Source organism: Lewinella sp. W8 (genome assembly GCF_004375085.3).
Taxonomy (GTDB): Bacteria; Bacteroidota; Bacteroidia; order Chitinophagales; family Saprospiraceae; genus Neolewinella.
Window position 1 is genome coordinate 1 of sequence record NZ_SNAQ03000008.1, and the last position, 57,671, is coordinate 57,671.

A 57,671-nucleotide genomic window follows, 5' to 3' on the forward strand; every position below is an offset into this window, starting at 1 on the left:
ATAGAAGAGCTCAATGCTGTCTTGTCAAATTTATTGTCAGGGCCATTTCCACTTCAAGCCATTAGTAGAACTAATGCTATCCTATGATCTTGGCTTTGAACCTCGCCTACCATTGATGTCAAAGATCATCTCGCCGGCTCGCTCCTGAATGGTTCGCCGAAAGTCAAACCTTTCAGCGCGGCACCCAGGGCCGACTTTTATCTTCCAAAACCGGTTCCGAAAAACCAGTCTAAAAAGTCAATTTTTGATCGCCTTGCTTCCAAAGCGGCTGCAAAATTACAGCGACTATTTTTACTGTGCAAGAACTGAAGAGATTTTTTTGAAAATTATTTTCAAAGCCATCCCCTCATCGCAACCCCGCTCATTTGCGGGCCGCAAAGGTACCAACTTCATTTTCACTCCAGCAAGCTTTTTGAAAAGATTTTTCCAAAAAGATTCGATCAGCAAAAAACGCTTCGTTGAAGCCGAGAATGGTGCTATCCGGTGGGCGTTCCCAAAGGACTAATCAACACTATTTCTCGTAAGTTGGTAATGAACTCCAACGCCTTGAAAAGGGTCGGAAAGGTGGACCGTTTGTCACGGGCCGGAATACAAAGATAAGGGCATCAAGCAATACTACGCAAGGGGAAGCGGGCCGTAAAACAATATTTTTTTTAGCCCCAACCGAAAAGTTGGCCTTTTGGAACAACAGCCATTTTTTCGTTGGCCCGCACTCCCCTACTCCACATTTTTTCGGGCGGTACCCACAAACTTTTTTTCCGGCGCATGGATTCCTGATCCAATCGGGTCACCGAAAAAAACAGAGACCATATATATAAGGTCTCAAACCCAAGTCCACTAATGCCCGTTACCGGCCCCGGACGGCCCCCGGGCTACTCCCGGCATTCTACGCTCCGTCGCCCACTTCAATCAATGGTGGTGCGGCTACAACTTTCGGTTACCGGGGAAAAACGACGGCACCATGGCCGCTGATCATTCTGGAGCCAAAAAGAAAAACCCGGACCACCTGACGGTGATCCGGGAAAATCCGCGCTCCTCCCGCAGGAGGAACCTGAGCTGATTTAACCTTCTTCAATTTCTTGTTGTACGGCCGTGGGCCAGAAGAAGATCAGCTCTACAGGAATTGGAAGAAGCCTAGGAAACGGGCTTCACGGTTTCTACGATACGGGCCGCAACCTTGTAGGGGTCTGCGGCACTGTTGGGACGACGGTCTTCGAGCCATCCTTTCCAGCCACGTTCAACGGTCGCCACGGGGATGCGGATCGAAGCGCCACGGTCAGAAATACCGAAGCTGAACTCGTCGATGCTCTGGGTCTCGTGCAGTCCCGTCAGGCGCAGGTGATTGTCGTGACCGTAAACGGCGATGTGCTCGGCGGTCAGCGGACGGAAAGCTTCACACACCTTCTCGTAATCTTCTTTCTTACCGCTGTTGCGGAGGAAGGAGTTGGAGAAGTTGGCGTGCATACCGGAACCGTTCCAGTCACCCTTGACCGGCTTACAGTGGTACTCGATGGCGATGCCGTACTGTTCGGCGACCCGCTCGAGGAAGAAGCGGCCCAGCCAAATCTGGTCACCGGCTTCCTTGGCCCCCTTGGCGAAGGTCTGGAATTCCCACTGTCCGGGAGCCACCTCCGCGTTGATGCCTTCTACCGTAAGTCCGGCATCGAGACATACGTCCAGGTGCTCCTCAATGATTTCCCGACCGTAGGCGCGCTTGGCACCAACGGAGCAGTAGTAAGGTCCCTGGGGAGCGGGGTCGGAACCGTCGGCGGGGAAGCCGAGGGGACGATCCGTTTCGGGATCCCAGAGGAAGTACTCCTGCTCGAAACCGAACCAGAAGTCCTGGTCCTCGTCCTGAATGGTGGCCCGGGCGTTGGTCGGGTGAGGAGTACCGTCGGCGTTGAGCACCTCGGTCAGCACCACGAAGCCATTCTTGCGCTGCGGATCGGGAACGATCATTACGGGCTTGAGCAGACAGTCGGAGGCACCACCGGAAGCCTGGTTGGTGGAAGAACCGTCGAAGGACCACATGGGGCAGTCTTCCAGCTTACCGCTGAAATCTTCCTCAATGCGGGTTTTACAACGGAGGGTTTGCATTGGCTCATTTCCGTCGAGCCAGACGTACTGTAGCTTATGTTTGGTAGCCATAGTTATGGTGATGGTTAAATCAGAAGGTTAAATAATAAGCTCTACAAGAGCTGTTTCGTAATTGCCTGGGCGAGTATCTGGCAACGGTCCCGAGTTCCGTATTGCTCGTCGGGATCACTGATTTTAAGAAAATGCAGCGACGTGTTTATGCGACTAGCCTTTGGGCAACGGCGTGCAGGTGCCAGGTTAATGCGTCAGGCAGTGTTTTTTTGGTACTAATCTGCGTTCAGACTAGAAGGAGTACACGGCAGCAAGGATGAAGGCGGCTACGCTTTCGTCGCTGGCGCCGTAGGTGTCACCGTCGTAAGCGTTGAAGAAGTTATTGCTACCGGTGTCGAAGCGGAATTCGGGGATGATGCGCAGGTCACCAACCGTGATGTTTCCGCTGGCCGTCAGACTAAGTACGTTGGGTTCATCAACCGTTACACCTTCGGGGGCGGTGAGGTTGAAGTATTCCGCCCGCAGGCCGACATCAACGGTTTCGGAAGCACCGATCGTCGCGTAGAGCGCCGTACCGAAGAAACCTCCCTGTCCGTCTCCGTCGATGGAGGTGGAGTAGCTGCTGGCGTTCAGTCCCAGCATGAAGGATTCACTTACTTCCAGGGTGGCGGTAAGGTCCATCTGGAACTCATTGAGGTCATTCTCTCCGAGTTCGGCTTCCTTACCGGCCAGGACGTTGAAGTAGGCCGCCAGTCCGCCGGTTTCGGCACTCAGCTGGGCGCCGATGTGCTTACCGGAGACATCATCGATCTTACCGTCGGTATCATTGAAGATACCCACCATGGCACCAAAACCCTCGGCGATGGCGATATCCACCTTAGCGCCGGTGTGGTAGAAGGGACCGTTGCTGAACAGGTAGCTGGTGCTGTAATTCACGTTTGCGGGAGCATCGATGACTTCGTATCCCACGAATGTACCAAAATTACCTAAAGTAAAGGTTACGGCATCGCTGGGAGAGTAAGTGACGTAGAGTTGCTGGACGGTAGCGGAGAAGTTTCCGATGCCACCGTTACCCACAACTGCCCGGGGGCCAAAACCGATTTGGCCCACAAAGCCCACTTTACCAAGGCTTTTTTCCGCCAGCAGGTTTACGTTACCGATGCCAAATGTGTTGGTGAATTCGGTAAAGCTGGTTCCAAAGGGCAGATAGACGCCTTCAGCGCCCTCCATCTCGGTCAGGTTGCCCTGGTAGTAGGCATCCACGTAACCGGTCAGGCTGAAATCATCATCCTCTTCTTCCTCTTTATCCTCCGTGGCCTCCGTTTCGGGGTCTGCGGGGAGCAGCTCCCCGGCGGTAGAAGCATCCTGGGCAAAAAGTGACATGCTGGTCAGGAACATAAGTCCGATGGCTAGTTGAAAAAACTGTTTCATTAGGTGAGTTATTTAGCTCGTGAAGGAGTGATTGTTGACTACTCCCGACACGGGCCGACCACCCGGTAAGTTGGACAGTTGCAGCTGCGTACTTACCTTCGCATTCTGGCAAAAAATTCGCCAGAAAATTCCATAGCTGGTGCGGTCTTTGGCCGTATCGGTGCCCGTCGGCGTTGCAGCGTCGGCGGGTCTTTTATTTTGGGGAGCCGGCTCCCGGGGGGGCGGTTGGCCGGCTCCCGCATTCGTTTAGTTTTCGGCCGTGAGTTGGAACACGCCGTCTTCTTTGCTCAGGGTGTAGGCGTGCATATCGTGCTCGCCGATGTCCAGTCCCTTGATTTCTTCCATTTCGTCTACCCGGATGCCCATGATGGCTTTCAGGGTACCCATGATGGCGAAGCTGGCCAGGAAGCTGAAGGCGCCGATGGACAGCGTACCAATCAGCTGGGTCAGGAAGCTGAATTCAGGGTTGGTGCCGAAAATTCCTACGGCCAGGGTACCCCAGATACCACATACACCGTGTACGGAGGTTGCTCCTACCGGGTCATCGATTTTCAGGTATTTGTCGAACATGACGATGCTCAGGGGGATGATGATACCGGCAATCAATCCGATCAGGATGGCGGAACCACCGGTCACGCTATCGGCGCCGGCCGTGATGCCAACCAGGCCACCCAGGATGCCGTTCAGGACCATGGAGAGATCGTAGGATTTGAACATGAAGTAGGCCGTGAAGAAGGCTGCGATACCACCAGCGGCCGCGGCCAGGCTCGTGGTCACGAACACCAGGGAAACACCGTTGGCGTCAGCGCTCAGGACGGAACCGCCGTTGAAGCCGTACCAACCGAACCACAGCAGGAATACACCGATGGCGGCCAGCGGCATGCTGTGTCCGGGAATGGCCGTGATTTGTCCGTTTTCCTTGTACTTACCACGACGGGGGCCAAGAAGAATCACGGCCGCGAGGGCAGCAAAACCACCGGCGGCGTGCACGAGGGTAGAACCGGCAAAGTCATAGAAACCACGGTCGGCCAACCAGCCTCCGCCCCAGTGCCACATACCCGTAATGGGGTAGCTGATGGCCACAAAAATGGCCGCGAAAATCAGGAAGGGAACCAGTTTGATGCGCTCGGCCACGGCTCCGGAAACGATGGTGGCACAGGTGGCGGCGAACATGCCCTGAAAAATGAAATCGGAGTAACCGGTGTAGGTAGATCCTTCTTCGGCGGCGGCGGCGTAGTCCGCCGTGGCACCTCCGGCCCAGTCAAAGACGCCCAGATCCCCGATGAAGTTGGCGATCATGCCGTCTCCGGAAGGGTACATGAGGTTGTAGCCGATGGCGTAGTAGGTCAGCAAACCAATGCTGATGATCATGGAGTTTTTAAAGAGGATGTTGACAACGTTCTTGCGCTGAACGAAGCCAGCCTCGAGGGCGGCAAAGCCCAGGTGCATAATGAAGACGAAACAGGTCGCCACCAAGATCCACAGGTTGTTTACGGTAAACATTGCTTCCATAGCAAGTGCAGTTTTTAGAAAGTTGATTAGTCGGAATGAGGTTAACGAATCCCCCGAGGCGGCTCCACTTTTTTACAGCAAAGAGGAGCCGGGGGAAATGACTAAAATGGTATGGCTGGTTAGTACTAAGGAAGGTTGTCCGGAATCGGACGGCGCAGATAGTCTGAACAGAAGTGCGCCTTTAGGGGGTAATGCGGTGGGGTGGTTAAATCCTCCGGAATGGTGAGTGTGAACGTAAATCTTAAATGGCGCTCTCGTCTTCTTCACCGGTGCGGATGCGGACGATACGATCGACGTCAAAAACGGTGATCTTCCCGTCGCCAACTTTTCCGGTACGGCCGGCAGAGGTAATGGCCGTAATGATGGAGTCTACCTTGTCGGCGGGAGCAAGAATGTCAAGCTGCAGGCGGGCGATGTAATCCGCGTCGTAAACACTGCCGCGGTAAGTAAGCTGTTCCCCGCGTTGCAGGCCAAAACCCTTAACCTCGGAGAGCGTAAAAAATCGCACGTCGATCTCTGCCAGCGCGTCCCGGATAGCCTCGAAGCGGGACAGGCGGATGATGGCTTCAATCTTCTTCATAAGAAGTGTTTATATTTGTGTCCAGCGTGGTCAGCGACTGAAACAATTCAATAGGTAGTTAGAAAAAATGGCTATCTGGTTCGGGGTTAGCGAAAGTTATCCCGATCGCTTGTGATCACAAATCTGCAACGGGATTAACCACCCCAGGGAATTATTTACGCTTCCAATTTGTCAACTTCAACTACGCCCCTGCCAAAATAACCAGCTGATCTTCAAGACAATAAATTATCCAGCTGTACTATGCCAACGGCCATAAAACACCAACTGTGGCGTTTGATCAAATCTCTAAATAAGGCCGAGAAACGCAACTTCAAGCTTTATGCCACGCGGGCGGGCTCCACCGTTGACAGCAAATTCATCCAGCTCTTCAACGTACTGGACCGACTACCAGAACCCAACGACGCCCAGGCGCGGAAGAAGATGGGCATGACTGCCGGTCAGTACAGCAACCTGAAGCGCCACCTCTACCAACAACTCCTCACCAGCCTCCGGCTCATCTTCATCAACAAGGAGATCGACATCGAGCTTCGGGAACAGCTTGACTTCACCCGGATCCTCTACGGAAAAGGACACTATCTGGATGCCCTGCGCACCCTGGAACGGGCCAAGGCAAAGGCCGTGGAACATAACCAGGACCTCCTCCACCTGGAAATTCTCGAATTTCAGAAATTGATTGAGGCCCGCCACATCACGCTATCCCGGCAGATTCACAACAAAATGGACCTGCTGCTCAACGAATCAGCGGAAAGAAGTTACAGCGTACTGAACACCAGTGAACTCTTTAACCTGAACATCCAGATTCATGGCCGCTACATCGAAAACGGGCACAGCCGGAGTCCGGAGGAAGCCGCAGAAAACGAAGAGTTCTGGAAACAGATTCAGACGCGGAGAGTAGATCGGGAAACCATCACCAGCACCTTCCATCAGAAGATCAACCGCTTCCAGGCGGCCATGTGGTACCACTACATCCAGCTTAACTTCACCGACGGGCTGGAGGCTTCCCTTAATGCCTACACGCTGTTCAAGCTGAGTCCACAAATGGTCGTCAAGGATCCCGATTTATACCTGCGCTGCCTCTACTACGTGGTGGTGTTCTCTTTCCTCGACGACCGGGCGGACCTAGTGAGAAAATTCACCGGCCGCCTGGAGGACTTCCTGGCCAATGAGGACATCCTGCTGAACGAAAACTCCCAGTTCATCGGCAGGATCTACCGGGAGTTGGCCCGGTATAATCTGTACTTCATCACGGACAACGTGGATCGGGCACGGGCCCTGAGTATTGGTCTGCAGAACGACTATCTGGAAAGGACGTTCGTGCCCAATGATCACCGGTGGGGGCTTTTCCTCTACAAAGCAGCCATCGCCGCTTTCCTGGACAAGGACTACGGTGGTGCGCTGGACAACCTCAACGACATCATCAACATGAAGGGTGGCACGCTGCGGGAAGATCTGTTGATCAACGCCAGACTACTCCATGTGCTGTGCAACTTCGAACTGGGGCACCATTCCCTGGTCGACTACCACCTGACAAATCTGAGCCGCTTGCTGCGGCGCAGCCGGGAGTCCGCAGAAGTGCATCGGATCGCGGTGACGGGGCTGCGCCGGTTACTGCGAACGCCCCCTGCGGAAACCGCCCAGGTGTACGAAAGCCTCGACGAAGCCTTTTCGGCGGTGGCCGACCATCCCTTCGAGCGAAAAGCACTTAAATATCTGAACCTAATCCAGTGGACCCGTATTCACCTTCCGGAAACTGCGCCGTCAGCCGGGTCCTGACCTGATCTAGTGAAATACAACGGACTTTGCCAGCCCCCCGACAGCAGGGGGGATTGGGAAAGTCGGCTACGACCAGGATAACTACATTGTTGATGCTTTTCCCCAATTATAGAATAATAAAAAAGGATTGCTCCCCGCGAGCAACCCTTTCCGTATTGCTCCATCAACTCACTATACAATACCTCGCGAATGAAAAAATTTGACTTCCGTATTCTCAGCGCCGGATTAGGCCTGGCCCTCTTTTTCCTCCTTCTCGGTAATTCCAGCGGTCCGGCCGCAAACGGCAACTACTACACCGGTGCACCTACGGCTGGCGGTGGCATGGAATCCACGTGCAGTACCTGCCACAGTTCCGGCAGTTTTGGCGAGCCCAACATTCAGGTATCCTTTGCGCTGGATGGTGAAGAACCCGGCCTTGCCTCCGGTTACCTTCCCGGCGAAACCTACACGGTGACGGTGGCCATCGGGCACAATGAAACGGCGCCGGCGGGCTACGGATTTCAGGCTCAATTCCTGGATACCTTAGAACGGCCCGCCACTGCGGGGGTACTCTCCATGCCCAGTGACAACGCGCAGATCACCCCCGGCAATGGAGACCGGGTATACGCCGAGCACAGTACGAGGTCTACCGACAGTACGTTCACCTTCCAGTGGACGGCACCGGAAGAGGGTTCCGGGCCCGTCAACCTGTACGTGGTGGGCAATCTGGTGAATGGTGCTCAGGGTACGGTGGGAGATAACGGCAGCTCTTCCCCCACCATCGTTCGCCTCGCCGAGGAGCAGTCCACTTCCGTACGGGCGCTGGCCAGTATCCCTTTCCGCCTGTTCCCCAACCCCAGCACGGGCCCCACTACCCTGCAGGTCATCCCGCGGGTAGCCGGCACTTATGATCTTCGCCTACGCAGCCTCGACGGCCGGGTAGTCCGTCAGGAACGGCTGCAGCTTAACGCCGGCAGCCATCGCCTGTCGCTGCCCACCGAGGGGCTCGTCCCCGGATTCTACGGCGTTGAACTCAGTGGCCAGAACAGCCGACTCATCAGTAAATTGATCTTGAACTAATTCCCGTATCCACTGCCTCCACGGTCTATCCCGGCATCCTGCGGTGACGCAAAATTGTCCACAAGGCCCCTTTCTGATCGAGTGATCCGAAGGGGGCTTTGTAATTCGGGCAAAGCCCGGTATTTTCCGCAAAAAAGTATTTCATGGCCCACTTTACCTTGTCCAGCGACACTTTTTCCGGCCAGGTTCCCCTGGCGTCCGTTTACCATGATTTTGGTGCCGGTGGCGGCAACCAAAGTCCGGATTTGCGCTGGGAAAACGCCCCGGAAGGCACCGAGAGCTTCCTGATCATTCTACACGACCCCGACGCGCCGGGGCCGGGAGGATGGTGGCACTGGTGTGCTTTCGACCTTCCCGCCTCCTGTTCCTCCCTGCCCATGAACGCCAGTGCCGATGGCATGCCGGAGGGAACCATCCAAATCAAAAACAGCTACGGTAGTGTGGGGTACGGTGGGGCCTGTCCTCCTCCGGGTGACCAGGCGCACGCCTACCACCTGACCGTTTACGCGCTGAAAACCAAATCTTTGGGACTGAACGACGAAGTGTCTCCGGCCATGGCGCTCTTCGTCGCCGACGAGCACGTGATCGGGAAAGCGGGACTTACGGCCTTTTATAGCCGGTAGGTACGGGGGGAAGTCTCCATTCGCCGATTTCCTTCGGGCAAGGGGATAAAATTTTCTAGCTAGTTCTATTCGTTAAATAGTGTTCGGACACCATTTCACACGGCTACGCCTTCGTGAAACAGGCTTCCGACCATGGTTTACCTCTAGAAGGAACGGTAGATTCTCATCACCCTACTGAAGGGCCATGGCCTCAAGTCTTGTTGCCCAGCTACCTTCGGTGGTCGCAAGGACTTGTCGAGATAGTTAATATTTAAAAAATGCAACGGCGTGCAGGTGCTGCGAATCGGAATCCTCGTGCTTAGCCAGGATGCCAGGCGCTCACCGACAGCCATGTTCTTGGGTTCATACCCCCAAGCATGTAAACTTAACATTGAATCAGCCCCTAAAACATTAAGTGAGGGTTAATTTTGCCGGAAATTAGCCAGGCTATCCGGCCTGGTGGGATCAACCTCACTTACATGAAACGCAACTTATTACTTCTCTTGCTCCTCGTAGGTACTACGCTGGGGCTTTCCGCGCAGGCCACCACGGCCTCGATCAACGGCCGGGTGACCGACGGCAGTGACGAGGGCTTGATTGGCGCTACCATCCAGGCTGTGCACACCCCAACCGGAACTACCTACGGAACGGTTGCCCAGTCAGACGGGTACTACAACCTCCCGAACCTCCGCATTGGTGGTCCGTACACCATCACGGTCAGCTTTCTGGGATTCGGCACCCAGACGGAAGACGGGATTAATCTAAAGCTGGGAGAAAAACGCTCGCTGGACGTACAGCTCCTGGAAGACGGACAAACCCTCGACGAGGTGGTCGTGTCGGCCCGGAAAAACAGCGTCATCAACAGTGAACGCACCGGTGCGGCTACGCAAATCGGAACGACGGAACTGACCCGGCTACCAACAATTTCTCGTTCGGCCAGTGACTTCACCCGACTGACGCCGGCCTCGGACGGTAACAGCTTCGGTGGTCGAAACGATCAGTATAATAACTTCACCCTGGACGGGTCCGTGTTCAACAACCCCTTTGGTTTGGACGAGGCTACGGCGGGCGGGCAATCAAACGCCCAACCCATCTCCCTGGACGCCATCGAACAGATTCAGGTCAACCTGGCCCCCTACGACGTAACCCAGGCGGGCTTTACGGGCGCGGGCGTAAACGCCGTGACCAAATCGGGAACCAACGAATTCAAGGGTACCGTTTTTGGTTTCTTCCGTAACCAGGATCTTACGGGAAGCAAGGTTGAGGGTGAAGACATCTTCGTTCCCGAGCTTTCCCAACTGCAGACGGGTGCCAGCCTTGGCGGCCCGATCATCAAAGACAAGCTTTTCTTCTTCGCCAACTTTGAGCTGGAGCGGCGCTCAGACCTGGGTTCTAACTTTCTGGCCTCGCGACCTGGGTTAATGGGCGAGCAGGTCAGTCGGGTGGAAGCCGCGGACCTGGATGCCATCAGCACTGCGCTGCAGAACCGGTTTGGTTACGAAACCGGGGTTTATGAAGGCTACCTTCACGACACTGACAACGAAAAGGGGCTGTTTAAACTCGACTGGAACATTGCTCCCGGCAACACCTTAACGGCAACCTACAACTTCCTGAACGCCAGCCGTGACCTGAACGCTAACCGCTTCGCATTGGGTCGTCGTGGTCCAGATGCCTCCACGCTGCAGTTCTTCAATTCGGGGTACCAAATCAATAACAAAATTCAGTCCGGCATCATTGAATGGCGCAGTTTATTCGCCGATAAATTCAGCAATAAACTCCAGGTTGGATTTACCGATTATGAGGATTTCCGCAACCCCTTCAGCGATCCCTTCCCGAGCCTGATCATCCAGCGTGACGGAACCAATTACGCCGTTGTGGGCCATGAACCCTTCTCCATCAACAACCGGCTGGACCAGAGCGTATTCCAAATCACCAACAACCTGCAATACTTTGCGGGTAAGCACACCGTAACGGTGGGCGTCAACTTTGAGCGCTTTGAATTTGACAACAGCTTCAACCTGGGCGCTTACCCCGGTGTTTTCGGTCCGGTAGATGCCGCGGCACAAAGCAGCCCCGAAGCCTTCATCGAGGCGGTGAACAACGGCGTTTTTGATCAAGCCGTAGCGGACGCCCAGGCAGCGTTTGCCAATGGGAATGCCAGCACCCCACAAAGTACCGGATACAATGGAACGAACTGGGCATTGGCTGAAACCAACGTTGGCCAGCTAGGTCTCTACGTGCAGGACGAGATTTCCCTCACCCCTGACTTCACCCTGACGGTAGGCGTTCGCCTCGACAAACCGCTCTATTTCGATACCGCCGAAAAAATTCAGGAGAACATTGATCGTAACTGCTGTTACGACCCCACCATCACCTATTACGACGAAAACAACGAAGCCATCCAGTTTGACCACACGGACCTTCCCGACAACAGCTTCCTGATCAACCCTCGCGTTGGCTTCAACTGGGACGTCAACGGCGACCAGACTTTCCAGCTGCGCGGTGGATCCGGCCTGTTTAGTGGTCGTTTCCCCTTCGTGTGGATTGGTAACCAGGTCGCTAACCCCAACTTCTTCTTCTACAACACCACCGCTGCGGATTTTCAGTTTCCCCAGGTATGGCGTTCCAATCTCGGTGCCGACCTATCCTTCGGGGAAGGATGGACGGTCTCCGGCGACCTGATTTATACCGCCGACCAAAATGCCATGATCGTTCGCAATTACGGCCTACGCACACCCGGAGGCACCCTTCCCGGAGTGGACAACCGGCCCGTATACCGTTCTGCGGAAGATCGCGCCCAGGTATTTGGCGCCCCGACGAACGCCTACGTATTCACCAATACGGACATCGGCCGGAGCATCAATGCCTCCTTCGAACTCAAGCGCAACTGGCCCAACGGGTTATTCACCAGTATCGGATATAACTTTCTGGACGCTCAGGAAGCAAGCTCCATTGAAGCGGAGATTTCTTCCGACGCTTACGAGCGCAACCCCGCCTTCGGCAACGTAAATCAGGCGACCCTCGCTCCCAGCCTTTACGGTAATCGCCACCGGATCGTGGGTAGTGCACACAAACGCTGGACGTACGGTGCCGAGGACCAGTGGGCGACCACCGTAGCACTCTTCTTCCAGTATGCACAGGGTGGTCGATTCAGCTACACCTACAGCGGTGACATTAACAACGATGGCTCTGGATTGAATGACCTCATTTACGTTCCAACTCAGGCCGAAATGTCAACCATCGAGTTTGTGGGTGGAGAGTCTCAGCGTCAGGCTTTCAACAACTTCATTGAACAGGATGAATACCTGAGCGGTCGTCGTGGTGACTACGCAGAGCGTTACGCTATTCTCAGCCCCTGGTACTCCAACTGGGATGTTCGCATCGCCCAGGATGTCCGTGTTCCCGGTAGCGACAACGTAATTCAGTTTACCGCCGACATCATCAACATCGGCAACTTGCTCAACAGTAACTGGGGCGTACGACAATTCCCCGTCAACAACCAGCCCATCGGGGTATCGATTCAGGAAGATGGCACCCCCATTTACAGCTTCGACGAGACCCTGACGAACACCTTCACCAACGACTTCAGCCTGCTGAGTCGCTGGCAGGTTCAGTTTGGTCTGCGGTACAGCTTCTAAACAGCATTACCAAATGCAAATCCCCCGGCTTCCGGTAAGAAGTCGGGGGATTTCTTTTATTGTAAAACCCTGCATTCAGCGTTCACTTCAGTCTCTTCGGGAATCTTCTTAATCCAGGTACCGTTTGGTCAGTCCCTGATAGGCGTCAATCCGCCGGTCCCGGAAGAAGGGCCAGATTCTACGGACGTCCTCCGTCCGTTGCCGGTCGATGATGACCACCGCTGTCGCCGGCTCATCCACGGGGGCATCGTAGAGGAGTTCTCCCTGCGGACCGGCCACAAAGGAGGAACCCCAGAACTGAATGCCGCCGGTTACCTCACTGGGGTCCGCTTCGTAGCCGGTTCGGTTCACGGAGACGACCGGCAGGCCGTTCGCGACGGCGTGGCCGCGCTGGCTGATCCTCCAGGCATCCCGCTGGCGAGCCTTTTCCTCCGACGAATCGGTTGATTCGTAGCCAATGGCCGTGGGATAAATCAGGAGTTCGGCGCCCGCCAGGGCCATCAACCTTGCCGCCTCCGGGTACCACTGGTCCCAGCAGACCAGGACGCCCAGCACGCCGACGCTGGTCTTGATGGGGGTGAAGCCGAGATCACCGGGCGTGAAGTAAAACTTTTCGTAGTAGGCCGGGTCATCGGGGATGTGCATTTTCCGGTACTTGCCCGCGATGGACCCATCGCGCTCAATGACCACGGCGGTATTGTGGCAGAGGCCCGGAGCACGCCGTTCAAAGAGGGACAGCACGATGACCAGGTCAAGCTCTTTGGCTAAACGTCCGAAAAAATCGGTACTCGGACCGGGGATGGTTTCCGCCTGTTCAAATACCGTCACGTCCTCGGTCTGGCAGAAATACCTGCCCGCGTGGAGTTCCTGAAGGACGACCAGTTGTGCTCCCTGGGCCTTACAGTTTCTGATTTCCCGTTCGCTGACGGCCCAGTTGGCCGTACGATCATCGGAGTTGGCCTGTTGGACCAGGCCAACGGCTAAATAACGAGCCTCATGTGTCATGGAAAGGCGCTTTAACGACCGCGAACTTACTCTCCGTCTCCGTAGTCGTAGGGGAGTCGCTTGGAGTCCTTGACGGTAGAAAGCGTCATCAGGGTCTTGAGCCGCTCGATTTCGTCAATCTGCTGGAGCGTCTTAAACAGCAGGCGTTCGTAGGTGGGAATGTCCTTACAAACAATCTTGATGAGGAAGTCTGCTTCACCGGTAATGATGTAGCATTCGGTAATTTCCTCGATGCTGTCAACCTGTTCCAGAAAACTCTCCCGGGCCTGTTCTTTACGCCAGTCCAACGAGACCAAAACGAAAGTTTTCACCATCAGACCAATGGCCTCGGGGTTCACCTGAGCGTGGTAGCTGTTGATCACTTCATTTTGTTCCAACTTTTTTACCCGTTCGAGCGTAGGAGCGGGGCTCAAGCCGATGCGTTTTGACAGGTCGAGGTTGGTGATCTTACTGTTATCCTGAAGGATTTTCAGGATGTGCAGGTCTATTTTATCTAGTTTGTCAGACATGGATGTAAGCAGAAATTTTCAGATCGCCCAAAAAGCGTTTGCAGGGTCTTTATGGACAACGCCACTGGTGTGTAGATGAAAACGAACCCGGAGTGGAAACAGCCAGTGGGCCATCCCTTACTCCGGGTTCATCGTTCCATTTGAAACAATCGTTGGTGAATAATTTAGGCTAACAAAGCATTCGCTTTATTGCGGGGCGAAGATACCCCTTTGCCAACTATTATTTCAATTCGAGGCAAAGAAAAGTATAAAATTTGCCGCAATTCGATTTAGGGCCAAATACCTAGCGCGATATAATCATTGGATATCTTGCTAATTGCCAGTGCAAAAGCAGCGGTTCGCAGGTCATTGATCCCCTCTTTTTCCCGGTAGAGTTCGTAAATCCCCTGGAAGCCGGTAATCATCGTTTCTTCCAGGCCGGAACGGACCAGGTCAATTTCATCCGCCCCACGAACGATCATCTGCTTATCCCGCTCACTGACGGTTTTCCCCGTGGTTTGCTCGATCTGTTCGATGATCCGACGGTAGGCTCCCTCGTCAAAACGCTTTTCGAGGCGACCGAAGCGCATGTGGCTCAGGTTCTTAAGCCACTCGAAGTAACTCACCGTCACCCCGCCGGCGTTGAGATAGATATCGGGAATGACCACGACGCCTTTCTTAGCCAGAATCTCCGCACCGTCGGCGGTTACGGGACCGTTGGCGGCCTCCGCGATGATCTTAGCCTTTACGTTGGGGGCGTTATCGCGGTCAATCTGGTTTTCCAGTGCGGCCGGAACGAGAATGTCACACTCAAATTCCATGACGGCGCGACGATCCTCCTTGCCGAAGGTCTGCACGCCGGGGAAACTCAGGATGCTGCCGTGCTCCTGGCGGTGGCGCATTACTTCGTGGATGTCAAAGCCGTCCTTACTGTAGATGGCTCCTTCCACTTCGGAAACGCCAATAATCTTGACACCGCCTTCGTCCTGGCTGATGGTGGCCGTATGGGCGCCCACGTTACCGAGTCCCTGAACCACCATGGTTTTCCCCTCGATTCCCAGGGAAAGACCAAGTTTGTCCATCAGGTCTTTTTGGTTGCAGGCTTCCCGAATGCCGTAGAAAACACCACGGCCGGTCGCTTCCGTGCGGCCGCGTACTCCGTTCTGGTTGACGGGTTTACCCGTTACGCATCCCGCAGCATTAATGTCATCACCGTGGAAGGAACGGTAAGTATCGTAGATCCAGGCCATCTCGCGGCTACCGGTGCCGTAGTCGGGTGCCGGAACGTCAATGGCCGGGCCGATGAATTTGCGCCGAATCAGTTCGGTGGTGTAACGGCGGGTAATCTTTTCCAGATCGGACTCGCTGTATTCCCAGGGATTGATCCGTACGCCCCCCTTTGCTCCCCCAAAGGGAACGTCCACGATGGCACACTTGTAGGACATCAGGGTAGCCAGGGCTACCACTTCTTCCTGATTAACGTGGTTAGAATACCGGATGCCGCCCTTAGTGGGGCTACGGTGGTGGCTGTGTTGCGCCCGGTAGGCCTCGATTACCTTAACCTCCCCGTTAATCTTAACGGGAAAATATACCTGGTATACCGAGTTACAAACCTTGATTTGCTTCAGCAGACCTTCGGGCAGGTCCGTGAAGGGAGCGGCAGCATCAAAGTAGCGATTGACACTGTCCAGAAAAGAGACGTTATTAGGCATGATCGTCAATTTGGTTTTCTAAGTCGCTGAGGCGACGGTCCAAAGACCATAAGTAAAAAGCAAGCCCCAGAAAAACGAGCACGATCACTCCCACAACTACGTATATCTTTCCCACGCTGCGCAGGAAGTCTGCGGGAGGAGTATCTCCCTGAGCCAGCATCATCGCAGTGGCGCACAGGAACGTCAGAAAGGTGGTGGTCAATCGGCGCATGAGTCCGGACTATTTTGGTTAGGCAAGGCAAAGGTATACTTTGCAATGGAGGCGAAAGTCGGGTTTTTGTCGGGATTGCGCAACTACCCGCAAAAACAATAGTTATCCCGCCCGTATCCACGACAACAATCCTCCACAAAAGCAGTCCCAAAGCGGCAATTTTTCGCGCCGAGGGGGCATCTTCCAACGAATCCTGGAGGGTGATTATTCATCGAATCTGGCCCTGGATTTATCGAAAGAAATTGGGAAGAGCATGGTCATCGCCTAGTTTGGTCACGAATAAACTGATGCACCAATGAGATTAGTAAGCGTTCCCGTCGGAGACAACCTCCTGGAAGTATACAATAATATGTGGACCGGTGTCGAAACGGTTTCCTTCAACGGCCGGACGGTCAGCCGGCAGTTCAACTGGTTCGAAGGTATCCACCACTTCACCGTGATGGCGGACGACGGCGTCAGCGTTGACGATTATCGGGTAGAGATTCGCTTCAGTATGGCGGGGATCGTCGTCGATGTGTACCAAAACGAAGTGTGCTTGCTGGCGGGGAGCCGCCGCGCCCGTCGTAAATATGAAGATCAGCGTCGCTTTCAGCCGCGCAATTGTCGTCGCCAGCGGCAGCACGTCAAGGAACCCGTAAAACTCTGGCGGGAGGAACACCTCGTGTAACACTCACGTTGACTGAAATCATCGACCGCCACCCGGCTTATGTTGGGCAATGCTGGTTGGGAAAATCCTATTGCAGCATTAGCAGACCAGACGTTTTCTACCTTGCTTCCTCCCAGACAGTTCATCCCGCCAGATAATTAATTCAATTCATGCAAATCTTAGCCCTGAGGATAGATGATGACCTTCTGGAGGTCCATCACAACATGCTCAACAATAAGGACACCATATTTCTGAACGGGGAGGAAGTTCACGTCAAACGACGGTACTTCGGCACCACCCATAAGTTCAGTGCGCTGGCCACGGATGGATTTACGACCAATCACTTTCGGGTCCGCGTGGGGATGGGCATGAACGGACTGACCTTTGAAGTTACCAAAAATGAGGTGTGTTACCTGGCCACCAGCTCCCGAAAAATCAGTATGCCCCAGCGTCGCCGGCGACCGGCAGCTGCTCCCCGCGCCGCCCGTCATCAGGAGCGGCGGACGGTATCCCGGTCGACGGAATCGCCCCTAGACGACGAAGATTTGTTGGTCTGATTGGCCAGGAAGGGGGAACTGCCCCGAGTTTTGCTTCGCAGCTACCTTCGGTGGTCGCAATGCTAGTCGGGATCGTTGATTTCAAAGGAAATGCAACGGCCCCGAGTTCCGTTCAGCTCGTCGGGATCGTTGATTTCTGAGGAAATGCAACGGCGTGTGAAGTGAAACGGAATACTCGGCTCAGCCGGTGCGGGTGCAAAGTTCGTTCGCGGGGCAGTGTTTAGGGGTACCAAAACTTTGCCATACCCATTCCCTGGCACCCGCAACTTGTTGCCCAAAAATCAGTTGAGCACCTACTATATTCTTCTAAAACCCTCCCGGTCTGGCCATCGGACAAAGTCCGGGGAATATCGGCCAACCCGCCCCCAACAACTGGCCGGGCAACGTACCTTAGCGCCCCACAAAAGCCCCCCCTGTATGGCTGGAAGCAGCTTTGGACTGAACTTTCGCATCACCACTTTCGGAGAAAGCCACGGCCCCGGTTTGGGGGTCGTCATCGACGGATGCCCGGCGGGCATTGACTTTGACGAAGACTTTATCCAGGGAGAACTGGCCCGCCGGCGCCCCGGACAAAGCCGGATTGTCACCCAACGCAAGGAAGAAGATGGCGTTCAGGTCATCAGCGGCGTTTTCGAGGGCAAGACGACGGGCACCCCCATCGGCATGGTGATTTACAATAAGGATCAGCGCAGCCGGGATTACGGACACATTTTTGACAAATTTCGTCCGAGTCACGCCGACTACACCTTTTCGGCCAAGTACGGCATCCGCGATTATCGCGGAGGGGGGCGCAGCAGTGCCCGGGAGACGGCCGCCCGGGTAGCCGCCGGTGCCGTGGCGCAGTTGTTGCTCCGGCATTATGGCATCAGCATTCACAGCTTCGTCAGTCAGGTGGGGCACCTCAAGGTCGAGGCCCCTTACCAGTCGCTGGATTTCAGTCAGATTGAGGCCAACGACGTCCGATGCCCGGATCCCGAAGTAGCCAAAGCCATGGAGGCCGAAATCCTCACCGTCCGCAAGGCCGGCGATACCATCGGCGGAGTGGTTTCCTGCGTCGTTCAGGGCGTTCCCGCCGGATGGGGTCAACCCGTTTTTGACAAGCTCCACGCCGACCTCGGCAAGGCCATTTTGAGCATCAACGCCTGCAAGGGATTTGAGTACGGCAGTGGTTTTGCGGGAGTCACGCTACGGGGCAGCGCCCACAACGATGAGTTCTATACCGATGAGGAAGGGCGGGTCAGAACCCGGACCAACCTGAGCGGAGGCATCCAGGGAGGGATCTCCAACGGAGAAGACATCTACTTCCGGGCGGCCTTCAAGCCGGTCGCCACCATCATCCAGGACCAGGAGAGCGTCAACGAAGCCGGCGAAAAAGTAATCGTGAGTGGTAAGGGACGTCACGATCCCTGCGTCTTACCCCGGGCGGTGCCCATCGTGGACAACATGGTTGCCCTAGTGCTGGCCGATCACTGTTTGCGGGCGCGGAGCGACCGGATGTAGCCGCTCCATCCTAGAGGGCGACGTTGGCCCGGTAGCGCGCCAGGCAGTCTTCCAGGGCGTCTTCCCAGGGGCGGGGCGCCCCCACAATGGCGCTGATTTTGGTCGTATCCAAGACGCTGTAACTGGGCCGTTTGGCCGGGGTTGGGTACTGGGCCGTAGTGATGGCCTTGAGGTCGCAGTGGACGCCACTGATGGCGAAGATCCGTGCAGCAAAATCATACCAGGAGCACTGGCCGGCGTTGGCGAAATTATAGATCCCGGAGGGTGCCTGGCTCTGCGCGAGGCGGATGGCGGCCGCGGCGAGGTCCGCGGCGTACGTCGGGCCACCGATCTGGTCGTTTACGATGGAGAGCTGACCACGCTCCTCGCCGAGCCGCAGCATTGTCCGCAGGAAGTTATGGCCATACTCTGCGTAGACCCAACTGGTCCGGATGATGTAGGCATCCGGGTGATGGTGCAGGACTTCATTCTCCCCCAACAACTTGGTGCGGGCGTAGACGCTGCTTCCCTGGGTGCGGTCATCCTCTTTCAGCGGACGATCGTAACCGTCGGCGTAGACATAATCAGAAGAAAAGTGGACGAAGCCGATGTTTGCCTGGTGGCAGGCCGCCGCCAGGCGGCGGACACCCTCCACGTTGACCTCTCTGGCCTTATCCGGCTCACTTTCGGCCCGATCCACGGCCGTGTAGGCGGCCGCATTAAAGACCACGTCTGGCTGGGCTTCCCGCAGGGCCACCCGCAGATCGTCGGGCTTGGTAATGTTCAGGCTGGACCGATTGTAGGCAAAAACCCGCACGTCATCCAGCGTTTTTGCCGCGCCAATTAGTTTTTGCCCCAGTTGGCCGCCGGCGCCACAGATCATGATTCTTTTCATCTCCTTCAATACTGTTCAAGCCTCCCCCGGGTTGAATCCCGCCCGGGAAAACTATGGTTAAAATTTTGCTCGCCCCGGAAACATTGGGCTCCGGAGTTAGGCTGTTCCCTGAGGTTTCATCAGCGATTCCTGTAGGTAAGCACATTGATTTTTCCTAATGATAGCATCGTGTTGCGAAGTTTTTCTACCGGTGAAGGAGCTCTAGATTTCGTAACATCGGGCGGTAGTTGAATCTCCTTCATGGGGTGAAAAATGAAAAGTCTATGTTGTAACCTAGAGCAAGCCTTTTCCGGAAAGATGTTCTGCTACGGGAATGGCTCGGCGTGGAACGCCTCGACCGGTTTTTGCGGGACAACACTCCGCAGTCATGACCGGGCAAAATGGCCGAAAGTCCCGTACCCAAAAGCCCAAATGGGTTCTGGGTTTTACCTTCGCCTGTAATGACAGATTCCCAGAGGAACGACGCCTTCCGCAAGTACTTTTACCGGCAGCTTGATCGCATTGCGGAGGACGGAAGTATGTCCCCCGTGGCCCGGGGCCATGCCCTGCGTCGGTTAGTCCTGGAAATCTTTGAGCAGGCCACTGCCAACGAGCGCCTTCACTTCAGCACGAATTTCGCCCGGATCAGTTATTCGGCCCATAAGTTTGGCATTCCCCACCAGCACATCTTTCAGGAGCGCCACTTCCGCAGGAGGAAAATAGATGGCCTGAACGAGGAGGAGCTTGAGCGGCAACTCTTCACCGGCTACAAGCTGGCCACCGAATTGATCCGATACGTGTTCGGAGGAGCAGTCCCGGACAACCGGGTGGAACTGCTGACCCTCCCCTACCCCTTTCCCTACCGGGCACCCGAGGTCAGGGAGCGATTTCCCTCCCTGCGGGTGATCGCCGTGGAAGAAGACGAAGAAGAGGCCCTGCTGTACGTCCGGGAAGAAGTCCGGGCCGAACAAGTCTACGCCATTCCCTTTGCGCGGGAGACCGTCCCCAATCCGCTGGTGGCCCAGGCCATTGCCATCATCCGCAAGGTTAGCGGTATGCCGGTCCTGCTCAACCTCATTTCTGCCGAGTTGCGGGACGATGGTTTTCTCTATCCGGACCAAATCGTAGTCGAGCCCGATTACCTGATCGACGTAACGGCCGTTGCGGAAAGCTTTGACGGGGTAAAAAGCTACCAGCCCTGGAGCAGCCTGACCAAAAAGCTGCTGCCCTACCGCCAGACCATCCCCCTGCTTCGGGGAAACCTGGTCAACTACTTTCTGGACCGACTGGTGGAGGACCCCGAAACCGACTTCAAGGAGCTGCTACGGAACATCTTCCAAACCCAGCCTCTGGCGCTCTGCCTGTTCGACGACCGGGAAATCAAACAGCTCATTGAGCAACTAAAGCACCATTACGTTACTCTCCAGAAATTCGTCCGGCAGGATATGGCGGCCATCAACCTCGATCGGGCCTCCATCCTACTGGAACCGACCTTCCTCAGTCCGGAATACGGCGTTCAGGGGCGGCTGGACCTACTGCAGGCGGCGCCCGGCCCCAATGACCCAACGACCATCGTTGAGTTAAAAACCAGCAAGTACTGGAAGCCCAACAAGTTTGGCATCAACCAAACCAACTACATCCAGACGCTCCTTTATGACCTGATGATCAACCAGGCGCTGGGGGCCGACGCCAACGTACGGAGCTACATCCTGTACAGCAATGATTACGAGGCCGGACTGAAGTACGCTCCACCCGAGCGAAACCAGATGCTGGAAGCCGTGGCCGCCCGAAACCAGTTGATCGGGGTGGAGTTTTTGCTCACTCAGCTGGGTACCGACCCCAACGGCAATCTCCGCGAAGAGATCGGTCAACTGATGAGTCGGTTAAATCCCGATCACATTCCCGGCCTGGGCAGTTTCAGCAAGCGGGACCACCAAAAAACACTGGAGGTTTTTTCCCAGCTGACGCCGGTGGAGCAATGCTATTTCGGGGCCTTTTTGGGCTTCGTGGCCCGAGAGCAAAAACTGGCCAAAACCGGCGAACAACGACTGGAGGGCATCAATGGCCTGGCCAGCCTCTGGCTGGACGAGCGGGAGCAGAAAACCGAGCGCTTTGAGATCCTCGACGGTCTGACGTTCTCGTCCTACGACCAGGATACTGCGACCCTCAATCTGAAACGGCCGGCGGATGATGACCGGCTGGTCAAGTTTCGGCAGGGAGACATCATTGCCCTTTACGGAACTTCGGGACGGGAAGCCTCCCCCCGCGATCCGATTCGCTCCCAAATCCTGAAATCCACCCTGATTTCCCTGCGGCCCGACGCCGTGCAGCTTCGGCTGCGCAGCCACCAGCTCAGTGATGCCGTCTTCCACCGGTCGCGGTACTGGAGTATTGAAAAGGACGTCCTGGACAGCAGTTTCCGCAACCACTACCAGGGCATGATGGTCTGGGCGGACAGTCCGCCGCCGCGGCGGCGGCAGTGGCTGGGACTAGATCCCCCCGGAGAAGCCGCTCCCCTTGCCCACCAAATTGATCCGGGCCTGACGGACCAGCAGAACCGGATTCTGCAGCGCATCATTACGGCGCCGGATTACTTTTTGCTCTGGGGTCCGCCGGGAACGGGAAAAACGAGTCAGATGCTGCACCATCTGGTACGGTACCTGCTGGAGCATACCGAGGAGCATCTGCTGCTCGTGGCCTACACCAACCGGGCGGTGGACGAAATCTGCGAGTCGATTGAACGCATTACCGGACCCGACGGGAGCCCCTACACGGATTACCTGCGCATTGGCAGTCGCTACGGCGTGGCCCCGCAGTTTGAAGAGCGGCTACTGCAGATTCAGAGTAGCCGCGTCAATACGCGTAGTGCCCTTACGGATTTGATTCGTCAGCGACGGGTCGTGGTGGGTACGGTTGCCAGTGTGGGTGGCAAGGAAGCCCTGTTTACCCTCAAGCAATTTGATCGCATCATCGTCGACGAGGCCAGTCAGATTCTGGAACCGTTGCTGGCGGGGCTGTTGCCCCGCGCCCCCCGTAGCCTGCTGATCGGGGACCACCGTCAATTACCCGCCGTGGTGCAGCAGCGCGAAGAAGACAGCCGGGTGTACGACCAGGGACTCCGTAAGCTGGGCCTTCAGCACCTCAGCACCAGCCTGTTCGAGCGGCTTTACCGCACGGCCCAGGAACGGGAATGGCACTGGGCCTACGACCAGTTGAGCCACCAGGGGCGGATGCACGCCGACATCATGGACTTTCCCGCCACCCACTTCTACGACCATCAGCTGGACATTCTTCCGGAAAGCATTGCCCACCGAAAAACACAGCTCCTGCCACTGCCCCCGGCACCCGCGTCCGCGCCCCCCTTAGTCCAAAAAATCAGCGACCAACGACTGCTCTTCCTCGAGACCGAACCGGACCTCCTTACCGGCGACCCCAAAGTAAACGATCACGAAGCCGCGCTGATGGTGGACCTCATTGGGGCCTTCGAAGCACTGTACGCCGGCAGCGACCGGCCCATCCGACCGGGGGACATCGGCATCATCACGCCCTACCGTGCCCAGATCGCCCACATTCGTCAACGGCTGGTTAAGGCCGGACAGTCGCCCGACGACTTTACGGTGGATACCGTGGAACGCTATCAGGGCGGCGCCAAGCGAATTATCCTGATTTCCCTTTGCACCAACGAGGACAAGCAGATTCAGATGCTTTCCCAGATCAGCGAGGAGGGCGTGGACCGTAAGCTGAACGTAGCCATGACGCGGGCCCGCGAACACCTCGTGCTGGTGGGCTGCCCCCACATCCTGCGACAGAGCACCGTGTACGGAGCACTGCTGGATTATTTATCGGGTGATCAAGCCCGGACAAGCCCCTACTCGGGGTAGGTCTTTCGGTAGCCTTCGACCAGTTGGACGACCCGCCCGTAATTGAGCATGCCTTCGTGAATGCCCTGGGCCTTCAGGTAGGCATTGTAGGTGGCGTTCCGGACGGCCGGGGCGATGTCCTGATACTTTTCCCCGTTTTCGTAAATCGCCTGAAGGTCATTCCGGATGCCGGAGTACAGGGACGTCCGTCGCCAGGCGAGGTATCCTTCGGGATCCGCGTAGCGGAGCCTACCCGCCAGGCGGCGCCAGTGGGCCAATTCAAAAGCGTATTGCAGGGCAGGATCGGTGGCGCGTTGACCGGCCAGCCAGGCCAGAAAGGAGCAGGTACCTTCTCCGCCAAAACCGTAGGCGTGGGACAGTTCGTGCGCCATCACGGCGGGTTCCTGCAGGGGGTGGAGGCCCGCATCCAGATTACCCTCTCCGGCCCAGGGCCAGTAGACGCCGGCGGTGCTTAGTCGCAGGAGGATGCCACGGGGAAGCAGTCGCCGGGCCCGGGGGCGCCCGCCGGCGGGAATACCGTGGTCTTCCAGTGCCCGGGCCACGAGGGGGCGTACGGCACCTTCCAGATCCGCCGGAAAATCTTTGGCGCTGAGGGCCAGGGTATCCGGGCTGACCCGTTGCCGCAGATCGGCCAATCGTTCTCCTCCGGAATACACCCGTTCGCGGAGCTCCTCCAGCGAGGGGGAATAGGGAGCAAACTCCATGGTTTCTTCCACCGGTAGGCGGCCGTAATTAATCCCCCAGAAGAGGAGGAAAAAGGCCACCAGCGTGCTGGCCGCACGGATGAACCACAGGCCACCCAGGAGGACCGACTGCCCCCAGCCCGGGCGGGGGACCATCCGGCGCCACGCCCCCCATTTCCGAACCACGACGACCAGAACTAGGCCCCAGAATACGTAGAACAGCGGAATGGGCAGGCGCGCGATGGTGTGGTCCCAGATCGCCCGAAAAAAGGGGAAGACGTTGCGACTGTACATCGTTTCGATGGCCTCCGCCGGGAGCGAAAAGCGGAGGATCAGGACCAGCGCCAGGACGAACAAGCTCCCGCCGGTTCGCTGGAGGGCCAGTTTGAGGAAATTGGTGTCGTTTTGCGTCACTTCGATACGGGATTTTACCTTTGCGTCAACCTTCACTATACGAAGACGTTTTACCATCGTGCAATTCGCACAGAGAACCTGAAAAAATACAATACTAATGGCTTTCGAACTGACAGATGCCAACTTCCAGGAAAACGTACTGGATAAAAAAGGAATTGCCGTCGTTGACTTTTGGGCGGAATGGTGTGGTCCCTGCCGCATGATTGGTCCCGTTATTGAGGAGCTTTCTCAAGAATATGACGGAAAGGCCCTCGTTGCGAAGGTTGACGTAGACGAAAATTCCGAGTTGAGCTTTAAGTACGGCGTCCGTTCGATCCCCACCATCCTGATCCTCAAAGACGGGGAAGTGGTGGATAAGCACGTTGGCGTTACGACCAAGCAGGCCCTCGTTGAGAAGATCGAGGCCCAGCTGGCCGCCGCTTAATTGCGGTAGGATACTTACTGTACGAAGCACCATCGTCCTGCGGGGCGGTGGTGCTTCGTTGTTTCGGGCAGGGGAAAAGTAATGGTCTTCCAGAGCGATTTGGGAAGATCAGGTAACGCTCCCGAGATACGCAAAGCACGTCGGGATCATAGATTTAAGGGTGAATGCGACGAAGCGCAGGTGCCGGGTTAAATTGCTCAAGGAGCCAGGGCCCTTATCTTTATCGTGAAAGAGCCAGAAAAGGATTACCATGAAACGCTACTGCCTATTGCTTTGCCTCATGGGGCTGCTGTTACCTAGCTGTCGGCAGAGTCCGCCGCCGCCCGGTGAGACTTTCCCCAAAGATCTTCCCTACGAAGCTCCCACCACCGTATTTCCGGATACCGGTTGGGTCAACGCCAGTCCGGAATCCCTCGGGGTTACCCCCGATTCATTGATGGCGGCGCTGGAGTATTTATCCCAATACTGTAAGGAAGACGGACTGGAAGAGACCATGATCGTGCGGCACGGTCGGGTCATCTGGTCGGGGGACAGCCTGGCGAAAGTCCACGACATCTGGTCGTGTACGAAGTCCTTCGTCAGTACGGCGGCCGGCCTCATGGCGGCCGAAGGCCTCCTTGACCTGGACCAGCCCGTGGCGGTCCACGAGCCCCTGCTGGCGGAACAGTACCCCAACGCCACCTACCGTCACTTTCTGACCATGACCAGCGGGTACAACGCCCGGGGCAGTACTCGCTGGCCGGGTGACGTCAGTGAAGACTGGTCCGCAACGCCATTCACGCCAGCAGCACCACTCTTTGAGCCGGGGACGGCCTTTGCCTACTGGGACGAGGCCATGATCATGCTCGGGCGGGCTCTGACCAAGGTCAGCGAAGTCTCGCTGGAGAACTACCTAGCCGAAACCCTGCTCTACCCCATCGGCATCGAAGACTGGAGCTGGTGGTACGAGGAGGCGCTACCGGACGGGACGCCCATCAACTTCGGGGGAACGGGGCTCAAGATGTGCGCCCTGGATCAGGCGCGCTTCGGCCTGCTGTTTCTGAACGACGGAGTCTGGAACGGCCAACGAATACTTCCCGAAGGATGGGTGGCGGAAGCCACCGCCAATCAAGTTCCCACCTCCCTGGCGCTGGCCGATACCGACCGGCAATCCACCGACGGCCGGGGCATCTACGGATATAACTGGTGGGTGATCAACGAGGGCACCGATGCTCCGGTTGCCGGGGCCTTTACGAGCGGACTCAACCATAACGTGTGCCTGATCATTCCCGCGTGGGACATGGTCATCGTCCGGCAGGGGGTGGACGGAAATCCGGACGACATTTCCAAGCACGCCCTGTACAGTGAGATTATCCGGATTTTGGACGGCGGGGTGCGGTATTGATTTGACCGAAGGGTAAAATACCATTGTTTGGCTCAAATTTTTCCAAATTCCGTCGACAGAGTCTACATGTAGACTCTGTCGATTTTTGCCAACACAAAAATCATTGCTCACCCTAACCGTCGCCACAATTCCCCGACCAACACTGCCCAAAAAACGAGAATGGTCACCTTTCCGGGCATCCAGGAACTCAGGCAGGAAGCCAGGAGGATTGTCGTAGCTAAATGTCCGAGAGAATCCAGGCGGTCGGCTCTAGAGATTAGCCAGGCACCAATAAAGAAGACCCCGAAAAGTGTCCACCCCCCGGGGATACCCAGTAAGGTGGCAAAAATTATGGCCAATGCAATCCACATCAGTCTCCACCCCCGGTGGACATCCGGGGCACAATCATACCCATTTTCCGGAGCCCGGGTACCGGCGATGATGCGCCGGTTGTAGGTGATCAACCAGTAAAGGGGCTTTAGGATGGCGAGCAATACGGGGCTTCGAAAAATGGGCCGTAAGCGAGGCATGGCCCTGGACAGAACGGTAGTCATGGCGTCCAAACCGTAGAGAACTTCCCCGCTCCGCACGTCCACCAGAGGGATTTCGTGACGACCGCGGTCCAGATCAATGCGGGGAAGTATCTCTTCGTCAATGGCGCTGAAGGGCGTCCGGTCGCTCCATCCACAACGCTTGAATGCACCAGTATACACCCGACACATCGGGCAGGCATCATCGTATAGAAAGGTGGGCTGGGTCATGCTTGAGGTCAATTGGGTCACCCCAAAGATAGGAGCTTTATTGCAAACTTTCAATTTTTTCTGAAAGTTCAGAATAAAAAATGCCCCAACCTACTTCCCCTGGGCTTCTCCATTCTTTCGGTCGGGAAGCAGCGCATTGAGTGCCATCTCCGTCCAGTGGACAAAGGGTAGGAAAATCAGGACGCCCAGGATATTAAAGAGCATGTGCGCGTTGGCGATCATGCTTCCAATATCCTCGCTGGCCGATATACGCTCGATCAAGTCCACGAAGGGCGTAAATAATAGTAGGCCCACCATGATGGTCATCAGGTTGAAGAAGACGTGAAACAAGCCCGCCTTGAGGGCCTGACGGCTGCCGTTGATGGTTGCCAGCAGGGTGTCTGAGCAAGTGCCCAGCTCGGCCCCCAGCATGATGGCAATACCCCCAGCCGCCGAAAGCATTTGCTGCTTTCCAAGGACAATAGCCATACCGACCGTTCCACTGGAGGATTGAATAATCAGCGTGATTAATCCCCCGATCAGCGCCCCATGGAGGGCATCATCTTCTACGCGGCTGATCCACTGCGCAAAAATTTCGCTTTCCTTCAGGGGCAACACCGATTGCTCGATGATGAACAAACCGAAAAAAAGCATTCCGAAATACAGCAACACTCTGCCGTAGGATTTCCAGCGGTCGCTCTTCAAAAAAATCATCATCGCAAAACCAATCAGCAGGGGGACGATGGAATATTTACCGACGGAAAGGGCGATGATCTGGCTGGAGAAGGTGGTCCCGATGTTCGCCCCCATGATCAGCCCAATGGCCTGTCGGAAGGTGAGGGTCCGGGCGTTGATAAAGACAATGACGAGGATAATTACCGCGGAAGAAGAGTCCAGCAGTACCGTAAGGATTGCCCCGATGAAGATTGCGGAGAAGATATTGGAGGTATATCTTTTAATGATGGACTTTGCCCCGTCCGTAAAAACACCTTTAAGGACCTCAGAGAGCTGGGTAATGGCGAACAGGAAGAGGACCAGTCCTCCAATCAGGAAGGTGACGATTTCGCTCATGATGCTTCGGTTTGGTCCATTAAAAAACGCTCCGTAGTTAGCGGAATCTTGCCGTGCTAAAATCTAGGCCCCGCCGCCAGTGGCGTCTGGGGTACTTCAGCTGGGCGTCGTCCCATCTCCTCCGGTAAAGAACAGGTTTTTAACCGCGGCAAAACGTAGCGGCCAAACAGGTCACATTCTTCCAGGTGAGGATACCCCGACAGAATGAAGGACCTAATCCCCATAGCATGATACCGCATTAATTTTTCGTACACCTGATCGGGGTCCCCGACGATTGCCGCTCCGCACCCGGAGCGTGCCCGCCCGATACCCGTCCAGAGATGGTCTTCCACGAAGCCTTCCAAATCACTTTGGTTTCTCATTTCCGCCTGCCGGGAGACCCCGTAGCTTTGGGCATCCAGGGCCCGATTGCGTATTTCCTCCCCTTGTTCCGCATCAAGGTGAGACATCAGATTTCGGGCCGCCTGTCTTGCTTCATCTTCGGTTTCCCGGACAATCACGTGCACCCGCAACCCAAAATCCACCGTTCGCTGGAAGCGGCGATCCGCCTGATCACTCATATTCTCCATCAGTTCCCGGAGGCGAGCTTCCGTTTCGGGCCACATCAGGTACACGTCGCAGTGTTCGGCGCACAGTTCTACCCCCGGTGGCGAGTAGCCACCGAAGTACAGGAGAGGTCCACCATTTTGCTGGTAGGGCTTCACGGGGGCGGTTGGCAGGTCAAGATCGTAATATTCCCCCCTAAACTTCAGGTGATCCTGCGTCCAGCACTGTTTTAGTATCTCAATGACTTCACGGCTTCGCTGATATCGGGCGGCGCTTTCCATCTCGGTCCCTGGGAGGTTGGAGGAGATAATGTTGACCGTCAGCTTTCCGAGTAGTATATGGTCCAGGGTCGCCAGGGCCCGCGCCAACATGGGGGGATGGACCTCGCCGCACCGAATGGCCGTCAGGAGATTCATTTGTCGCAACTGTGGGGCCAGAGCAGCGGCAAACGTCAGGGTATCCTGGCCTACCTGATAGCTACTGGGAAGAAGCATATTCCGAAAGCCCAATTCATCCGCCGTACGGGCAATTTGCGCAGCATTACGATAACTGCTACGATAAAAAGGATCCCGACGCCCAAGAAAGCGATCGTCTCCGTCACAGATGGGGGCGAACCAGGAGACTTCGGCGGAATCAAGATGGGGAGAGCGGATGTGCATTTTGGTGATGACGTCTGATGGTTACTGGAAGTCTATTTTGTAAAAAAAATACTCCCACAATATGACTCCTGGAGTCTGGTAATTAGGTGCCAAAACGGAGCTCCTGAGTTGGACCCAAAAGATTTTCGGATTAAATATCTTCAATTGATAGTCGTAAACTTAGCACTCGTAGCCTGAGAATTCTTGTAAAATCCATGAAAAATGGCGGCGAGTATAATCCCATTTTTGAAGGACTTCAGGACATTTTCCAAAATCAAAACTTCTTATCCAGAAAAGCTACTGCTCTTAAAGTAGAAAGCACATCCCCCAAAACAGATGAGTCCATGTTTTTAAGTGGTTTGTTCATTATCCTCGTTCTACTGTTCCTGATTCTCAGTAAGAGGATGAGCGCGCTGGCAGCCTTGATTCTGGTTCCCGTGGGAGGAGCCCTCCTGTCGGGTTATGGCAGTGACACGTTCACCTTCGCCGTAGCCGGAATTCAGAGTATTGCTCCCGTAGTGGCAATGTTTGTTTTTGCCATTCTGTTTTTCAGTTTACTAAAGGACACAGGATTATTCGACCCCATAATCCGGGGGATACTAGGACGGGTGGGAAAAAATCCGGCATGGATCACCTTGGGCACGGCCCTGCTGGCCATGACGGTTCATTTTGACGGTTCGGGGGCAACGACCTTCTTAATTACCATCCCAGCTCTACTTCCTTTGTATGAGGAACTAAATATGGACCGTCGGGTACTCGCTTGTATTGTATCGTTGGCGGCGGGCACCATGAACATGGTGCCTTGGGGTGGCCCTACCTTACGGGCAGCAACCGCCCTGGAGGTGTCCGTTAATGAGTTGTATGCTCCACTATTAATCCCTCAGCTTGGTGGCCTGTTGTTTGTCCTAGGAGTTGCCTGGTGGCTCGGCCGTCGGGAGGCTAAACGTCTGGGGCATACCACAGGCATGGAAAATGCACTTCCGGATACTGAGCACATTTACCGGACAATTGACGAAGAAACCGCTGCCCTTCGCCGTCCTGGTATGTTATGGTTCAATGCGCTGCTGGCAGTGGCAGTACTGGTCATATTAATCACTGGATGGATTCCCCCAGCACTCGTATTTATGCTCGGGTTCATCACCGCTCTTTTACTTAACTACCCCAACCAAACTGAGCAAAAGAATCGCATTATGGCGCATGCTCAGGCAGCTATACTTATGGCGGCAATTTTACTTGCGGCCGGCGTATTCACGGGAATCATGAAAGAATCCGGCATGCTTACGGCGATGGCCGAACAAGCGACTCAATGGATTCCCCGGGAGGCAGGGTCACACTTACCGACGATGCTGGCGGTCTGTAGTATGCCACTCAGTTTTGCCTTCGATCCTAACTCTTTTTACTTCGGCCTGTTGCCCGTGCTGGCACAAACGGGCATTGAATTCGGCATTCCCCCCGCCACGATGGGTCATGCTGCCCTGATGGGACAAATGACCACTGGTTTTCCCGTCAGCCCCCTGACCGCCTCAACCTTCCTTTTAATTGGCCTGGCTAAAGTAGACCTAGCCGATCACCAGCGCTATACTTTCGGTTACGCGTTTTTGACATCCCTGGTAATGACGTTGATCGCAATACTGATCGGCGTAATCCCTTTGTAAACCCCATGTAGGATGAAAAATAGCATCAGAATCGGAGGAGGAGCCGGATATTCGGGAGACCGTATCGAACCCGCCAGAGACCTTGCGCTACGGGGCAAAATTGATTATCTGGTCTTTGAATGTCTCGCCGAACGAACTATTGCCCTGGCACAACTCAGCAAGTTGCAGGACCCCGAAGGAGGGTACGACGCGCTGCTAGAAGACCGAATGCGAGCTTGCCTCCCCACCTGTCAGGCAAAAGGCATACGGGTTATCAGTAACATGGGAGCCGCCAACCCATTAGCCGCGGCCAGGCGAACGCTACAGATCGCCGAAGAATTGGGGCTTGGATCGATAAAAGTCGCGGCCGTAGGTGGTGATGATGTGCTTGAGTTTCTTCAGCGGGACAACTACGCCTTTTTGGAAAGCGACCAAACCGTAGACTCAATCCGGTCACAAATGATCTCAGCCAACGCCTACCTTGGTGTGGAAGGGATAGTGGATGCCCTACATCAGGGAGCGGACGTAATCCTGACGGGCAGAGTGGCTGACCCAGCGCTATTCCTTGCCCCCATGATTTTTGAATTTGGTTGGTCGATGAATGACTATGACCTACTGGGCAAGGGAACCACCCTCGGGCATTTAATGGAGTGCGCCGGACAGGTCACCGGTGGCTATTTCGCCGACCCAGGATATAAGGACGTAAAGGATTTAGCGCGCCTGGGCTTCCCAATTGCGGAAATTACACCGGACGGTTCCTTTTTCATAAGTAAGCTTCCTGATACCGGTGGGCAGGTAACCATCAAAAGTTGCGTTGAACAGCTGCTTTACGAAATCCATGATCCCGCCACCTACCTCACTCCTGATGTGGTAGCAGACTTTTCGAAGGTACACTTTGAGGAAGTTCAAAAGAATAAGATCCTCGTTCGTGGCGCAACGGGAAGGGCGCCTACGGGGCAATTAAAAGTATCCGTTGGTTATCAGGAAGGCTACATTGGAGAGGGACAAATCAGCTATGGGGGGAGCGGTGCCATGAATCGTGCTCAGCTGGCACTTGATATAGTGCGCGAGAGACTTCGAATGTCAGGTAACTCTTATACCGATTGCCGGTTTGAAATCATCGGGTACAACCACCTCTACGGCGGTGCCCTATCCAGCGGTGAACCTGCCGAAGTCCGTATACGGGTGGCTGCTAAAACCGCGGATCGTTCGTCCGCCAAACGGGTTGGGTGGGAAGTAGAGGCCCTTTATACTAACGGCCCCGCTGGAGGTGGAGGAGCAATAAAAACAGTTCAGGAGGTGATTGCCATTCAATCGGTATTACTGGACGCCAATCTGGTGAAGCCCAGCGTATCAATTGAACGTGGACAAAACCAAACCACTTCACCTGAAGGACACCTTATCGCTACTACCGCAAAAGAGGATCATCCACCGTTACCGAACACCAGTACCATCAGTAAGGTCCAACCCTTAATCCCAAGCCCTCATCTTACCTTAAAATCGCTCGCCCATTCCCGCACCGGTGATAAGGGAAATATTGCCAACATCTCGGTGATTGCCTACGATAAAACCAACTTTTCGCTACTGGAGCGCGAGTTAACTGCTGAAAAAGTCAAAGACTATCTGTCAGAAATCGTGGAAGGAGAGGTTTTACGCTACGCATTACCGCAATTAGGAGCACTTAATTTTGTTCTCTATAACGCTTTGGCCGGAGGAGTAACCCGCTCTTTAGCTTTAGACAAGCACGGTAAAACACTATCATCAACCCTGTTAGACATGAAACTGAATGTAAATGACTGAGCAATGAACAAACTATGCGCAACATCAGCTCGCTACCTCATCATGATTACCCTGTGTGGAGTAGTAGCGTTTATCAATGCACAAGTCCCCAAGGGGACGGTGATCGTCGACTCTCTCTATTCGGCTCACCTGGAAAATGACTATGGCGAACACCCCACTCGCGCTCTTTCGGTTTACTTACCTCCGGGTTATGAAGGAGGTACCGACTCCTATCCAGTTATTTATTATCTCCATGGCTTTTTGAACAATCATGAATTGTGGCCGGAAATGGTAGAAGTACTGGACTTTGCCATTGCCAATCACCGAATTCGCCCGTTTATCTTAGTAGTATCGGATCAGCGCACTACCTACGACGGAAGCTTCTACAGCAATTCTGGTTTATTCGGTAATTGGGAAGATTTTACGGTATTCGATCTGGTTGAACACATGGATAAAAACTATCGTACCATTCCCAACCGAAACAGCCGTGGCATTACCGGGCACAGTATGGGAGGCTACGGTGCGCTTAAGATCGCCATGCGGCACCCGGATATCTTCAGTTCGGTCTATGCGTTAAGCCCGGGAGCTTTGGCAATCGCCCGTGAATACGGGCCGAACAGCAACACTTACCGCGAACTGAGTAAAGTAACGTCAACCAAACAACTCTCTGAGACTTACTTCCCAAAGGTTATTGTTGCCTTTGCTAAATCATGGTCTCCCAATCCTGACAAGCCGCCGTTTTATTGCGACATTCCCTTTGCATACCACAATGAAGAACTTGTCGTCAAAGAAGATGTACTTCAAAAATGGTATAAAAATATGCCCCTCTACATGATTGATGACTACCTAGACAACCTGAGGCAGTTGCGGGCCATCAAACTGGACTGGGGGAGAAATGCCGGTGATCGCTTCACCATACAATGCGAAATGTTCAGTCAGCGACTTGAGAACGTTGGCATCACCCATTTTGCCGAAGAATACATTGGCACCCACGTAAGCGGAATCTTCACAAAAGATGGACGAGTTCCAAATCAAATGCTCCCCTTCTTTGACCATTACCTCGACTTTTCAGCTCAATAACTCCACCATGAAAACCTTCCTCCTTAGCCTGCTCGTGTGGCCGCTATTCCTTACGGCCCAAACGCCGATTGTGTCCACGGACTACGGAAAAGTCCAGGGGACCCAAACGGAATCCGGCCTCCAGGTTTTCCGGGGCATTCCCTTTGCCGCTCCCCCCGTAGGCCACCTGCGCTGGCGCGCACCCCAACCGCCAACGGCATGGGAAGGGATCCGGCCCTGCGACAGCTGGGGACCGAGCCCCATGCAGGCCAAACCCGTCCCCTTCCTCTTCTGGTCGCAGGAGTTTCTGATTCCGGAAGAACCGATCAGTGAAGACTGCCTGTACCTCAACGTTTGGACCGGCGCCAAAAAGCCGGAAGAACAACGACCCGTATTCGTGTACATTTACGGCGGAGGATTTCGCAGTGGCGGCAGTGCCTGCCCCATCTACGACGGAGAGGCCATGGCGGAAAAGGGAGTGGTGTTCGTCAGCATCAACTACCGGGTCGGCATCTTTGGTTTTCTCGCCCATCCGGAGTTAAGCAAGGAGTCCGACAATGGGGTATCCGGCAACTACGCTCTCCTGGACATGATCGCTGCCCTGCACTGGGTACAGGACAACATCGCCGCCTTCGGCGGCGACCCGGACAACGTCACCATCGCCGGTCAATCAGCCGGTGCCTTCGCGGTAAGCTACCTTACCGCTTCTCCCCTGGCCAGCGGATTATTTCACCGGGCAATTGCCCAGAGTGGTGGCAGCTTTGCCTCGAGTGCCCTGACCCCGCCCGTTACCCTGTCGGATGCCGAGAAGGCTGGCTTGCAGTTTCAGTCCAGAATGAACTGCGAAAACCTCACCGAACTGCGCGCAAAAAAGGCCGAAGATTTACTGATGGATCGGGCCGCTCTAATTAGTCCAAACATTGACGGCCATGTCCTTCCCGCTCTGAACGCCGAAATCTACCGCAACGGCCAACACCATGACGTACCACTCCTGATCGGCTGGAACAAAGACGATCGGGTAATGATCGGTGGCCCACCGCCAGCCACGGAATTCCGGGCCAACCTGAACGACCGTTTTGGCGAGCTCGCCTCAGAAGCCCTGAGCGTCTATCCTGCCCGTACCGAAGAAGAGGCCGCCCAGTCTCATTTCGATCTGGGACGCGATCAGACCTTCGGCGTTCAGGTGTACGCCTGGGCAAAAATTCAGGACCAGTACGGACAATCGCCAGTGTACGTCTACAATTTCAACCGGGGATTACCCGCATATACTCCCGAAACCGCCTACGGGGCCTTCCATTCTGGAGAAATCGTCTACGCCTACGATAACCTGCATACCCTCGACCGGCCCTGGGAAGCAGTAGACCAGAAGATCGCCACGGATATGTCCGCCTACTGGGTCAATTTTGCCACCACCGGAAACCCCAACGGTAAGGGGCTCCCCCGCTGGTCACCCTTTACCGCCAAAAAAGAACGGGTACTGGTAATCGATGAAAAAACCCGCACTAAGGTGCTCCCGGACCAAGACAAATTACGCTTCCTGGAAAAAGCCTTGAAACAATAGGGACTCAGGACAACTACACAACATTGCGGGGCCTCTCTTCGCCACATCCGTCTGTCAGTGGCCCCATACCCATTACGCCCTCCAGCAGTTGCCAAAGTGGGGAACCTCCTTCCCTGCCTATGGTCCACTCCCCGCTACCCGCTACTAAACTACTCCCCCCGCATCGCCCGGATCATCCCCATCCGGTCGTTGTGCAGATGGTCCATCCCGTCTACGTAAAGGGTGGTGCCGCTAGTGTAGGCGGACAGCGGACTGGCGTAAAAACAAACCACGTTGGAGACGTCACGGATGGTCCCCAGCCTGCCCATCAGGTTATTGCCCTCGATGTTCGTCAGCATGGCCTTGATGGAATCATCGTAGGTGTCCAGGCCGGAAGAAACGATTACTCCGGGGGCCACGCAATTGATCCGGAGGTTATAGTGCGCCCATTCCTGCGCGAGTGATTTGGTCATATTTTCCACCGCCGCCCGGGCCGCGCCGGTATGGGCCATACCGGGAAAACCGCGGTGCATGTTAACCACAATATTGACCACATTGCCCGATTTTTGGGGGATAAAAAACCGCTGCGCCATGGCCTGCGTCATGAGAAAAGTACCGTTCAGGTTGACGTCAATGACCGCCTTCCAGCCCTTTTCGCTCATGTATTCTCCCAGCATGGGAAACTGCCCTCCGGCATTGTTAACCAGGATATCGAGGCGGCCGTAGGTGCCGGCAATTTTGTCCGCTACCGCAGCGATCTGTTCGCTGCTGCGGATGTCACAGGCCAGGTAATCCACGGGGCCCAGTTGCGACAGTTTGGCGGCGGCTTCCGCCAGGGGTTCTTCTTTGCGGGAACAAATAAAAAGCCTGGCACCAAGCTCCAGAAAATGTTCCGCGATGCCGTAGCCAATGCCACTGCGTCCGCCGGTTACGAGCACTACTTTATCTTTAAAAAGGTCGGGACTGTACATGATCAAATTGAATTAAGCATCTTTCCGGGGCAGTAAGGCTTACTTTGGGCGACAAGCGCAGGTGCCAAATTAACCCGTTAAGCCGGCCTCCTGAATGATGCACTGCACCCGCGCCTGGCGCCAAGATAAAATGACCTGGCCGAGCCACAAACTCTTTCCTTCAACCGCAACGATAAACCTTATATTTCTCCCCAAATCCCCACCATGAAACAACTCACCTTATCCCTGTGCCTGGCCTTCTTCGCCTGCGTACTATTTGCTCAGGAACCGATTACACTCACCTACGCCAAGCTACCGGACGGCGACCTCGAGTTGGACCTCTACCTACCCCAGAATACCGACAATGTCCCCACCCCACTGGTCGTATTCGTACACGGAGGAGGATTCTCCGGGGGAAACCGCTCGGGTGGCGCAAACCTTGGCCAGTACCTGGCCCAGAATGGCGTTGCGGTGGCCTCCATTTCCTATACGCTTTACATGAAGGGCCGCACCCAGGATTGGAGTTGCGACGGTATCCTACCCGAGAAGATCAAGGCCATCCAGATTGCCGCCAACCAGACCTGGCTGGCCACCAATTTCCTGCTCGGAAAGACCGAAACCTACCGCATTGATCCGTCCCAGATTTTCATCGCCGGCTCCAGTGCCGGCGGAGAAACCGTGCTGCACGCGGCCTTTTGGGACCGCCAACAAATGCAACTCCTGCAACATGAACTCCCGCAGGATTTCCGCTACGCCGGGGTGATTTCCGGAGCCGGAGCCATCATGGACCTCAACCTGATCACCGCAGACAATGCCCTGCCCACCATGCTCTTCCACGGCGACAGCGACCCGGTCGTGCCCTACGGCACGGCCGCCCACCACTACTGCCCACCCAACGCTTCGGGCTGGCTGATGCTGTTCGGTTCCCGCTCCATCGCCGATCACCTTTCATCTATGGAAGAAAACTACCTCATCAGCAGTTTCGTCGGCGGAGGACACGAATTCGCCGGGCACTACTTCAACCAGGAAATTGACGTCATTGACTCCTTCGTCAAACTGGTCGTCCAGGGCGCCAGCTTCAAAATGGAAATGACGGTGGACTAGAGAGGCTTCCCTGCCTATCTGGAGACTACGAAACTCACGGCCCCGGCAGCTCCCGTACTTTGACTTCTGGCCACCAGGAAGTATATCCCGGGTTGCCACGAATCACGCCCCACAATATCGCCCGGACGGTAGTCACTGCGTTGTAGCATTTGCTGACCCAGCGTGTCGTAAACTTTTAGCTCATACTGACCATCAGGGAGAAGAACGCGAAACCGGCCGTTATTTGGGTTCGCGACAACTTCTATGGCCAGCTCCTGGGTGCCAATAAAACTTTCGGTTCTCACCGTGGTGCTGCAGCCTTCCGTATTGTCCAGAATCGCCCGGTATTTGGGGGCTTCCGCGTAATCACTCTCCTCCGTGAACTGGCTCGTCAGCAGTCCCCAACTTCCGTACCGCGGGCTGGTCGGCCCGATGAAGGAGAAATTCATCAGCAGGCCCGATTCTTCCTGAGGGATCAGCGTGCGGAGGCTATCGTACCACTCCCGGTACAGGTCATACATTCCGGGCAGGGATTGTGCCTCCACCAGGGCCGGGCCGTAGGGTTGTTCACTACCGAAGGGTTCCGGGGTCAGGTGTTGCCCGCCCTCGTAGTACAGCATCGGAATGCCCATTCCTTCGGTAAGGGAAGCATGCTGTTGCCGGAGAAAATCGAAAGACCTTCCCCGGATGGCCTGCCGGGCCAGCCGGATGACGTCCTCACCACTGGCCCCCGCCCCCAGGTTTTCGAGTTCTTCGATCCCACCTTCGGGAAACCCGAAATAGGCGGCCGGGGCGAAGGCATCGAAACTTCCCGGACGCATGTTGGAGACAATGCGCTCGCTGACGTCCAGCCACGCCCCCTGAACACCAACCACCCGCACCAGACGGTCTTCCTGACCGGCAAACTCTTCGGTCCAGATGTCCAGTGCATTTTGCACGAAGGGCACAATCCGCTCGGGCCAGGGAACGGATTGATCTCCCTGCTCGTTGCAGTAATGTGTCTGGGCAAAAATCCAGTTCCAGATTTCGTTGGAGTATTCTACGTGGATGGTCAGGGAAGGATCCAGCTCGTCGCGGAAAAGCCGGGCCATTTCACGGATGTACTGCTCGTCGGCCAGGTGGGGAATGCACACCCAGGCGTCTGACGCGCGGAGGTTACAAAGCTCAATCCACCACTCGTAGGGTACCCCGGCCTGGGTGTAGGTGTAGTCATCCACCTGCGGGCGATCCGCCCACTGCGCCAATTCCGAGCCATTGGTGTAGCCCCAATCCATAAAGCGCAGGCTATTAAAGGGCGTCAATTTTTCCAGCCATTCCCCCGACCAGGGGTTCGAAACGTGGGTAGCCTCCGTTCCGGGCAACAGAAAGCGAATATTCCGTACGGGGTCGCCGGCTTCGGAGGCGTAGAGCTCTAGTCCCATAATGTCACTATCGGGTTGGACCTCCACAACCAGCCTTCCTTCGCTGCGTGCGGTTACCGTGGCGTCTCCCCACAGGTCAAGGTCCCCTTTCCCATCGTAGAGCAGAACGTACTCCCCGGCGGGTAGGGCCTCGGTGTTCGCCCATACGGTGCGCACGATTTGTGGTCCCTCCGTCCCGGCAATTCCGCTAACGGGTAAAGCCAGGGGGTAACCGTGGTCGCCGAGGGGGATCTGGTCCATCACGTCGGTATCCCACGCATTTTCTCCTCCGGGTATCCATTCGGCGTTGTGACTGATCCACTCCCGACTGAACTTCATGATGTTCGCGAAGGGCCATTCACTTCCCCAGTCGGCCGGACCGGCCAGGTTGGTGCCAATTTGTAAGCGGCAGGGATCATCGTCAGCCTGTGCCGACAAAGCCGCGGCCGATAACAGCAACCAGAGAAAGAAGATGGTGCGCATGGGAGTCAATTTTCCACGAAGCACACACATATTCAGGAAAACTCCAAATGACAAGGAGGGTTTCTTTGCTGCTTGCTAGTTGCTGGTTGCTTAGGGAGCCGTTGGGGAAAGCGGAGAGAAGAAGCCCTGGCCAACAAGGTTCCAGGGCCGCAGGAGGCACACCTCCCCGGCAATGGATGATTAAACGCCCATCTTTTACTCGTCTTAGATCGCCTGCAGCAGGTCATATTGTGCCAGCAGGTAGCGGCGACCGCTGCGGTCGATGGCAATGACGGCGGGGTTTTCCTTGTTGATGTGGCGACTCAATTCGGAGAGGGTCAAGTCTCCGTCGATGGTGGGAAAGGGATCTCGCATAATGGCGGACACGGCTTGTTCGGCGTGCTCCATGGGGTTGGCCAGCAGGTGGTTCAGGACGTCGGTTTCGGTGATGGCCCCCACGACCTCCTCGCCGTCCATGACCGGCAGCTGGCTGAAGTCGTGGTCCTTCATCATCTTCAGGGTCTGGCGAACGGTGGCGGTATGTTCGACACCACTGAAGGGGGTATTGTCCTTCATTTTGATGAGGTCCCGGACGCGCAGTTCGGCTTCCAGGAAGCCGCGATCCCGCATCCAGTCGTCGTTGTAGAGTTTACCGATGTAGCGGCTGCCGTGATCGTGGATGACGACGACCACCAGGTCATCTTCGGTGAGTTGGTCCTTCATTTGGAGGAGTCCGGCCACGGCGGACCCGGCGGAATACCCGAGCAGGAGGCCTTCTTCACGCGCCAGACGGCGCGCCATGACGGCACCGTCCTTATCGGTCACCTTTTCGAAGTGGTCGATGATGTCAAAATCGACGTTCTTCGGCAGGATATCCTCCCCGATGCCTTCGGTGATGTAGGGGTAAATTTCCTTTTCGTCAAACTCCCCGGTTTCGTGGTACTTCTTGAAGACGGAGCCGTAGGTGTCCACACCCCAGACCTTGATGTCGGGGTTTTGCTCCTTCAGGTACCGGCCCGTGCCGGAGATGGTGCCCCCGGTACCCACGCCCACGATCATGTGCGTCAGCATGCCGTCAGTTTGCTTCCAGATTTCCGGACCGGTGCTTTCGTAGTGGGCCAGTCGGTTGGACAGGTTGTCGTACTGGTTGAACCAGTAGCTGTTGGGAATTTCCTTGCTCAGGCGCTCGGCCACGGAGTAGTAGCTCCGCGGGTCATCAGGTTCTACGTTGGTGGGACAGACGATAACCTCCGCCCCGACGGCCCGGAGGATGTCGAATTTCTCCTTACTCTGCTTATCGCTGGTGGTAAAAATGCAGCGGTATCCCTTCACACAACCGGCCAGGGCGAGGCCCATGCCGGTGTTGCCGGACGTACACTCGATGATCGTCCCTCCGGGTTTGAGGCGCCCATCGGCCTCGGCATCTTCCACCATTTTGAGGGCCATGCGGTCCTTGATGGAATGCCCCGGGTTGAAGGTTTCGACCTTCATCAACACCCGGCAAGGCAGCTCGCTGGTCACTTTGTGCAGTTCCACCAGCGGGGTGTTTCCGATGGTTTCGAGGATATTATTCTTTACGTCCATTTGGTTATTGCGCTTAGAGAGCACGAAGGTAGGAAGAATGTTATTCCCCTGGATTTCCGGGGTGTAAAAATTATCCGGGAGGATTGTTTTCCGGCAACGGTCTCCTGCTCCGTCAGGCTCATCGGGATTACTGAATTAAGTGGGGCAACGAGGTGCGGGTGCCAGCGTAGTCCGAAGTAGCCAAGCCAGTGGGTATTGCTCCTCAGAAATTACCCTGGCACCTGCGGTGATCGCTCAATAACATTACAATTTCATGAACCGGATGTCCCCGGTAGAATTATGCATTTAGAAATGCATTAGTAAACCAAGAATTCATTATGACCCCACAACTAGGCAACGCCAACTTTGAAAACTACATTGGCGCCACCGACGGCTATTCCGAAATGGCCTATCAGATGGTGGCCCACCTGCTCACCCTCGGCTATGCAGTAATGTTTGCCGCGCTGATCTACTTCATCCTTACCCTCCGGTACGTAGCGCCCCGTTTTCGGATGTCCAACATCCTTTCGGTCGTCGTGATGGTATCGGCCGGTCTGCTGCTCTATTCCCAGAGCGAAAACTGGAAAAGCTCCTTCGTCTACGACGCCGACGCCGGTGTCTATCTGTTGAATGCCGGTGGCGACCTGTTCAATAACGGTTACCGCTACCTGAACTGGCTCATCGACGTCCCCATGCTGCTCTTTCAGATGCTCTTCGTAATTACCCTGACCAAAAGCAGTTTCAGCAGCGTCCGTAACCAGTTCTGGTTCTCCGGCGTAGGTATGATCGTAACCGGCTACATCGGCCAGTATTACGAAGTCTCCAACCTCACGGCCTTCTTCGTGTGGGGCGCCATCTCTACGGTCTTCTTCTTTCACGTCCTCTACCTGATGAACAAAATCATCAAGGAAGGGAAAGAAGGGCTGGAGGAGAGCGGTAAAAAGGTACTGTCCACCATCTGGATCATCTTTCTGATCAGTTGGTTTCTCTACCCCGGCGCCTACCTGATGCCCTACCTCGGTGGACTGGGAGAAGACGGCCTGCTCTTCAACGAAAGCGGCGTGGTGGGTCGTCAGATGACCTACACGGCCGCCGACATCATTTCCAAGGTGATCTACGGCGTCCTGCTCGGTGTGCTGGCGCAAAAGATCAGTACCAAGGAAGGCTATGACTACACGAAGCAGCTGGGGTAAATTCCCCCGTATAAGACTTTTTTGAGGCAGCGCCACCGGAGAATTCGGTGGCGCTGTTGTTTTTACGGTCGTTATGTGCTCGGACTGGAAGTCCTCGACCGGTGCCTCCCGGTCGAGGAGCTCCGCTCCGAGAGCATATCGGGTGCGGTTTTTATCCCCGCTTCGGCTCGGACTGGAAGTCCTCGACCGGTGCCTCCCGGTCGAGGAGCTCCGCGCCGAGAGCATATCGGGTGCGGTTTTTATCCCCGCTTCGGCTCGGACTGGAAGTCCTCGACCGATTACCCGTCCGTTCGAAAAGCTCCGCTCCGAGAACATATCGGGTGGGTTTTTCATCCCCACTTAGGCTCGGACTGGAAGTCCTCGACCGATTACCCGTCCGTTCGAAAAGCTCCGCTTCGAGAACATATTGGGTGGGGGCTTTCATCCCCACTTCGGACTCGGACTGGAAGTCCTCGACCGGTGGTGCTGGCCAAAATCATTGGTCGGTAGAAAACAGTTCTCGATAGTCTGCGTGGACGAAAATACCCGGCCATTCTCTCCAACTGTTGACTAATCCAGCTTTCCAGGGATTATTCAGGATATACCATATCACCCTATTCAGCTTTTGCGGACGAACTTCTCGATCAAAATAATTCGCGGCCCAGAAGGGCTTTCCGGTACGCCCTAAAAATTGATTAGCCACCTGCGCCGTATAACTTTTGTGCCGTTGCATTACTTTTCCCAGGTCTACTTGATCCTTACTGGCGGGAACATCCAATAAGACATGTACATGGTTACCCATTACACAGCAGACCAGTAACTCCACTGAACCTTCTCTAGCCAAAAAGTTCCAGGAATCTAGTACTACCCTTCGAATTGTTGGCTGCTGTAAATACAGGGGACCCTTGTGCGTAGAATTTAATAATTGGTCCAATTGACGTCCTAATTCCTGATAAATATTTCTCAGGATTTTATTTCTTTTCAACATACCATGATTTACATCATAGCCAAGCAAGTTTCGCTCTAGTTTCTGTATCTCCCGATGTCGCTTTTCACGTAATGCGACCAGCTTATCCTTTGGTATACTCCCCGCTAACCTATAGACTACATGGCAGGGACTGCGAGTGATGGGGCGATGAGATATATTGACAAACATTATTACATAATTCCACAAAAAAACAAACAAATAAAATAAAATTTTCGTAACCCACACAAACAATTAAATTTCGATAACCCCCATAAATGAATCACCACCCGCAGCTGACGGTGTCAGGCCTTATTCCCAACAAAGGTTTATCGCTCGCTATTGCCCGAATGAGATTAATCGTCACCAATCATTTAGAATAAGACTAGAGCAATTCGGACCACCCTGGTTTGGCTCCCTAGAATTTGCATGACCATCTCTGTTTAACTCACGCTGTTGTGGCTCAAAATTCGTGATGACTCCTGTTTGCTTGAACTCGGTTTATATGCACTCGGACTGGAAGTCCTCGACCGCTGTCTCACCCGGGCGAGAAGCTCCACTTCGAGAGCATATTGGGTGGGGGCTTTCATCCCCGCTTCGGCTCAGACTGAAAGTCCTCGACCGGAGGAGCTGAAAAGGATTTATATCCCTGTTAACCCCTCGGGCTGGAAGTCCTCGATCTGTGGAGGACTGACTCGGTAAATTATTCCACCCAGTATCCATCTATCCAGTGAGAGACGTAGTGTTCTTCTGTAATCGGGTTCACCGTATGCAACTCCAGGTTTACTTCGTGGTAGCCAGGGACAGAAGCTTTAGGGTGAAAGAGTGCTTGGCCGTCTTTCGAAAGAGAAAAAAAAACAGCGCCACCGGGCGCTGCAGAGTATTCGTTAATCTCAAGGTCGTAATCACTAAAAAAACGCTCGGAGGAAAGGCCAGACCGAGCTAATCTTAGGGTGTTCTCCGGGATTCCAGGCGAGGAGCTGCTCAGATCTCTTGTTCATTACAATCGCCGTGCGAAGCGGATTTCTGGCCCAAAGCAGTTTAAAAATGCTCCATCGGTCGGGAATTACTGATCGAAGGGCACCCAAAGCATCCTTCAGCGCCCGCTCATCGGAGCAATTAACCGTGACTAAGCGGCCATCACCCACTAAATGAATACGACCTCCACCCGGGGTATCCAGGAGGAGGTCACCATTAATTTCTGGAGCCGATCGATTAGGCATTCTCGGTGCCATTTTCGTCGTCGGAAGTACGGACCCGTAGGGTGCCGTTCATTTTCCATTTCGCGGATTTTGCATCCTCGTCGGTGCTGGCGGGGACCCACACCTGGAAGTTATCAAAATCGTAGGTAATCTCGGCGCCCCGGCCGGTAAGCTTATCGTACAGGCCGATGGCCAGTTCGGGCCAGGAATTGGTATTCTGTGCCATAATAGTTTTTGGTTTACTAATGCGTTAAAATTCACTGGTGTAACCGCGAATTTTGCAATTGTGTTCAGTTAATCGCAAAAACAGGCGAACGGGCACCACCACTTTCTACGGGACAATACGGACAAACATCCCGCCCTGCTTCCGGGTTCCAGGTCAAAAACTTCAGCATGTCAAAAGACCATGGCCCCAGCATCAAAAATGACGACCAATACGAAGCCCTGCGTGATCAGGGAATGAGTAAAGAGAAAGCGGCCCGCATTGCCAATAGCCCCGACGCCAGTAAGCAAGGGGGCAAAGCCGCACCATACGAAGAGCGGACCAAAGAGGAGCTTTACGAATTAGCCCAGGACCTCGACATTTCCGGAAGGTCTTTGATGGATAAAGAAGAACTTATCAAGGCACTGAGGGATGAATAAATTATCGCCCTTTCTGGAGCGCAGGAAAATTAGTCCTTGATTTCGTATTGTACACGAAGCATATCCATGATACGCCCGAGCTCCACGTCAGACAGTGGCCTTTCATATATCAGTATGCGGGCAATTTCGCCGTCGAAGGATTCTGCCCCCGGATGGTTGGTCGCATCGCGCTCGGTACCGATGGCTAGTCGGGAGGGATTCGCCCGCGGGTTGACGGGCACTCGCCCACTGGCAACCGGATTCGCCGCATTCACGAATAAATCAATGGCTACCGTTCCCGGTCCGCTCCCCATGCGACCAGCCAGAACGTAGAATTTTCCGGCTTCCAATTGGGGGCCGGTCACTTTTGGATTATTGTCGTCAAACCGCCCGAAGGTGATCCCGTTTCGGGAACCACACCACACCGTCAGGTCATCTTCCAGACAACCCCATATCCCTGCATAATTTCCGCCGTTCCGTAAATTTCCGAGGAAGGAGTTTACGTCCCGAAGTCGGGATTGGCCTAAGGCCGTCATTCCTTCCGGGTCAGCGGTGGGATAGGGTTTAAGGACCACCAGCCAGGTGTATCCACTTCCCCGCATCAGGTGATCCAGCGCGTCTTCCTGCTCATTAATGAGTTCATCTTCCGCGAAGGAAACGGCACTTCCCGTACTGGTTTTCACCAACCTAGGTCGCCCCGAGCCCGGGTTGCTAAGCCTTACGCCGTAATCATTGGGGAGAAACGACTGAACGGGAGACCCTGCCACCTGATTCTTCCAAGCCACTACCCTGCCCCGCTGATTAGTTTGACCCCCCTGGCGGGCATCGAGATCGACCATCAGTCCGTTGTTGACCGGAAGACGATGCCCGGCGGCGTAGCCCGCCGCCCAACGAATACCTCCCGTAATCATGTGCTGAAAATCAGCCCGTCGATATACTTCGGGACGATGCCCCAGTGCCGTGAAAAATGCCCGCCCCCCGTCGTAGTGATGATACCAGGTAACGGGATGATCTTTCCCCATGCGAAACTTTTCCGGAGCGGAAAAAGTCCGCTCGTCCAGACTCATCAATACATTCACCCGGTCCCGGGGACTTTGCTCAAAAAAGTACCATTCGTCCGTAAAATCCATACTGTCGGGCAATGCGGCCGTTGCCGGATGCCCATGGTGCTCTACGCCAACGGTGGCCTCCTGGAGCTCCGGGTGGCCGCCAAAGGTCGCTCCGACTAATCCACGATACCAACGGAGAAAATCCGGTGCCTCCCGTCGAATAGCCCCCGCGCAATGAATACCCACCCATCCACCGCCGCCCCTGACGTAACGCTGAAGGGCCATCGCGGAGGCGGCATCAAAAATTGGCCCTTCACTTCCACAGTTATTGTTGAAGATCACGACGTCAATATCCGCCAGAAACTCATCGGTAATCCGGGCGGATTCCCGGAGGTGTAAGATCTCCCATCCGTGTAAGCGCCCCAGTCCGCTCATCATTTCCTTCGCAGCCTGCTGTGATTCATGCCGGTACCCCGTGTCTCCCTGAAAGTTGAGGATGCGGAGGGACTGGGCGGAAAGGGAGAGGCTGAGGAGGAGGCTAAGGAAAGTTAGGCGGAAGTGGTTCATGGATTGATGCCGTGGATATGGAAATATAGACGTTAGGGGAGTTAGTGGATACCTACTGTTCCTTTTTGCGACGGAGCGCAGGTGCAAAGTCTTCCACCCAAATCACCTCCCCCAATGACATACATCATCCTTGCCGCTTGCGAGCCCGGGTAACTTTGGCATGCAGTTAGGGCACCGGAAAATGGGAGTGTTCTGACGCCTCGTTAAATAAAAAGAACCACCATGAAAAAGCGCACGCCCGTTTCCAAAATTATGTCCACCGATCTGATGTCCGTCAACGTGACCCAGAGTCTGCGTCAGGTCGATGAAATGATTCGGGGAGAACACATCCGCCACGTACCCGTAGTGTCCGGCAAGCGAATCATCGGCATGCTCAGCAAGACCGATCTGCAGAAAATCAGCTTCGTAAATACCGTTGACGGCGACGGACTGACGATGGCCATGTACGATAACCTGACCATCGATCAGGTCATGACCACCGACGTGGTCACCGTAGACAAAAACGATACGATCCTGGACGTGGCGGTCATCCTCTCCAAGAATGAATTCCACGCTCTCCCCGTTACGGAAAACGGGGAGTTGGTCGGGATTGTGACCACCACGGACCTGATCAAATACCTTATTGATCAGTACTAAGTTCTTAGTCACAAACACCGATCTCCTACCGGAGCACTTCCCGTAGTCAGATAAATCCAAATTGCCCCTCCTTTGCTTCGGCAAGGGAGGGCTTTTTTGTAACGAACGGTATGAAATAAAGGAATATCAAATACATAAACTCTTGACAGGAGTCTGAAAACAGGAATTTAATTATTCGTTCAAATAATTAAATTTAATATCTAACTATTCGCAACCAACTGATAAAAAGGGAGTTTAGCACCCGTACCAAAAACCTTCACCATGAGAAGTGCATTAAAACTACCCTTATTTTTCACCATGCTTGTTTTCGCACTCATCCTTGCCGGATGTGAAAAAGACAGCATCGCACCAAACCAGGAATCCGCCCCGGCGCCCATGCTGAGCCTGAAGGAGGCCGTACAGGTTAATCCCGACGGCAGCTACAAGTTCACCCTCACCGGCGCCCAGATTGCCTACATTGTCGACCAGGAGCTTGGCCCCGACAGTCCGGAAGCCTTCGAGGACAAACACGAGGCCTTCCGTAGCCTGCTGGCCGTGGACGTCAACCAGAAGTCGGCCAGTTCCTCCAGTACCATCACCTACAGCCTCGGAGCTGAGGTGGTCACCCAACTCAGCTTCACCGATCCACCGAACGACTGGATCTACGACTTTGAGGGCATCGGTGGCCTGGAGCCCTTCGTGGACGTAGCCCACTTCGAAGCACGGCAGTCCCGTATTTTCGGCACCTTTGCCATCATGCGCGCCTACGCAGACGCCTACACCAGCGCCGGTCAGGGAATCTTCAACCGGGCAGATTCTTCGGCCGATATTACTTCCTGCACCAACACCCGACGCAATCCCCGCCGCGTAGTGGGAGAGGCCGAAATCAGCCTCGACATTAACGCGGTAGTGGACGGATTTGCCGTCGTTGAATGCCGCAGCGGACTGGTGGAAGCAGAACCCGTTCCGCTGGAACCCAGCATTGAGTAATTGAATCCTACCGGTGTTCTCACCGTAATGTAGAAACACCCGCCCGGTACCGACCACGGTACCGGGCATTTTTGTTTACCTGATCACCCCGAAAGGGTCACCCACCTTCACCGTTGACTTTTTAATGTTAAAGCCGCTCCTTCTTGCACCATTATGCCCCTGAATATCATTCATTTATCATGCACCTACTTGGCCTCACTTCCCGCTACGCTCTGCTTGGGCTCCTACTCACTGTTCTGACGGCGTTGGTTCTTTCCGGACCACCCAGTCCACAGCCTCAGACTTCCGTCAAATTCCGTGAACCCTTCCCAGCTGCCTCGGCCGATTTTCTCCCGCCGGACATCGACTTTAAGGCATTCGAGGAATCCCTCAATATATCCTCCGAAGAATTCTACTTCGAACCCGCCTTTGGGAATACACCCGATCTGAACAACAGCTGTTTCGACGTCTCATACGCTCCTGAACTACTTCAGGGCATGTCCGCCAACAAACCCTTGTTTACCGGTCAAACCGTCGAAGCCCAGGAGTTGATGTTCAAGGATATTGAATCCTATCTCCTGAAGCAACTTCACGAAGAAATCATCCGGGGTACGGAGGAGTGTATGGAAGGTTCGATCATCATCAGCCTCCAAATCGACGAAGAGGGTGCCATGGGCCCCACCATGTTGGCCCATAACCTCACCGGCGGGACCGATTATGCGGGCCTGGCCATTATGGCCTATTTCTCCGAACTCCGACTTGAAGGCCATCAGTGGGAGAATACAACTGGAGAGCCGATGGAAGTAAGGCTCCCGCTGAGGTTTAAGTTAGTATCAAAGTAGAATTCTCGGACCTTAAGCCATTATTCAAATAGCTCCTTCTTAATCTCATCGGCATCCCCCGCCTTCGCGTGGCGGTACCCTGAATAGATACCGATAACCAATTGAAGGCTCAACCCAAGGACGAAGGTAACGGAGAGGTAGGCCAGCAAGACTCTCCAAATCCGTCCCCCAACGGTATAATTACCCGGTGCACTAAACTGCCAGAAGAGGACAAACCCCATGATCATTACGAAAACCGTGAAGACACCATAGACCGACGAATACGTCTCAAACGGTACGGGAATCATGCCAAATAGAAGCAAGGCAAACCCGAACATAGTATTCATCGCCAGCATAAAGGTGATGGCCACGGAATGTTCCATGAGGTTGTACTTCATCCGCCGGAAAACCAGCCGATTGATGTAGGCTGCCAGGGGAACGATCACCAAAAAAATAAATTTCTGACTGGCCAACATCTTCTCAATGTCTTCCAAACTGAGCCAGTCCCTGGCCGTGGGAAACTGTTGCTCCAGTTGGGAGGCGAAGGTCTCATACAGCATCTGGGAAGGCGTATTCGTCGCCACGGAATACAGTACCGCTTCGACGGCCAGCATGATCAGTAGGAACCCGACAAAGTTGAAGTACCGCCGCCGTTTGCCCGCCAGGTAGTCATTAATCATGTGCCCCGGACGGTGAGCCAGATCCCACATGGTGTGCAATATCCCCCGGTCCAGGTTGAGGTAGTCCGATAGGTACTCAGCGGAAAAAACGCGGCGAAAGTTGAGCCGATCCGTACTCGCGCGTTGCGCGCAGTTCGGGCAGAATTTTCCCGAAAACACCGTTTCACAATTCAGGCAGGTAATGGGTTCTTGCGCCATCTAAACAGGGTTGTGCTGGTGGCTAATGTACTTCATTTGCCAGACACCATCGTCACGTAGCACCCTTCGGCTCCGCCTCCCGGAGGCCATATCTGTCCCCGAAAATTTGCCTAGTACAAAATGAGTGAGAATACCATGGCAACCGCAGTGGAAATGGTCAGAATGAAGTTGTACCCGAAAAACATCAGGAATGCCTTGATGAGCGTTTTCCCCCAACCCTGGCGGTAGACCCTCTTCTGAGCGACAATGAAATAAACGATGGTTACCGGAATGGACGCCCACAATACGGCCGGAGAATCAAACCAGTAAAATACCAGCGCGGCGAGGGCCTGAAACAGAAACAGGAAGCTGTGCACGTGCAAGGAGAAAACCATGTGCTCCACGTAGGTGCGCTTACGTCGAACGTAAAAGAGTTTAAGCATCAGGGCCGTAAGTGGAATGAGGATCAGGATTCCCCAGATCATTTGTCCCATCAGGTTGGCCACTCCCCGACCACCCGCCCGGTTGATGGCGGCATTCTGGCTGATCTGGTACCTATTGAGCCAACCCTTTACCCCGTATTTTTCCGGAATTTGCTCCGGTGACATGGTATTGTAATCCGCCACGTCAATGTAGATGGTGCGGTCCTGAATCCGCTGCAGATCATGGAGGTCCAGATAGGCCAGACTCATCGAATCCCTGGAGGCAGACAGATGCCGCGTCCGAATGGTATCCAACAATGCCCGGGCGTCCGGATCGGGGAATTCCTCCGCCAGGGTGTCCAGTTCGGCCCGTAACTCAAACTCAAAAAGACGGTGATAGGCATTCGACCGACGGGACTCCACACTCGCGTCAAAACTTTCGCCAACCCGATCAACCGCAAAGATGGAGTAGGCACCAAGCATCAGCACCGTGGATACGAAAAACAAACGTAGTGGCTGAAAAAAGGGGCGCTGCACCCCCGCCAGGTATTTAATGGTTAACTGACCGGGAATGGGCAAATCCCGTAAGGTTCGGAAGAGCCGGTTGTCCAGGTTAAAAACCGTCTCAAATAACTCGCTGAATAAGCCCCACAGGGTCGGCGGACCCGTATACTTTTTCTGGCCGCATCCGGGGCAATATTTGTCTCCGTCCTTCAGGGGGCGGGCGCAGTTCTTACAGGAATCTTCTGGCGGAAGGGATGATTCGGTCAAGGTGGGGCAATCTTGATGCAGAAGCAAATTACTTCTACTGACGACCCATCTCCAAAATTTTCGACAAAAAGCCTTGATTGTCCGCACCAAAGGCCCGTTAGTCAACGACCTCCCTAACTTAATCGAACAATACCTTGCCAAAGGCATTTTCCCGATACCTTAGAATCATCATCCTGATTAATTTAACCGATCAGCAAGCTAGCCTCCTAATGAAAAAAATACTGTCCTTCTTTGGATTGCTGCTCGTGGGCGCCTTCTTCGGCTACGCCATGGCCAAACTATTCCTCGGCGATGCTTCCGATCTTTTCCCCAAACAGTTCGGACTTTTCTTCATTCTACTGCTCCCCCTGAGTTTTTTATTCGTCGTGGGCGTACACGAACTGGGGCACGTGCTCTTCGGGCGGTGGCAAAACTTTGAATTTTTCGGACTGACCGTCGGTCCCTTTTCCTGGCGCCCCGACGAAAACGGTAACGTCCGATTTGCCTGGAACACCTCCCTCAACCTGGCCGGCGGAGTCGCCGTCATGCTCCCCAACGGCGGAGAGCAACTCTCTCAGCGCTTCACCTGGTTTGCGGCCGGAGGTCCCCTGAGTTCGCTCCTCCTGGCCCTCCTGCTTTACGTACTGAGCAGCCTACTCCCTGCGGGCAGCTTCCTGGCCTTCATGGCCGGTGGACTTTCGCTCCTCTCCGCCGTCATTTTCCTGGCCACCATCCTCCCCTTCCGGGCGGGCGGTTTCGCCAGTGACGGGATGCGTATCCTCACGTTCTGGCGCGGGGGAAAAGTGGCCCGGGCCGACATTGCCGGTCTCCAAACCATCGCCCACATTCGCACCGGCAAGCCCTACCGGGAACTACCCCTGGAAGACATGGTCGCCGTAGCGGAAGACCCCGACATCCCCGAGCAACAGCGGGTGACGATGGATTACTACCGCTACCTGGTGGCGCTGTCCGAGAACGACGTAGACCGTGCGGGGGAACTGCTGGATTCGGTGATGGACCGGCTCGACGCCTACCCCCCCGGAGTGCAGGGCACTTTCTACGCCGAATTAGCCCTCTTTAAGGCTCGCTACCGGCGGGATCTGAAGGCTGCCGAATCCGCCTGGGAAAAATTCACCCCAATTCCACTGACCGAAGCGGCCAGTATCCACCTCACTAAGGCCGCCATCGCCGATCTCCGGGAAGATTACACCGCCCTGTCCGCCGAACTCCCGGGATTGAAAAAGGGCCTGCCAAAAATGCTTGATCAGAGCCGGCGACCGATCATCGAATACTGGGTGCGGGAGTGGGAAGAAAAGGTGGCTAGCCAAGTGGGTTAAACCGCCACGTTCTTAATGGACAGCACCCACTTATCGCCCGCCGGCCACTGGGATAACTTCAGCCTCCAAACCAAAACTACTGCGGTACTGGCGCACCATAAAGTTAGCGTCCCCCTCCACGGCCAGCGGTTCCCCCAGCAGGATTGAGTATCCCGGGGCCGTAGGTTCAAAACAGTCGGTCCTCCAGACCATGGTGCCGATTCCGTAGCGGTCGTGCAGGTTTTGGGCGCGGTCGCGGGATGCAATGAAGGACGGGAAACGGCCATACTCCACCAGAAAGTAATCCAGAGAATCTCCCGGAAAGAGGGAGACACACTCGTAGTCGATAAAGATTTCTCCATCGGACCGGATACGGTAGCGGAAAATATCCGTTTCCTCTTCTTCAATTACTTCCACGATGGGATCGGCGGACCTAAGGGGGCCGTCATCCAGGTCCTCCCGGGCCTCCGCCGCCGTAAGGGTGTGGTCGTATTCCCCCGGCAATACTCCGGGTTCGGCGTCGCTGCGACTGGGGTCCGCCGCTGGCTCGAGGGGAGCCAGCGAGGGGGCGGCGGTTTTCTCTCCCGGAGTGGCCAAGGGTTCCCAGCGGGAGTGCTCGTAAAGCAGGAAGGCGGTAGACAGGAAACTGACCACGGCCAGGGTCATCACCCAGTACGGCAATTCATAATAGCCCGGCAGTCTTTTCGCATCTCGGGGGTACAGAAGACGGACAAAGCGTCGCCAGCGCCAGCGCAAATCGGCCAGCAGTTTAGCGGGCGTATAGATCCGGCGCTTGCGGCCCCGTTTGGCGGGTACCATATTCTCCAGAAACTCTTCCTGACGTTGTTCCACCGGCAGGTAAGTTCCGATGGCCAGAGGATCCTGCATTTCTTCCTCCGGAGGAGCCTCCTCCACGGGGGCGGGCGTCTTCTTGCCTCCGGGCAACCGCTTCGTCAAATCCCGGACGATGGGCGGTGCCTCAATGGCCGCCACCCAGGCCGGCAGGGCTCCCCGACTACCCCCAAACTGATCGATCTGACTGGGCTCCAAGCGGGAAACGGGGGCGTGCCCCTCCCGGATTTCAATGAGCCCGAAGCCAAAGCGGACACACTGCCGCTGTAACTCCCGGAATTTGCGCGCCTTGCGGCGCGCGTGGTCGTCCCCCTCGAAGATGGCCGCATCGTAGGCAATCCACTGGGCGTCGGCGTAAAACCGCATGAACTGAGCTACCGCATAAATGTACCGGTAGTACTTCAGCGTACTGAGCAGCAGGGCCGTGCCCACAAAGCTGAGGACGAATACGTAGGCCAGGAAGTAGTAAACATCCGGACGCCCGAACCACTGCCATACCGACTCCCCCTGCACCAGCGTTAACGCCAAAAAAATGGCCATGCCCGTCAGCGTGATGATCCCGGCATGCACGCAGATTCTTGCGACGTTGACCCGGTACTCAATCTCGTGTCGCTCCTCCAGGCCCGTGGCCTCGATGGTGGCAATGAACCAGTCCAGATTCGGCTTCTGGAAGGCCAGGCGCGCGTCGATGATCACCCCCTTGTAGAAATGAGGCTTATCCACCACCCGGGTACCGCTCGTCGCGGAGCGCGGACGGAATTTGTAGTGCTGCCGCAGGAATCCCAGCGCCAGCCTCCGGATGTTTTGTTCGGTGTAAGCCATCGGGATACGCAAAAAACGAATATTTTGCCGATTCAACTCCAAGCCAGTGTCCAAATCTCCCTTCCAAGCCTTTACGCTGAACTGCAACGGGCGCCTTCTGGTCGCCGAACGCCCCCTCGTAATGGGCATTCTTAACGTGACGCCGGACAGCTTTTACGCCGGCTCCCGGATCGATTCGGTACAGCAGGCGGTGGACCGCAGTGGCAGGATGCTCGAAGCCGGTGCGACCTTCCTGGACGTCGGTGGCATGAGTAGCCGTCCGGGGGCGGAACTGATCCCCGCTACCGAAGAGATGGACCGCGTCTTGCCGGTGATCGAAGCCCTGAGCACCACCTTCCCGGACGCCTACCTGAGCGTAGACACCGTCTACGGCGCCACCGCAAAGGCGGCCGTAGCCGCCGGCGCCCACCTGATCAACGACATTTCCGCCGGGAACCTAGACCCCGAAATGTTCCGCATCCTCCCCTCCCTGCGGGTCCCCTACGTGCTCATGCATATGCCCGGCAAACCCGCCGATATGCAACAGAAAACCGATCTGTACGGAGACGAGGTGGTCACGGTGGTCTGGGATTTCCTCGCCGAGAAAATGATTGAACTGCGGCAGGCCGGCGTAAACGACATCCTGGTGGATCCGGGCTGGGGTTTCGGCAAAACGGTTGCCCAGAACTATGAACTCCTGAAAAATCTGAGCGTTTTCACTAAGCTGGGGGTTCCGGTATTTGTGGGCATCAGCCGCAAGTCTTCCATCTGGCGGCCGCTGGGCATCACCGCAGACGCCAGTCTGGCGGCCACCACGGCCCTGCATCTGTACGCCCTCCAGGCGGGGGCGGCCATCCTGCGGGTACACGACGTGGGCGAAGCCGTGCAGGCCGTAAAACTGATGGACCTACTGGAGCAGGCGCCCATCGTAGGGGAATAAGGCGTAGTTTAGTCCCCGTCCAGCGACCAGCTTATTGACCACCAATCCAACTGAACAAAAAATCTTTCATGGCAGAACCATCCGCAGCACCGCGTGGCGTCAACCGGACCCAGCTGATCATCGTCCTCCTGATCACGGGCATCCTCGGCACCCTGGCCTGGAAATCCTACTACGGAGAACCCGGCAGCTTCCTCGCCGGCCCGGCCGAATACCAGCTACAGTACCGGCCGGCCGATTTTCAGGTGAACCTCGATACGGAAACCGCCCTGGCCATCCTGCAGAACCCCCGGCGCTACCGCCGGGAGTTTGACCAGTTGGTCTACGACATCAATACGGATATCCTGACCCACGTGAGTAACCGGATGGGCCTCAACGACAGTCTGCGCACCGAAGTGCTCCGGGAATACGACCTCCAGCACCCGCAGTTTACCGAACTGTACTATCGGGATTTTTTGCGGATGCGCGACACCAGCGGCGCTATCTACGAGACCTGGTACGAGGAAGGCGGGCAGAAGGTGACCGAAATCTTTGAGGAGGTCGCCAGCAACTACACCTGCTTCATGCTCAACAAGGTGCTGGCCGTCGTGATCAGGACCCGCAACGGCAACATTCTGGCCAAGGGTGCGGACGTGGAGAACCCCTGTAAGATCGCCACCGGAGAGGCCCTGCGCCCCCTCATGGCCAGGATGGCGGAGCGGGCGGCCATTGATGACTTTAGTCGCAGCAGGGGCCTTTTCCAGGAAAAGGTGGAAAACGTAATCGGTGAACTGGCTACCCTGGAAATCCGTGACAAAAAGGGCATCAACAAGCAGCTGCAGACCTCCATCTGGGGCATGAACGTGTCCGAAACCGACGTGGAAATTACGGCCATCTCCATCCTGAAGGTTGGCTTCCGCCTCAACGATTATTTCGACATTCAGCTCGACAGCCGCAGCAAAACTCTCAACATCACCCTGCCGGAACCCCTGATTTTGAGCCACGAGGTGCTGCCCAAAATCGAAAAGCTGGAGATCGGCTGGTTGCGGGAACTGGAAAGCGTCAACATCAACGAGGGCGTCAACAGCCTGCGGGAAGCCTTCCGGGCCGAGGCCCTGGAAAGCAACGTGATGGATCGCGCCAAGGGCAACGCCCGTGACCTGATGGACACCATGTTTACGCCCCTGGTCCGCAACATCGGGGAGGACTACAAGGTGGAAGTCCGTTTCCGGGCGGCTCCCATGCGGGAAACCCAGGGAGACTTTGCGCAATAAAAAAGCGCGATCCTGACGGTTGTCGGGATCACGCTGGTGCAGCACTCCGTATAGGACTCGAACCTATGACCTGAGAATTAGAAGTTCCCTGCTCTATCCAGCTGAGCTAACGGAGCGTTTAAGGCGCCACAAAAGTAACGCACAATATTCACTCATCGCAACATAGAACACGCTAATTACCCGGAAGAGTTGCCGGATATTCGGGCCCGGCGGTTGAATGCTGCACGTTCCTAGTTAAGGAACCCCTAATCACCCTCCCGGACAGAACCAAAGCTCGTCCCCTTACGTCTCTTAATTGTATGTTTCGCAGAAAAGGTTTTTTCCTCCTGGTGGTACTCTTGCTCGGGCTCGGCTACGTCGCCTTCCGACTGGTACCCTTCGTCAACAATCAGTGGACGGACGAGGACCTCGTGATCGCCTTTGACAACGAACGCTACGGTAGCGCGGAAGTGGGCTACCTGAGCGGGACCAGCCGTAAACTACGGTACCTCCGGCTCGGAAAGGACATCCACAAACCGCTGCTCGTGTTCGTGCACGGCTCCCCCTCCTCGAGTGCCTTCTGGATCAACCTGCTGCGCGACAGCACCCTCCGCGAACGGGCGAACCTCCTGGCGATCGACCGGCCGGGCTACGGCGGCAGCGGACTGGGTATGCCCATGATCGACGTTAAGGAACAGGCCGCCAACGTGGCCTCCATCATCCGGCAGTTACGGATCGGCGACCAACCGGTAATCCTTCACGGGAGCAGTTACGGCGGCACGGTGAGCGCCCGTATCGCCATGGACTTTCCGGAAATGATCGACGGCCTGCTGCTGCAGTCCGCCAGTACGGCCCCGCGGGAAGAATTTACCTACTGGGTCTCTCATCCGACCAGCCACTGGTCGCTCCGCTGGCTGCTGCCCCGGGCCATCCAGACGGCCAACGCCGAGAAACTCAACCACCAGGAGCAGTTGGAGGCTATGGCTCCGCACTGGGATAACATCGACGCCAATACCGTAATCCTGCACGGTACGGACGACTGGCTCATCTACCCACCCAATGCCTATTATTCCTGCGACCAACTGGTGAACGCCGAGAAGGTGGTCCACCACATGTTGGAGGGCAAGCAGCACGACCTCATCTGGACGGCCCCCAAACTACTCAAGCACTACCTGGGCGAAATCCTTACGGAGGTCGTCAGGGAGCACAGCGATAAATAACGAACTTCCGGTTCCGGGCCACTTCCAGAACCTCACCGAATTCCCGGCGGAGGTGGGTGGCGTAGTTGAGGTGCTGGTTGGCAACAATGACCAGGTGCCCGTCCGGGTGAAGTTTTTTCCGCGCCTGCCGAAATAAACCCAGGGAGGTATTGATCTCATTGTGGTGCCCGTCGTGGAAGGGCGGATTGGTCACGATCAGGTCGAAAAGTTCCGGACCCGGAAGGCCATCAAGGGCGCTCAGCTGGTGGACGCTGGCCCTCGGGCCAGCCCAGGCGAGGTTCTCCCGCGCGGAACGAACGGCCACCTCCGAAATGTCGGTGGCCGCCAGGGTGGCTTCCGGATACCGCATCAGTAACTGGTCACCAATCACGCCGTTTCCGCAGCCAATGTCCAGTATCCGCCCCGGAGCCGGAAGGTCG

At 55.4% G+C, this 57,671-nt stretch carries 47 protein-coding genes, 1 tRNA gene and 1 pseudogene (1 of these 49 running past the window's edge); 25 read left to right on the forward strand and 24 right to left on the reverse strand.

Annotated features, from left to right (window positions below):
* Positions 1 to 244: 244 nt before the first annotated feature.
* On the forward strand, positions 245 to 505 hold the full coding sequence (locus E1J53_RS10380) for a hypothetical protein (RefSeq protein WP_134270453.1): 261 nt from the start codon (positions 245 to 247) through the stop codon (positions 503 to 505).
* A gap of 629 nt (positions 506 to 1,134) precedes the next feature.
* Here the strand turns inward: E1J53_RS10380 and E1J53_RS10385 are convergent.
* The 4 genes from E1J53_RS10385 to E1J53_RS10400 form a co-directional block, all read right to left on the reverse strand.
* On the reverse strand, positions 1,135 to 2,148 hold the full coding sequence (locus E1J53_RS10385) for a glutamine synthetase beta-grasp domain-containing protein (protein ID WP_134270454.1): 1,014 nt from the start codon (positions 2,146 to 2,148) through the stop codon (positions 1,135 to 1,137).
* A 231-nt stretch (positions 2,149 to 2,379) separates the two neighbouring features.
* Positions 2,380 to 3,519 carry an outer membrane beta-barrel protein gene (locus E1J53_RS10390; protein WP_134270455.1) on the reverse strand — a complete coding sequence of 380 codons (1,140 nt, stop codon included), beginning with the start codon at positions 3,517 to 3,519 and terminating at the stop codon, positions 2,380 to 2,382.
* 246 nt (positions 3,520 to 3,765) lie between these two features.
* Positions 3,766 to 5,031, reverse strand: a complete 1,266-nt coding sequence (locus tag E1J53_RS10395; RefSeq protein WP_134270456.1) for an ammonium transporter — start codon at positions 5,029 to 5,031, stop codon at positions 3,766 to 3,768.
* A 241-nt stretch (positions 5,032 to 5,272) separates the two neighbouring features.
* Complete coding sequence (locus E1J53_RS10400) at positions 5,273 to 5,611, reverse strand: P-II family nitrogen regulator (protein ID WP_134270457.1); 339 nt, start codon at positions 5,609 to 5,611, stop codon at positions 5,273 to 5,275.
* A gap of 273 nt (positions 5,612 to 5,884) precedes the next feature.
* On the opposite strand from E1J53_RS10400, the gene E1J53_RS10405 reads away from it, so the two are divergent.
* From E1J53_RS10405 to E1J53_RS10420, 4 genes are all read left to right on the forward strand, one after another.
* On the forward strand, positions 5,885 to 7,384 hold the full coding sequence (locus E1J53_RS10405; RefSeq protein WP_134270458.1) for a hypothetical protein: 1,500 nt from the start codon (positions 5,885 to 5,887) through the stop codon (positions 7,382 to 7,384).
* Between the two features lie 189 nt (positions 7,385 to 7,573).
* A complete protein-coding gene (locus E1J53_RS10410; RefSeq protein ID WP_134270459.1) occupies positions 7,574 to 8,443 on the forward strand; it encodes a choice-of-anchor V domain-containing protein in 870 nt (289 codons plus the stop codon).
* A gap of 143 nt (positions 8,444 to 8,586) precedes the next feature.
* Positions 8,587 to 9,066: a YbhB/YbcL family Raf kinase inhibitor-like protein gene (locus tag E1J53_RS10415; RefSeq protein WP_134270460.1), complete on the forward strand. Its 480-nt coding sequence runs from the start codon at positions 8,587 to 8,589 to the stop codon at positions 9,064 to 9,066.
* Between the two features lie 458 nt (positions 9,067 to 9,524).
* On the forward strand, positions 9,525 to 12,683 hold the full coding sequence (locus tag E1J53_RS10420; RefSeq protein WP_134270461.1) for a carboxypeptidase regulatory-like domain-containing protein: 3,159 nt from the start codon (positions 9,525 to 9,527) through the stop codon (positions 12,681 to 12,683).
* A gap of 108 nt (positions 12,684 to 12,791) precedes the next feature.
* Here E1J53_RS10420 and E1J53_RS10425 read toward each other — a convergent pair whose 3' ends face one another.
* From E1J53_RS10425 to E1J53_RS10440, 4 genes are all read right to left on the reverse strand, one after another.
* Positions 12,792 to 13,688 (reverse strand): carbon-nitrogen hydrolase, encoded by an 897-nt coding sequence (locus tag E1J53_RS10425; RefSeq protein WP_134270462.1) that lies wholly within the window; start codon positions 13,686 to 13,688, stop codon positions 12,792 to 12,794.
* Positions 13,689 to 13,714: 26 nt separating this feature from the next.
* A complete protein-coding gene (locus tag E1J53_RS10430) occupies positions 13,715 to 14,197 on the reverse strand; it encodes an Lrp/AsnC family transcriptional regulator (protein WP_134270463.1) in 483 nt (160 codons plus the stop codon).
* Positions 14,198 to 14,466: 269 nt separating this feature from the next.
* On the reverse strand, positions 14,467 to 15,888 hold the full coding sequence (locus E1J53_RS10435; protein ID WP_154640175.1) for a Glu/Leu/Phe/Val dehydrogenase: 1,422 nt from the start codon (positions 15,886 to 15,888) through the stop codon (positions 14,467 to 14,469).
* Positions 15,881 to 16,099, reverse strand: a complete 219-nt coding sequence (locus E1J53_RS10440; RefSeq protein WP_134270464.1) for a CcmD family protein — start codon at positions 16,097 to 16,099, stop codon at positions 15,881 to 15,883. The genes E1J53_RS10435 and E1J53_RS10440 overlap by 8 nt, the downstream gene beginning before the upstream one ends.
* A 295-nt stretch (positions 16,100 to 16,394) precedes the next feature.
* On the opposite strand from E1J53_RS10440, the gene E1J53_RS10445 reads away from it, so the two are divergent.
* From E1J53_RS10445 to aroC, 3 genes are all read left to right on the forward strand, one after another.
* Entirely contained in the window at positions 16,395 to 16,766 is a 372-nt protein-coding gene (locus E1J53_RS10445) for a hypothetical protein (RefSeq protein WP_134270465.1), read from the forward strand.
* Between the two features lie 149 nt (positions 16,767 to 16,915).
* The gene (locus tag E1J53_RS10450) at positions 16,916 to 17,302 is read left to right on the forward strand and encodes a hypothetical protein (RefSeq protein ID WP_134270466.1); all 387 of its coding nucleotides are present in this window, start codon (positions 16,916 to 16,918) and stop codon (positions 17,300 to 17,302) included.
* A gap of 417 nt (positions 17,303 to 17,719) precedes the next feature.
* Positions 17,720 to 18,802, forward strand: coding sequence for a chorismate synthase (gene aroC / locus E1J53_RS10455; protein ID WP_134270467.1), 1,083 nt, complete (start codon positions 17,720 to 17,722; stop codon positions 18,800 to 18,802).
* Positions 18,803 to 18,812: 10 nt separating this feature from the next.
* On the opposite strand, the gene rfbD is transcribed toward aroC, so the two are convergent.
* Positions 18,813 to 19,676 carry a dTDP-4-dehydrorhamnose reductase gene (gene rfbD / locus E1J53_RS10460; RefSeq protein ID WP_134270468.1) on the reverse strand — a complete coding sequence of 288 codons (864 nt, stop codon included), beginning with the start codon at positions 19,674 to 19,676 and terminating at the stop codon, positions 18,813 to 18,815.
* A gap of 440 nt (positions 19,677 to 20,116) precedes the next feature.
* Between rfbD and E1J53_RS10465 the strand changes: the two genes are divergently transcribed.
* On the forward strand, positions 20,117 to 23,536 hold the full coding sequence (locus tag E1J53_RS10465) for an AAA domain-containing protein (RefSeq protein WP_173021435.1): 3,420 nt from the start codon (positions 20,117 to 20,119) through the stop codon (positions 23,534 to 23,536).
* On the opposite strand, the gene E1J53_RS10470 is transcribed toward E1J53_RS10465, so the two are convergent.
* The gene (locus E1J53_RS10470; RefSeq protein WP_216650033.1) at positions 23,524 to 24,633 is read right to left on the reverse strand and encodes a DUF3810 family protein; all 1,110 of its coding nucleotides are present in this window, start codon (positions 24,631 to 24,633) and stop codon (positions 23,524 to 23,526) included. The genes E1J53_RS10465 and E1J53_RS10470 overlap by 13 nt on opposite strands.
* 97 nt (positions 24,634 to 24,730) lie before the next feature.
* On the opposite strand from E1J53_RS10470, the gene trxA reads away from it, so the two are divergent.
* Positions 24,731 to 25,057 (forward strand): thioredoxin, encoded by a 327-nt coding sequence (gene trxA / locus E1J53_RS10475; RefSeq protein WP_134270471.1) that lies wholly within the window; start codon positions 24,731 to 24,733, stop codon positions 25,055 to 25,057.
* Between the two features lie 250 nt (positions 25,058 to 25,307).
* Positions 25,308 to 26,441, forward strand: a complete 1,134-nt coding sequence (locus tag E1J53_RS10480) for a serine hydrolase (RefSeq protein WP_134270472.1) — start codon at positions 25,308 to 25,310, stop codon at positions 26,439 to 26,441.
* Between the two features lie 107 nt (positions 26,442 to 26,548).
* On the opposite strand, the gene E1J53_RS10485 is transcribed toward E1J53_RS10480, so the two are convergent.
* From E1J53_RS10485 to E1J53_RS10495, 3 genes are all read right to left on the reverse strand, one after another.
* Positions 26,549 to 27,181, reverse strand: a complete 633-nt coding sequence (locus E1J53_RS10485; protein ID WP_134270473.1) for a DCC1-like thiol-disulfide oxidoreductase family protein — start codon at positions 27,179 to 27,181, stop codon at positions 26,549 to 26,551.
* A gap of 90 nt (positions 27,182 to 27,271) precedes the next feature.
* Complete coding sequence (locus E1J53_RS10490; protein ID WP_134270474.1) at positions 27,272 to 28,231, reverse strand: Na/Pi cotransporter family protein; 960 nt, start codon at positions 28,229 to 28,231, stop codon at positions 27,272 to 27,274.
* A 56-nt stretch (positions 28,232 to 28,287) separates the two neighbouring features.
* On the reverse strand, positions 28,288 to 29,445 hold the full coding sequence (locus tag E1J53_RS10495) for an LLM class flavin-dependent oxidoreductase (RefSeq protein WP_134270475.1): 1,158 nt from the start codon (positions 29,443 to 29,445) through the stop codon (positions 28,288 to 28,290).
* Between the two features lie 185 nt (positions 29,446 to 29,630).
* Between E1J53_RS10495 and E1J53_RS10500 the strand changes: the two genes are divergently transcribed.
* From E1J53_RS10500 to E1J53_RS10515, 4 genes and pseudogenes are all read left to right on the forward strand, one after another.
* Positions 29,631 to 31,070 (forward strand): CitMHS family transporter, encoded by a 1,440-nt coding sequence (locus E1J53_RS10500; RefSeq protein ID WP_216650034.1) that lies wholly within the window; start codon positions 29,631 to 29,633, stop codon positions 31,068 to 31,070.
* A 12-nt stretch (positions 31,071 to 31,082) separates the two neighbouring features.
* Positions 31,083 to 32,375: pseudogene (locus tag E1J53_RS10505) on the forward strand (acyclic terpene utilization AtuA family protein); the annotation flags it as partial.
* Positions 32,376 to 32,852: 477 nt separating this feature from the next.
* Positions 32,853 to 33,908: an alpha/beta hydrolase family protein gene (locus tag E1J53_RS10510; RefSeq protein ID WP_216650035.1), complete on the forward strand. Its 1,056-nt coding sequence runs from the start codon at positions 32,853 to 32,855 to the stop codon at positions 33,906 to 33,908.
* 7 nt (positions 33,909 to 33,915) lie between these two features.
* Positions 33,916 to 35,448: a carboxylesterase/lipase family protein gene (locus tag E1J53_RS10515; RefSeq protein WP_134270477.1), complete on the forward strand. Its 1,533-nt coding sequence runs from the start codon at positions 33,916 to 33,918 to the stop codon at positions 35,446 to 35,448.
* Positions 35,449 to 35,597: 149 nt separating this feature from the next.
* Here E1J53_RS10515 and E1J53_RS10520 read toward each other — a convergent pair whose 3' ends face one another.
* Positions 35,598 to 36,398, reverse strand: coding sequence for an SDR family oxidoreductase (locus E1J53_RS10520; RefSeq protein ID WP_134270478.1), 801 nt, complete (start codon positions 36,396 to 36,398; stop codon positions 35,598 to 35,600).
* A gap of 204 nt (positions 36,399 to 36,602) precedes the next feature.
* On the opposite strand from E1J53_RS10520, the gene E1J53_RS10525 reads away from it, so the two are divergent.
* Positions 36,603 to 37,481 (forward strand): alpha/beta hydrolase, encoded by an 879-nt coding sequence (locus tag E1J53_RS10525; RefSeq protein ID WP_134270479.1) that lies wholly within the window; start codon positions 36,603 to 36,605, stop codon positions 37,479 to 37,481.
* A gap of 14 nt (positions 37,482 to 37,495) precedes the next feature.
* Here E1J53_RS10525 and E1J53_RS10530 read toward each other — a convergent pair whose 3' ends face one another.
* Positions 37,496 to 39,343 (reverse strand): T9SS type A sorting domain-containing protein, encoded by a 1,848-nt coding sequence (locus tag E1J53_RS10530; RefSeq protein WP_134270480.1) that lies wholly within the window; start codon positions 39,341 to 39,343, stop codon positions 37,496 to 37,498.
* 204 nt (positions 39,344 to 39,547) lie between these two features.
* The gene (locus E1J53_RS10535) at positions 39,548 to 40,906 is read right to left on the reverse strand and encodes a pyridoxal-phosphate dependent enzyme (protein WP_134270481.1); all 1,359 of its coding nucleotides are present in this window, start codon (positions 40,904 to 40,906) and stop codon (positions 39,548 to 39,550) included.
* 317 nt (positions 40,907 to 41,223) lie between these two features.
* On the opposite strand from E1J53_RS10535, the gene E1J53_RS10540 reads away from it, so the two are divergent.
* Positions 41,224 to 42,078, forward strand: coding sequence for a bacteriorhodopsin (locus E1J53_RS10540; RefSeq protein ID WP_134270482.1), 855 nt, complete (start codon positions 41,224 to 41,226; stop codon positions 42,076 to 42,078).
* Between the two features lie 475 nt (positions 42,079 to 42,553).
* Here the strand turns inward: E1J53_RS10540 and E1J53_RS10545 are convergent, their stop codons facing one another.
* Both E1J53_RS10545 and E1J53_RS10550 read right to left on the reverse strand, forming a co-directional pair.
* Positions 42,554 to 43,045 carry a transposase gene (locus E1J53_RS10545; RefSeq protein WP_216650036.1) on the reverse strand — a complete coding sequence of 164 codons (492 nt, stop codon included), beginning with the start codon at positions 43,043 to 43,045 and terminating at the stop codon, positions 42,554 to 42,556.
* A gap of 1,191 nt (positions 43,046 to 44,236) precedes the next feature.
* Positions 44,237 to 44,449: a hypothetical protein gene (locus E1J53_RS10550; RefSeq protein WP_134270484.1), complete on the reverse strand. Its 213-nt coding sequence runs from the start codon at positions 44,447 to 44,449 to the stop codon at positions 44,237 to 44,239.
* Positions 44,450 to 44,616: 167 nt separating this feature from the next.
* Between E1J53_RS10550 and E1J53_RS10555 the strand changes: the two genes are divergently transcribed.
* A complete protein-coding gene (locus E1J53_RS10555; RefSeq protein ID WP_134270485.1) occupies positions 44,617 to 44,865 on the forward strand; it encodes a Rho termination factor in 249 nt (82 codons plus the stop codon).
* Between the two features lie 29 nt (positions 44,866 to 44,894).
* Here the strand turns inward: E1J53_RS10555 and E1J53_RS10560 are convergent, their stop codons facing one another.
* On the reverse strand, positions 44,895 to 46,460 hold the full coding sequence (locus E1J53_RS10560) for a ThuA domain-containing protein (RefSeq protein WP_134270486.1): 1,566 nt from the start codon (positions 46,458 to 46,460) through the stop codon (positions 44,895 to 44,897).
* A 222-nt stretch (positions 46,461 to 46,682) separates the two neighbouring features.
* Between E1J53_RS10560 and E1J53_RS10565 the strand changes: the two genes are divergently transcribed.
* The 3 genes from E1J53_RS10565 (at position 46,683) to E1J53_RS10575 (ending at position 48,886) form a co-directional block, all read left to right on the forward strand.
* Positions 46,683 to 47,096 (forward strand): CBS domain-containing protein, encoded by a 414-nt coding sequence (locus E1J53_RS10565; RefSeq protein WP_134270487.1) that lies wholly within the window; start codon positions 46,683 to 46,685, stop codon positions 47,094 to 47,096.
* A 261-nt stretch (positions 47,097 to 47,357) separates the two neighbouring features.
* Complete coding sequence (locus E1J53_RS10570) at positions 47,358 to 48,065, forward strand: hypothetical protein (RefSeq protein ID WP_134270488.1); 708 nt, start codon at positions 47,358 to 47,360, stop codon at positions 48,063 to 48,065.
* Between the two features lie 179 nt (positions 48,066 to 48,244).
* Complete coding sequence (locus E1J53_RS10575) at positions 48,245 to 48,886, forward strand: hypothetical protein (protein WP_134270489.1); 642 nt, start codon at positions 48,245 to 48,247, stop codon at positions 48,884 to 48,886.
* A 20-nt stretch (positions 48,887 to 48,906) separates the two neighbouring features.
* Here the strand turns inward: E1J53_RS10575 and E1J53_RS10580 are convergent, their stop codons facing one another.
* Together E1J53_RS10580 and E1J53_RS10585 are read right to left on the reverse strand one after the other, a co-directional pair.
* Positions 48,907 to 49,743, reverse strand: a complete 837-nt coding sequence (locus tag E1J53_RS10580; RefSeq protein ID WP_134270490.1) for a DUF3667 domain-containing protein — start codon at positions 49,741 to 49,743, stop codon at positions 48,907 to 48,909.
* Positions 49,744 to 49,853: 110 nt separating this feature from the next.
* Positions 49,854 to 50,915 (reverse strand): DUF3667 domain-containing protein, encoded by a 1,062-nt coding sequence (locus E1J53_RS10585; protein ID WP_173021438.1) that lies wholly within the window; start codon positions 50,913 to 50,915, stop codon positions 49,854 to 49,856.
* Positions 50,916 to 51,124: 209 nt separating this feature from the next.
* Here E1J53_RS10585 and E1J53_RS10590 point away from each other — a divergent pair, with 209 nt between their 5' ends.
* On the forward strand, positions 51,125 to 52,231 hold the full coding sequence (locus E1J53_RS10590; protein WP_134270492.1) for a site-2 protease family protein: 1,107 nt from the start codon (positions 51,125 to 51,127) through the stop codon (positions 52,229 to 52,231).
* Positions 52,232 to 52,261: 30 nt separating this feature from the next.
* Here the strand turns inward: E1J53_RS10590 and E1J53_RS10595 are convergent, their stop codons facing one another.
* On the reverse strand, positions 52,262 to 53,896 hold the full coding sequence (locus tag E1J53_RS10595) for a hypothetical protein (RefSeq protein WP_134270493.1): 1,635 nt from the start codon (positions 53,894 to 53,896) through the stop codon (positions 52,262 to 52,264).
* A 34-nt stretch (positions 53,897 to 53,930) separates the two neighbouring features.
* On the opposite strand from E1J53_RS10595, the gene folP reads away from it, so the two are divergent.
* Positions 53,931 to 54,803, forward strand: coding sequence for a dihydropteroate synthase (gene folP / locus E1J53_RS10600; protein ID WP_368671746.1), 873 nt, complete (start codon positions 53,931 to 53,933; stop codon positions 54,801 to 54,803).
* A gap of 68 nt (positions 54,804 to 54,871) precedes the next feature.
* Positions 54,872 to 56,053, forward strand: coding sequence for a DUF4230 domain-containing protein (locus E1J53_RS10605; RefSeq protein WP_134270494.1), 1,182 nt, complete (start codon positions 54,872 to 54,874; stop codon positions 56,051 to 56,053).
* 42 nt (positions 56,054 to 56,095) lie between these two features.
* Here E1J53_RS10605 and E1J53_RS10610 read toward each other — a convergent pair.
* Positions 56,096 to 56,169 (reverse strand) — tRNA-Arg (locus tag E1J53_RS10610).
* Positions 56,170 to 56,352: 183 nt separating this feature from the next.
* Between E1J53_RS10610 and E1J53_RS10615 the strand changes: the two genes are divergently transcribed.
* Entirely contained in the window at positions 56,353 to 57,252 is a 900-nt protein-coding gene (locus E1J53_RS10615; protein WP_134270495.1) for an alpha/beta fold hydrolase, read from the forward strand.
* On the opposite strand, the gene E1J53_RS10620 is transcribed toward E1J53_RS10615, so the two are convergent.
* Positions 57,230 to 57,671, reverse strand: the final stretch of a protein-coding gene (locus tag E1J53_RS10620) for a methyltransferase (protein ID WP_134270496.1). Its footprint extends 713 nt past the window's final position; the window shows 442 of its 1,155 coding nt (coding positions 714-1,155); its start codon lies beyond the right edge, outside the window; it ends in the stop codon at positions 57,230 to 57,232. The genes E1J53_RS10615 and E1J53_RS10620 overlap by 23 nt on opposite strands.

Coding starts and splice junctions, on each gene's coding strand:
- E1J53_RS10385 (WP_134270454.1), bottom strand. CDS start 2,148: ATGGCTACCAAACATAAGCTACAGTACGTCTGGCTCGACGGAAATGAG.
- E1J53_RS10390 (WP_134270455.1), bottom strand. CDS start 3,519: ATGAAACAGTTTTTTCAACTAGCCATCGGACTTATGTTCCTGACCAGC.
- E1J53_RS10395 (WP_134270456.1), bottom strand. CDS start 5,031: ATGGAAGCAATGTTTACCGTAAACAACCTGTGGATCTTGGTGGCGACC.
- E1J53_RS10400 (WP_134270457.1), bottom strand. CDS start 5,611: ATGAAGAAGATTGAAGCCATCATCCGCCTGTCCCGCTTCGAGGCTATC.
- E1J53_RS10410 (WP_134270459.1), top strand. CDS start 7,574: ATGAAAAAATTTGACTTCCGTATTCTCAGCGCCGGATTAGGCCTGGCC.
- E1J53_RS10415 (WP_134270460.1), top strand. CDS start 8,587: ATGGCCCACTTTACCTTGTCCAGCGACACTTTTTCCGGCCAGGTTCCC.
- E1J53_RS10420 (WP_134270461.1), top strand. CDS start 9,525: ATGAAACGCAACTTATTACTTCTCTTGCTCCTCGTAGGTACTACGCTG.
- E1J53_RS10425 (WP_134270462.1), bottom strand. CDS start 13,688: ATGACACATGAGGCTCGTTATTTAGCCGTTGGCCTGGTCCAACAGGCC.
- E1J53_RS10430 (WP_134270463.1), bottom strand. CDS start 14,197: ATGTCTGACAAACTAGATAAAATAGACCTGCACATCCTGAAAATCCTT.
- E1J53_RS10435 (WP_154640175.1), bottom strand. CDS start 15,888: ATGCCTAATAACGTCTCTTTTCTGGACAGTGTCAATCGCTACTTTGAT.
- E1J53_RS10440 (WP_134270464.1), bottom strand. CDS start 16,099: ATGCGCCGATTGACCACCACCTTTCTGACGTTCCTGTGCGCCACTGCG.
- E1J53_RS10445 (WP_134270465.1), top strand. CDS start 16,395: ATGAGATTAGTAAGCGTTCCCGTCGGAGACAACCTCCTGGAAGTATAC.
- E1J53_RS10450 (WP_134270466.1), top strand. CDS start 16,916: ATGCAAATCTTAGCCCTGAGGATAGATGATGACCTTCTGGAGGTCCAT.
- aroC (WP_134270467.1), top strand. CDS start 17,720: ATGGCTGGAAGCAGCTTTGGACTGAACTTTCGCATCACCACTTTCGGA.
- rfbD (WP_134270468.1), bottom strand. CDS start 19,676: ATGAAAAGAATCATGATCTGTGGCGCCGGCGGCCAACTGGGGCAAAAA.
- E1J53_RS10465 (WP_173021435.1), top strand. CDS start 20,117: ATGACAGATTCCCAGAGGAACGACGCCTTCCGCAAGTACTTTTACCGG.
- trxA (WP_134270471.1), top strand. CDS start 24,731: ATGGCTTTCGAACTGACAGATGCCAACTTCCAGGAAAACGTACTGGAT.
- E1J53_RS10480 (WP_134270472.1), top strand. CDS start 25,308: ATGAAACGCTACTGCCTATTGCTTTGCCTCATGGGGCTGCTGTTACCT.
- E1J53_RS10485 (WP_134270473.1), bottom strand. CDS start 27,181: ATGACCCAGCCCACCTTTCTATACGATGATGCCTGCCCGATGTGTCGG.
- E1J53_RS10490 (WP_134270474.1), bottom strand. CDS start 28,231: ATGAGCGAAATCGTCACCTTCCTGATTGGAGGACTGGTCCTCTTCCTG.
- E1J53_RS10500 (WP_216650034.1), top strand. CDS start 29,631: ATGAAAAATGGCGGCGAGTATAATCCCATTTTTGAAGGACTTCAGGAC.
- E1J53_RS10510 (WP_216650035.1), top strand. CDS start 32,853: ATGAACAAACTATGCGCAACATCAGCTCGCTACCTCATCATGATTACC.
- E1J53_RS10515 (WP_134270477.1), top strand. CDS start 33,916: ATGAAAACCTTCCTCCTTAGCCTGCTCGTGTGGCCGCTATTCCTTACG.
- E1J53_RS10520 (WP_134270478.1), bottom strand. CDS start 36,398: ATGTACAGTCCCGACCTTTTTAAAGATAAAGTAGTGCTCGTAACCGGC.
- E1J53_RS10525 (WP_134270479.1), top strand. CDS start 36,603: ATGAAACAACTCACCTTATCCCTGTGCCTGGCCTTCTTCGCCTGCGTA.
- E1J53_RS10530 (WP_134270480.1), bottom strand. CDS start 39,343: ATGCGCACCATCTTCTTTCTCTGGTTGCTGTTATCGGCCGCGGCTTTG.
- E1J53_RS10535 (WP_134270481.1), bottom strand. CDS start 40,906: ATGGACGTAAAGAATAATATCCTCGAAACCATCGGAAACACCCCGCTG.
- E1J53_RS10540 (WP_134270482.1), top strand. CDS start 41,224: ATGACCCCACAACTAGGCAACGCCAACTTTGAAAACTACATTGGCGCC.
- E1J53_RS10545 (WP_216650036.1), bottom strand. CDS start 43,045: ATGTTGAAAAGAAATAAAATCCTGAGAAATATTTATCAGGAATTAGGA.
- E1J53_RS10550 (WP_134270484.1), bottom strand. CDS start 44,449: ATGGCACAGAATACCAATTCCTGGCCCGAACTGGCCATCGGCCTGTAC.
- E1J53_RS10555 (WP_134270485.1), top strand. CDS start 44,617: ATGTCAAAAGACCATGGCCCCAGCATCAAAAATGACGACCAATACGAA.
- E1J53_RS10560 (WP_134270486.1), bottom strand. CDS start 46,460: ATGAACCACTTCCGCCTAACTTTCCTTAGCCTCCTCCTCAGCCTCTCC.
- E1J53_RS10565 (WP_134270487.1), top strand. CDS start 46,683: ATGAAAAAGCGCACGCCCGTTTCCAAAATTATGTCCACCGATCTGATG.
- E1J53_RS10570 (WP_134270488.1), top strand. CDS start 47,358: ATGAGAAGTGCATTAAAACTACCCTTATTTTTCACCATGCTTGTTTTC.
- E1J53_RS10575 (WP_134270489.1), top strand. CDS start 48,245: ATGCACCTACTTGGCCTCACTTCCCGCTACGCTCTGCTTGGGCTCCTA.
- E1J53_RS10580 (WP_134270490.1), bottom strand. CDS start 49,743: ATGGCGCAAGAACCCATTACCTGCCTGAATTGTGAAACGGTGTTTTCG.
- E1J53_RS10590 (WP_134270492.1), top strand. CDS start 51,125: ATGAAAAAAATACTGTCCTTCTTTGGATTGCTGCTCGTGGGCGCCTTC.
- E1J53_RS10605 (WP_134270494.1), top strand. CDS start 54,872: ATGGCAGAACCATCCGCAGCACCGCGTGGCGTCAACCGGACCCAGCTG.
- E1J53_RS10615 (WP_134270495.1), top strand. CDS start 56,353: ATGTTTCGCAGAAAAGGTTTTTTCCTCCTGGTGGTACTCTTGCTCGGG.